Below are 48,386 nucleotides of genomic sequence, written 5' to 3' on the forward strand. Positions count from 1 at the left end.
CTATTGCCAACCAATCTTGGCAGATTGGTAAACTATCTGGATTGATTTCTAAGGCTTTTTGGTACGCTTCTATAGCTTGTAACTGCTGCTCTTCTTTTTGAGTACAATAGCGACCTAACTGCCACCAGAGCTGCCAATCCTCCGGTTGAAGTTCTATCAACTTTTCATAGGCTGACACCGCGATGCTAGGGTTAATTGCTATGGCTCGGTCGTAAGCGATTTTCGCTAACTCAGTTTCGCCCCTTTGAACGTGAAGATTTCCTAATTTCAGCCAAACTTCCCAATTTTCCGAATCTATTGCCAACCAATCTTGGCAGATTGGTAAACTATCTGGATTGATTTCTAAGGCTTTTTGGTACGCTTCTATAGCTCGTAACTGCTGCTCTTCTTTTTGAGCATACCAGCGACCTAACTGCCACCAGAGTTGCCAATTCTCCGGTTGAATCTTCAGCAAATTTTTATAAGCTTCCACTGACTCAGGATTTAGCTCTATTAATCGCTTATACATAGCTATTGCCTGAACCAAATCTCGCTCATTTCTCAGCCGCAGCGCCTCTGCCAAACCATAATGAATCTCAAACTCCTCAGGACTTAACTCGAACGCCCTTTGATAACAAACAATCGCCTCATCCAACCGCCCCAACTTAGTTAAAGCTTCCCCTTGATTGTAATAAATCCAAGCCGAACTAGAGTTCAGTTCGATCGCCCGACTGTAAGCATTGACTGCTTCTTCCCACCGGGAAACCTTAAGCAAAACATCTCCCAAATTAGGGTAAGACCAATAAAAATTGGGGTTTTCCTCAATAGCAGAGCGATAAGAAGCGATCGCCTCTTCCAATCTCCCTTCCTGCTTTAGTTTGTTTGCCGCGTCAAAATAGCTTACAGTCATTGCTTGTCTCCGGCTTTCCTCAACCGTTGTTAATCATACCCTGATTTGATACTAAGGTTTATGAATATATTCTAAAGACTGCTTCTCAATCTCATCCCAAAATTCGTCCACCCATTTTATCACACCCGCAACTCCATCCTTTAAAGAAATTTCTGACTTCCATCCGAGTTCAGTACGAGCCTTGGTTGAATCTATCACATAGGCAGCATCCTGTCCTAATCGTTCGGCAACAGTCTCCGTTGACTCAGCAAACGAGCGGTTCATCGCTTCGCAAATAGTTTGCACTACTTCCCGCACAGCATACCCCCTATCGGGCGACAAATGATAAATTTCTCCCACCTGCCCTTTTTCCATCACCGCTAATTCTCCCCTAGAAACATCGCGAATATGGATATAAGACTTCACCGCGTGCCCGCCGCCGTGCAACTGAATCGTTTTACCCAGCTTCAGGTAAATTGCCGATCGCGGAATAATTTTGAAGAGCTGCTGGTAAGCTCCATACACATTGGTAGCACGAACTGTCACCAAAGGAAACTGAAAATTTTTATAGTAAGTGGATAAAAGTAAATCCGCAGCAGCTTTAGAGGCGGCGTAGGGTGTCGAAGGATTCATCGGCGCAGATTCTAGCACATTCCCTTCACAAGTTCCATACACTTCTGGAGAAGAAATGTGAACATAGCGACCCAAGTATTTTTTGTCTTTCAAGTGATTAATTAGTTGAGCCAATGCTACTGTATTCGTTTGGAACCAGTGGTCAGGATTTGTCCAACTAGGAGCCACCTCACTTTGAGCAGCAAAATTGACAATATATTCCGGTGAAAAATCGTCAATCGCCTGCAAAATCTTTGCCATATCTCGGTTAAAATCCAGTTGATGAAACTGAAACCGAGGGTTTGGATGACGCAGATAGGGGAGAAAAAGTGACCCTTTCTCTGGAGAACGACTTATACCTATAACTTCGTTTTTGTCGTCTTCCAGAAGTAAGTCAACGAAATCGCTTCCCGAAAACGAATTGCTACCAAGCACTGCTATTTTACGTTGATTCATGTCGTCCCCCGATCTTTTTATGATATACAGGAGCAGATTCCAGGTTTATGAAATACACCCCGCTCGCGAGTGCCGTAGGGACACTCCAAGAGCCCTTCTTCATGTCAACTTAAGACTGAAAGCCTTGAGAAATCTAGTTCACCGCCGAGTCTAGATCCCCCTAAATCCCCCTTAAGAAGGGGAGTAGGGGTTGACTTTGATCCATTTCCGGTTCCCCCCTTCGTAGGGGCGGTGCCCCCGTGCCCGCCCTTGGCTAGGGGGGATCTAGGCTTAATAGTCAAACCGCCGTCTATGACTGGGTTTAACGTTAAGTTGACACTCCTTGGACTCTTGGAGTGTCCCTACAAGCCGTGTCCCTACAGAAGCTCGTACCTACTTACCTCTAATCTGCTATATTTGCCGTTTAACTGTGTAATTGTCAAGCCTACTCAAAGTAGATAAAAGAGTGATCGCCACTATAGCCACAATGCTTAAACCACCAATCCCACTCTTGGGGGGTATAGAAACTTTCGCACGTAAGCTGCCAATATAGTAGGTTAGCTTTTTCTTCCTCGTTCCTATAGGACTCTACCACAATATATTTGTTCCCCTTGCTGACCCGCTCTATTTCCCGCAGAGCTCTGTCTAGCTCAAAACAATACAAATTGTGTAAAGTATTTATAGAAATCACTAAATCAAAGCTGTTGTCTGCAAACGGAAGTTCTGTCGCGCTGCACGCTTTCAAAAACGGGCGCACTTCTTCCTTAGCGTGAGCAATCCCGTATTCTGAAATATCTATACCGCAAACTTCGATTCCCGGTACAGCTTGCGTGAAGTCGTAGAGTAAAAACGCCTTGCCGCAACCCACATCAAGAATCCGAGCGCCCGGTTTTAAATTATAGTGTTGAGCGATCGCATCTGCAACAGCCCGCCAGCGACCATCATATTTATAACCACCATAGCCAACTTTGCGATCGCCGTCCCAATAATCATAATCAAATTTTTTAGCAAGCTTAGCCGCCTCAGCCTTCGGGAATTCATTCACGCGCCCCAAATAATCGCGCTGAGTTTTTTTGTGAACTGCTGAGAGGAAATCAATATAAGCCATTTAAAATTCCCTGTTTTCTTTCAGGTATTGGAGAGCGCGACGCGCCTTTTGCAATTGTACAGCTTTGTGTACTTCCCGATCGGCAACTTGCCCAGCAAAACTTCGCCTTTGGCTACCGACTGGCAAAAAGTCATTAAGCAGAATACAACACCACTTGACTCGATAAACAGGCAATAAAATCGCCATCCGCTGTCGGTGTTGTTCGGGTTCTGACAACTCAGAAACCACCGCTTCCACAAACTTGGAATAGTAATTTAAAGAGACAGGAACCGCCGGTTGGCAAAAAAAGTCTGAAACCATTTTACCCGGATCGTCCCATCCTGCATACTCAAAGTCGAGAAAGCGTAATTGCCCAGACTCACTCAAAATAGCGTTGTGAAATCCAAAATCCGATGGAGACAAACACCGATCTAAAGATGGGATTTCTGCTTCTAACTTTAGACTCCACTGACTCGCTTGTTGCACAACCCATGCTTGGATTGCTTTCCAAGCTTCAAACAATTGGTTGTGAATAAAGTCTACAGCAGAGCGATCGCTCTCACAAGACTCTTCGACTGTTTGCAACCTGACAAGACGACGTTCCACGCATTGCAGATGTTCCTCAAGGGTAAAACAAGCTTCCGATGCCTTGGGTAGATTTTGAGCCTCAGTCAGTTGCTTATAACAGTTTATTTCCCGATAGAAATTAAGTGCTTGCTCAACCGTTTCAGCAGTAACTTCCTGCGGTTCTAGTCGCCGTCCGCGGACAAACTCATATAAACCTAAACCTTTTTGGCGATCGCACGCCAACGGTTGAGGCAAGGTTCGCACCCCATTATCCCAAGCAAACTGCGAAAACGCAAATTCCGTACCCAAGCGGTCTCTGCGATCGCCTGGATGTTGAAAATAAGCCTTCAGCAAAAAACTTGAACCCTTTGCATCCACGCGGAAAACTCGGTTATTCCCGCCACCTGTCAGAGGATGAAGTTCCACCTCGCCACCCAACCCCGCCACCGCCATCAAATCAACGGCCGCTTGCTGAAGCTCGTCTAAACTCAGGGAAACAACTTCAGTCAGCATAAAATTAAAGCCTCGATTTCCGACCAAGAGGAAGCGTAACGAAAGGGATGTCCGGTGAGATGGTGATTTTGGGGGTCAAAGAGGATGCGTTCGACTCCGGCCGGAAACCCCGACTCTCCCAAAAATTCGGGCAAGTCATCGATAAAATGGGTACATTGCTTCTTGGCAATGCGTTCCAGCTTTTCCTGCTTAGTAAGTTCAAAGTACACTTGGTCTGGGGACAAATTAATGCGATCCGGGTCGTAAAACCCTTGACTTTTCAACCATCCCTGTGCAGCTTCGTGCAAATCGTATTTGGGGCCCAGATAAGGGTAGCGCGTCTTGTGGCTGACAATGCAGACATTGACTCCATCCCGAACGCAACGGGTAAAAAATTCCAGTACGCCCGGAAACGGGTCAGCTTCTTTCATGCGATCGCCGTAAACGTAACCCTGCATTTGGGTCCAAGCATCTTCCTTCCCACACTGGCGCAAATAATCCCGCACTTGACCTTTACTAGCGGGAATTTCTGGGGGAATTAATCTTTGTTCGACCGCCACTCGGTGGAACAAGCCGTCATAACAAACAATTGTGTTGTCAAAATCAACTCCAATTAGCATTGCTCACTCCACCTAGAACGCGGCAAGGGGGCGGACGCTATAATCGAGGCGGATATATCGAGATCCGCGAGTACCGCCAATGATTTAGCGTCCGGGGAATTGCCGCCAATCAATAAATTGAGCGACAGCGAATCCTTTGAGTCAGAATGTATATTCATAACCGTCAGCCTTATGAATGGTTCTTAAATACTTGGGATGTACGTCAAAGCTTTTACCTCCTGTTGTTAACTTGAAACTTGGCTTGAATCGAATGGCAATTCGACCCGTGTAGTTTCCTGCATACTTCCCAGTAAGGACATGGGCGTTTACCAAATCCCCAGTTTGGAATCCCATAAAAAACTTTTGAGCTGGAGCATGACGAATTGGGAAACCAAATTTGTCAGTGCCGCAACGCTGTCGAATGCCATGTCCTTTGGCTTTGACAATCAAGGGTTTAACCCCATTAAGCAGAAGTCGTTCTGGAGTAGACGCACCAACATTTGCTGCATCTGTCCAATGCCGCTTCTCAATCCCTCTAGTCTTGCGATTAAACTTTGTTCGACCACCAGAACCTACTTCTGGTGGCAAACCCGTAGATTGAAGCCTTCTGTACAACTCCCAACGAGTAGCGTTAACAGCAGCGGCATCTTTGAGGGGTGCTTTCGCTTGAGCCATTACTCGCTTGAGAACTTCTGGCTTCTTTTTCAAAAACTCCTCGACAGGTTTGTTTCCCTTGGCTTGGTTGCAGGAATGGCAACTAAGACATAGGTTGTTGACTCTGTTAGAACCTCCCTTGCTCCGAGCAAGGATGTGTTCAATCTCGAATGGGACATTTTCAACACCGCAATAAGCACATCTTCTATTCCATTTTTGAAGTAAATACTCTTTCACTTCAAAGCCGAATAGTTCACCTCTTTGGTACTCAACTCCACTAATTTCGGGGTTTTGTATTTGTTGCAGGTCAAAACGTACTAATTCTTGAGAAACTGCGGTAACTGGGCAGACTTTTCTAATTCTCCTAACCCACGTTTCGATGTTGGCAATTCGACTCTCAAGGGAAGGTGGCAGCCATCCAGTTCTACGGGTTCTGTTTAAGAAACGAGGCTTACGGTAACGAGTTTTACGGTTACGTCTGCCTCTTCTTAATGACCTACGAGATTCAAGAGAGTTTTTAATCTGCTGTCCTCTGTGTGAGACTTCTAATGCGTTAGTAACTCGCCCCGTCTCTTCTTGAACCACAGCAATACCCGTAACCTTGCTGCCAGGATCGATCTTGATTCGGTGACTATGAGTAACTGAAGCTTCAAAAACCCTATCCTGCAACACGATAGTGAATGGATAGCGTCTAAATACCTTAGCTCTTCCTTTGTCTAATAGTTCTCTTGCCCGTGCCTGATGGCATGGGTCAAGTGGTTTCAAGTTTTTGTCTAATACGAAAACGCGCATTACTGCTGCCTCTCATTACTGGTTAAGTTTGCCTCGCTAATGTTATAAGAGCTTTTTAAGCCTGAAGCACTGGTTTTTCCTATAGCCTGTTTAACTTCAGACGACAGAGCCTAAAACTGGCACGCATTAAGCGGGTGTCATGACTCAAATAACGGAGTTCCTATTAGAAACTAAAGCTGGTCAACAAGGCTTACAGTTTCCTGCAAGCCTACACGCTCACCGAAGGTCAGTGTAGGTAGTTGACACTCATATCGATCGTCGGTCTCATAGCTTCTAGAAAAAAGTTGTTGAGTTTTGGGTCTTCTGACTTGTGATAATAACCCCCCATTGGTGCCTTAGGTAAATTTAATACAACCTGTATCATTGTCTCAAAATCTTCTATCTCGCTTTTCTCTTGCAGTACCATTTCTTCCAAAGCTGCGTGCAACTCGCATCCAGCACCTAAAATCCGGTCGTATATTTCCAATCGGGGCTTGGTTTTCTGTGGCAACATAAACAGGCTAAATAGTATGATGCCCTCTAGTTGTGGCAGTTCTGTCAAGACATCGTAGAACATCATATAACATCCCGGCATAGCGTATTCAGTAGCACTGAGTTTATAATCTAAATTATGCCGTGTGGCGTAGTCGCGAACCACCAAGTTTTGCACGCGGTGTGGATAACTTATTCCCCGGACTGGACGGCTGGTAATGTAACCGCGATACCCTAATTTTTGACTCAATTCTTCACTCATCAAACCCCCCAGGCATTGTAAATTTCATCCCTATTTTAGAGGCTGCACGCACTGCTATCGGGGCGAAATATTCCCCCAGACGTTTATCAGAGTAAGGTGTAAATAAACCTTTAAATCGAATATTCATAGACCATCTCGTTGTAGATTCTTGGTTAATTCGATTGCCGTGGACGATCGTAGGAGTAAAGAGAACTACCTTACCGTAGGGAACTTCTAACCATTCAAGTTCTGGCTCGATCGCCTGATAAAGACTTTCTGTTCCTGCCCCAGAAAATTCCTGTACTCTTTCCCGCCATTTAGCATCAGCATCAGGCGGCAAAATAAACATACTCTTTGTCCGATAGCAATCTACTAATGGAATCCATAATACTACTTCAAAAGGGGAACATTCCGAGCCCCAACTATCAGAATGCAGGGGTAATAAAGAACTGTTGTCGCCTGGAAGTTGAATGCTTAAACCGATATTTCGCTGCATCACCAGTTCGTTGCCGACAATGGTTTTTACTAGGGAACGAGCGCAGGAAAAATATGCTTCCCGAAACCAAGGTTCTGCCATTAAACCTGATATGATATGAAGCCGAAAAGAGTTGAGTTTTTTGACTGGTACTAGAGCAACAATTTCATCTAAAAACTCTCCGGCATCAGTCGGATATGGCACTGCCAAAAAATTAGTTGCTAAATCTACCGTTTTGTTTCGGATTTTATCCAGCGCAGAGAGATTTTCGCAGGGCTGGACTATATAGCCATTTTGAATGAAAGCAGCACTTAAGTCTGTTTCTATTTTTTCCAAGAAGTCCATATCTGTTTATCCTTTGTTTTTTTATGCTTTCACCTGCTGAGGCGCGATCGCCCGATACATCTCTAAGGTTTTGTCTGCGATCGCTTCTGGGGTGAGACCAAAATACTCGCGGGCATACTCTTGTTCTCCCGCTGCGTGCAGGAACTTGTCTGCAACTCCAATTCGCAACAGGCGAGCTTTTTGATGGTCGCGATCGCTCAACCACTCAGCCACAGCCCCTCCGAGTCCGCCCATGATACTGTGTTCTTCAACCGTCGCCACTACCCAAAACTGCGAGAAAGCCTGAGCTAGCAATTCTCGATCCAAAGGTTTAACAGTGTGGAAGCTAACAACTTGAGCTGAAACTCCCTGTTTGCTGAGTTCGTCTGCTGCTTGCAACACATTCGGTAGCAGATTTCCGGTACTCAGCAAGCAAACGTCACTTCCCCGTCGCATCACGATTCCTTTGCCAATTTCAAAGTCAGGCATCCCCTGATGAACGAGCGGCTCACCTTTCTTGCCCATGCGAATATAAGCTGGGCCATTCTGTTGCAAACAAGCTCGCATAGCCGCTCGTACTTCCCAAGCATCACCCGCACAGATCACAGTCATGTTTGGCAGCATTCGCAGTAAAGCAATATCTTCACAAGAATGATGAGTTGCCCCATTCCCGGCATAGGACAAACCCGCCCCAACTCCCACAATAATCACTGGAACATTGTGATAACAAACATCAACCCTAATTTGTTCAAAACAGCGAGTAGTTGTAAACGGCGTAATCGTGTAAGTAATGGGTCGAAGTCCGCACATTGCCATACCAGCAGCCACGCTCATCATGTTCGCTTCGGCAACTCCACAGTTATAAAAGCGATCAGGAAAACGATCTTTATATTTATCAAACAAGCGGTTGCCAATATCACCAGATAGCAACACCACCCGCTCATCTTCCGCCGCGATTTCGTTTAATTCCGCTGCAAATTCATTTCTCATACAAGTTTAAGTTCCACTTTAGCTTTTTCAACTTCTTCCGCATTTGGAACGCGGTAGTGCCAATTGTTATCGTCTTCCATAAAGGAAACCCCTTTTCCTTTAATAGTATGAGCAACAATAGCAATGGGTTTACCACTACCATCTGGGACATTACGCAAGGTATCAACTAATGCTTTCATGTCGTGACCGTCCAATTCGTAGGTACTCCATCCGAAAGCTTCCCACTTTTCTTTGAGAGGATGAAGAGCCATTATTTCGTTGCTACGACCCGTAGCTTGCCACTTATTGTAATCAATGATGGCAACGATATTATCTAGTTTTTGAGATGGTGCAAACATCGCAGCTTCCCAGACTGAACCTTCATTACACTCGCCGTCGCTCATCACCACAAATACGCGGTAAGAACGTTTCTGAATGCGACCTGCCAGAGCCATGCCTATGCCTACGGACAACCCATGTCCGAGGGAACCCGTAGCTAATTCTACCCCTGGTACGCATTTTACGCTAGGGTGTTCCGGTAATTTGCTACCCGGTTCGGCATAGGTATCGAGTAATTCGGGTGGGAAAAACCCCGCTTCTGCGAGGGTAGCGTAAAGCGTTGTCGCAGCGTGTCCTTTACTGAAAATCAAGCGATCGCGATCGGGATTGTCTGAATCCTTGGGATCGATTTTCAAACTTCCCCAGTAAGCTGCTACTAAAAGATCGGTACAGGATAGGGAAGACCCTAAATGGGCAGTGCGAGCTTTGTGGGACAGTTCTACAATTTTGCCCCGAATTTTTCGGGCCGTGGCTTCAAGTTCTGGAATATTCATCTCTTTATTTTAAACTCAGTCCTTGCATCGTCTTTATATTGTAATAAAGGCTATCCGTCATCGGATTAGGAATCAGATTAGCATTAAACGCCTTCAGCAAATCCTGCACAGCATCTTCAATTGTGTGCTGTGGCACAAACCCCAGTTCTCTCTTAATCTTCTCCGATGAAATGTGATAAGAGCGGTTGTCATTTGTCGGCGTGCTGACAATCTCTACTTGTTTTCCTACCACATTTCGCACCATTTGAGCAATTTGCATCACAGTATGATTTTCATAACCCGCGTTAAAAATCTTACCGTCGATCGCATCATCTGGCAACTCTAGCGACTTGATATAAAGGTCTGTCATATCCTCGATATGAATGTTCGGTCGTTTTTGTTCGCCGCCAAATACCGTGATTTTACCGTTATTGACAGCGTGGTTAGTGAGGATATTTACTGTTAAATCCAGCCTCAGTCTGGGTGAGTAACCGCACACCGTCGCCGGCCGCAGAATTAAGGTAACAAACCCCGGTTCCCGCTTGGCAAGCAACACATCCTCGCACATTGCTTTATACTTGGAATAATCTGTTAACGGTTGCAATGGGAGTTCTTCGTTAACATTTTCGGTTTCTTTAATGCCGTACACGCTTGAAGAGGAAGCATATATAAACCGCTTGACACCGCTATCTTTGGCAACATCTACTAAGTCAACAAAAGCATCGTAGTTAATCGACTTACCGAGGTCGGGATCTAATTCAAAACTGGGATCGTTGGAAATGCAAGCTAGATGGATAACAGCATCACATCCGGGTAGAATTTTTTCTAGCAGTGGGCGATCGCGAATATCTCCCTTAATCTCTTCTAACCCCGGATGGTCTTTGACTGCGGATAGAACATCTGCTCCATAAATGTACAAATCCACAACCTTAACTCGATATCCAGCTTGAAGTAGTTTAGGAACTAGAACAGCCCCCACATAACCGGCTCCACCTGTGACTAAAACTTGTTGCATTTGATTCACCCTACATTCCTCAATTATTTTGACTTGGGTTAATAGACCTCTATAAAAACTGTTATGGGGTAGGCATCTTGCCTTCCCTAAACTTTATTTTTACCCCTGTCTAATATATTAATCATCCCACCAAAGGTGTTACATTTAACATTTTTGACGGCGTAAAATTCTTCGTGTTTTGGATAAAGCCACTAATTTCTCCCATTGATGAAATTACCGTTATTTGATCGTAAAACGGAGATTTAGACAAATGTTGCTGTTCCTGTATTCCATAGCCAGTTTTCACCAGAAAAGCTTTCATCCCTAACTGCAAACCAGGCTCTAAATCCCTGAGTCTATCCCCGATCGCCCAGCACCGCGTCGGGTCTAAACTGTGGTCGGCCATCGCTTGGAGAAATAACCCAGGCGACGGCTTGCGACACTCACAAACGTAACTATACTGGATAACTTCACCTTTCGGGTGATGGGGACAGTAATAAAAATCGGCGATCGCCCCTGAAGCCACTTCAGCATCCCGTCGCATTCGATCGTTAACTGCCTCCACTGCCTCCACTGGGAAATAACCCCTAGCTACTCCCGATTGATTAGTCAGCACCAATACTGAGATGTCCTGAGTATTCAGGAATTTTAGCGCTTCGAGCACTCCCGGAATCCACTCAATTTGGTCGGGGTGGCTAAGGAAGTGGCTATCTTCAATTAGAGTGCCATCGCGATCGCACAAAATTGCTTGCGGCTTGCTAAAAGATGGCATCTCTATACCTTTAAAACTGTAGTAGCAAATTTCAACAACCGAGCTTTTTCTACAGGTTCAGCATTCCCAAGAGTATTAGCTGAAATTGCCCCAGCCAAATTCCCCAGCAGCGAACCAACTGCGATCGGTAATTCCAGCTTCGCACTCAAGCTAGCCAGAGCAAAAAACGCATCGCCCGCCCCTATTGTATCCTTTACTGCCAACGTCATTGCTGGACTCACATCTTCTTCTCCTTTAGCATTGATCCCCAACGCTCCCGCAGAACCTAAAGTGAGCCATCCTTGCTGAGAATCTAGATGTTGGAACAAGCCTTTAAGCAGATAATTGTGGTCTCCGTAACGGCTAGAAAACGCTAAACGTAGTTCTTGTTCATCCAAGCAAAAAACATCAGCTCGGCGGTACTTAGTAATTAAGTTATAGCCGTAATTGGCACTATTCGTTTGGCAGTTCAAGGCCAAAAAAGAAGCTTCATTTTGAACCATCTCCATGAGTTCAGAATCCAGCAATCCATGTCCGTAATCTGCAACCACTACCATGTCATAATCCCTAATCGTTTTTCGCAAACGCTCTAACAAATTTTGTCGCTGATTGGGCGCCGGTCCTTCTTCTTGCAGCTCATTAATAGAAAACAGCTTGGTGTAATTATCCCTCATTCCCTGCCGCTCAATGTAACGGCGTTTGGTGACGGTGGCGGCACCATTTTCATATTGTAAATCTAGCCGAATACCGCCATTTATATTATTCAAAATCAAGCTGTGAATGTCTGGCTCATTCCCCACCACACCAGCCACAGTTACAGAGTCTACAAAAGTAGCCATGTGGCGAGCAATAGCCAAAGAACCTCCTAAATGCTGCTCTTTTTTCAAAAAGCGAGTCGAAATAACTCTGCCCTTAGAAGTCAAACCCTGCACTGTACAGTGAACAAATTCATCAATAATTACGTCCCCCAACACTAATACTTTGAGCTTTTGCATCGCATCAACGCCCTTGCGAATTGCCTCAAAAGGGTATTGCTGGCTTAATTGGATGGCATAGCTTTTGATATGGGGTGGCAACACATCCGTGTAGTTATTGAGCAGCTTTGTTGAGCTAAAAACAATCTCGCCTGTATAGCGAATTTCTCCGCCGTAAGCTTTGACTCGATCGGCTTCCCGGTCAATATTTTTAGTAACATCTTGACTGTGGTCAGCATATTCGTGACCTTTGCAGTAAAAATTTGGCTGAACTCGATCGAGTACATCTAAAGCTGTAGCCACAGGAGCCAATAGCACGTAGTCTACGCAAGCTAAAGAAGCAATCGAATAAAGTCGCAAATCGTCGGAAAAAACTGGTCTGCCAGGGCCTCGGTTGACGTAATTAGCTGCGGTAATTGAAACTACCAATACCTCTCCCAAAGCTTTAGCTTCTTGCAAGTGGGCAATATGACCCGGGTGAAGGAGGTCAAACACCCCATGACAGAGCACTATCTTACGGTTCTGCTCTCGGACATTAGCAAGTACCTCTTTACAAGTTTCAAAATCAAGATATTTTTCTGTGTTCTTTGTCAGCATCTTTGAACTAAATGGTGTAATTTCCAACTCTGACGGGCTTGCCACCCTACAACACGGGAGAATCCCCGTTTTTGTAACTATACCAGGTGATGTTCGCGATGGCGCATCTACAAACTTGCGTTAAAAAAGATGAACGGACTTTTTTCACCCAAACCGGAGCCGATTTCACTTTGGCGACGCTATTCCTGAACAGTTTTAAGAGCAAAGCTACAAACAGACGATGCTCTCAGGGAGAATGGGTGTGTGCGCTGAGCTTCCCGGTGGCTATTTTAAACACTAGACTCTCGCTTAAGCCTAGTGTTCCCGCCACCTGAGCCTAGATCCGCCCTACCCTAGTTTTAACAGCAAGGACACGCCTGATCAATTCTTTCCATTCGAGGGAATTGCTCAGGGAGTTCGTATCGAGATACTCGCCTTTTTCTAAGGAAAAGCGACCAAAATTTTCCAACCAGTTCACAATAGTTTCTGTCGGTGAGAAAGGCGTACAATTCAAAGATTTCTGTAGAGAATGAGACATCCCAGCCCTATCGTGGTTGCGATAAGCATACCAGGCTTCCCATACTAGAACGCCGTACTGCACTGAATTATTTTCATCTGGATTTTTGACGGCATTTTCCTGAAAACGCCATCTCTCTAATTCCCCCGCAGTTTTGTGCAGTTGTGACTGCGACTGTTCCAATTCTTTCCGAGTCGAGTGGAGTTGCGACTGCGACTGTTCCAATTCTTTCCGAGTTCGATGGTGTTTGGCTTGGGATAATTCCAATTCTTGCCGAGTCGAGTGGAGTTGCGACTGTGACTGTTCCAATTCTTGCTGAGCTTGATAGTGTTCGGCTTGGGATAGTTCCAATTCTTGCTGAGTCGAGTGCAGTTGAGACTGTGACTGTTCCAATTTTTTCCGAGTTTGATGGTGTTCGGCTTGGGATAATTCCAATTCTTGCTGAGTTTGATAGTGTGCGGATTGGGATAGTTCCAATTCTTGCTGAGTTTGATGATATTGGGCTTGGAAGAGTTCTAATTCTCCCTGAATTTGATGCAGTTGAATTTGTATTAATTCGCAATCTTCCTGAGCCTGATACATTTGCGACTCAAATCGATCGCGCTCTTCCTGAGTTTGATATAGTTGAGCTTCGGTTAATTCCAACTCTCCCTGAGTTTTGTACAGTTTTGACTCGGATATTTCCAACTCACTTCTAGTTTGATGTAGTTGGGGATGGACTTTTTCCAACTCTTCCTGAGCTTGATATAGTTGGGACTGAAATTGAGCGCACTCTTCCTGAGTTTTAAATAGTTGAGCTTGCGCCAGTTCCAATTCTCCTTGAATAGGATAACTTTGACTTTGAACTACTTCTAACTCTTTCTGACTTTGATTTAGTTCCGTCAAGGATTGTTCTAACTCTGCCTGAGTTTGATAGAGTTGCGACTGCGACTGCGCCAACTCTCTCTGAATCTGATGAAGTTGGGCTTTGCAATTTTCAAACTCTCTCCGTTGTTCGTAAGTCATATTGTAATACAAATCGGTTGGTTCTAGGTTTAAGTTGAGATTAAATTCGCTGGAGACTTTGGTAAGTTCTATGACGGCAATTGCATTAGCTTGTGACCAAGGCCATCCGTATTCACTATCCCTAAGTTCTAAAGCATTTACTTCTTTCCAAAGCATATAGTGCTTTTCATCTACCGTTTCCCTATCTATCAGCTTTAAGTAGTTGGCGGATATAGCATCTTTCGGAATACCATATTTTTTCCATAAAACATCTAAATATTCTTGGCTAAATTGAATATACCATTCTGCATCTGTAAGTTTTCCAAAAGGAACGGTAATCAAGGCTTTTCCATCAATAGCCAGTAGATCGTAAATTTTTGCGATCGCCTTTAGGGGGCCCTCTAGATCGCGGTACTCTATCTGTTCCCCATAGCCTCCTGAAGGATCGTCTCCTTGCCCTACGTGCTCTACACTGGAAATTGATACTATTGCGTCATATTTTTCCGCTGATGGCAAGCTCATCAAATCTTGATTTTCTACACCTAGATCGACTTCAAATTTATCTACAATTCGTCTCGATCTGATCCCAATATTTTCGCTCAATGAGTTTTCGTAGTGGGAGAGTACGTTGCCAATTTCAAGAATTTTCTGAGGATTCCTTAGATTAGCAATAAAGTCAAAGGCAATGGAAATTTCTACGGCTCTTTCTGTCGGGTTATTGAATTTTATCCGATTGTAATATAACTCTTTACCTTTAAAAGTAAAGGTTCTTGTCCACTTACTCATTTTTTCCTCAAAAAGCAAATTACAAGTTGTCCGGCGCGGGTTATGCTGAAAATTGGTAGTTGACAACGGGAGTATTAAATTTAACCCTTAACCTTTAATTATTACACATAGTAGTTTTTTATGCAAGCTACGGGATATTTGGATAATATGGCTGGAGTCAGTGGCCCTCTTTTTATTCCTTGCTGATATTTTATAAACGCCCTTATTTTAGCGTAATCAAAAAAAATACCCCCCTTGAATTAGGGGGTTACGGCTAATCAGAAATTAATACTTCCTCTCCTGCGGCTCAAACATCGTAATCGCCACCGGCATATAAGCCAAATCAATCCCCGCCGGCGAATAATACGCCATTGTATGCTTCAAGAAATTGCCGTCATCGCGCTCAGTAAAATCTTCCCGCGAATGAGCTCCCCGACTTTCCTGGCGGTTCAAAGCAGAAGTTAAAATCATTTTTCCGACAATAATCAAACTCCGCAACTCCAAAGCTTCCACAATTTCCGTATTCCACAACTTGCCTTTATCGTCTAAGTAAACCTCCTCATATTGTCGCTCTAAATCCTCCAATTTCTTTAAACCTTCCTGCATCAATTCGGCGCTACGAAATACACCACAATACTCAGTCATAGTATCTTGATACTGCTGCCGGATTTGATTGATGCGGTATTTTCCGGGACGCTCTACAAGTGCCTGAATTTGCTCTTTTGCTTCCATAATATAACGCTGTTCGTCTACTGTCGGCAACTTGCGATTTTGTACGAATTGTGCTATGGTTGCGCCAGTAACTTTGCCATAAACGACGCATTCTAAAAGCGAGTTGCTGCCCAAACGGTTGGCGCCGTGAACGGACACGCAAGCTGCTTCGCCCGCTGCAAAGAAACCGTCTACTAAACTGTCAGGACTGCTGCGAACTTGGCCGCTAACATTAGTAGGAATTCCCCCCATTGAATAGTGAACCGTAGGGCGCACGGGCATCGGCTGATTTACGGCATCAATTCCTAACAAACGGTGGGCTTCTTCCCAAGCAAAAGGAATTTTGCTCATAATTTTTTCGCGTCCCATGTGCCGCAAATCGAGGTAGATAAAGGGGCCGCCGGCACTACCATCAACATTAATCCCTCGGCCGGCGCGAATTTCTATGGAAATTGACCGCGAAGTGATATCTCTGGGCGCTAATTCCATCCGCGACGGCGCATAATTAGCCATAAATCGATCGCCCTCTGAATTAATCAAATAAGCGCCTTCGCCCCGCACAGCCTCGGAAATCAACACTCCCACGGGATACAAACCAGTCGGGTGAAACTGCACGAATTCCATATCTTCCAGCGGCAATCCAGCTAAAGCCGTCATCGCCAAACCGTCTCCCGTCGAGGCGTAATCGTTCGACGTGGTATTGTAAACTCGGCCGTAACCGCCCGTAGCAAACATCACCGCCTTAGCACGGACAACCTCAATTTGACCGTCTAGCAGATGGTACATAACTACCCCCTTGGCTTGGCCTTCTTCCAAAATCAGGCGCGTGACATACCACTCCTGATAGATGTGAACTCCGCAGCGGCGCAGATTGTTGACTAATTCGTGGAGGATGGCGTGACCAGTTTTGTCCGCAGCGTAACAGGTGCGGCGGTGGGAATGTCCGCCGAAAGCGCGCTGGGCAATTCTGCCGTCTGGGAGGCGGGAGAAGAGGACTCCCATGTGTTCTAAATCTATGACTACACCGGGTGCTTCGCGGGTGAGGATTTCTACCGCGTCTTGGTCGGCTAAATAGTCTGAACCTTTTACTGTGTCGAAGGCGTGGGCTTTCCAACTGTCTTCGGGATCGACATTTTGGAGGCTGGAGGCCATGCCGCCTTGGGCTGCGACGGAGTGCGATCGAATCGGGTGAGTTTTGGCGACGACAGCTACCTTTAAACTGGGGTCAGTCCGAGCAATTTCTACTGCGGCGCGGCAACCTGCTAAACCGCCGCCTACAATGATTACGTCGTGTTCTAGCATCTTTTTGAATTATTTTGAGTGTTCTGCTCAACTTATCGTGACGCAAAAAAAAACTTCCTACCAAAAGAGCAGGAAGTTTTTTAACTTTTGATTTGAATGGGAAATCAAAAGTTAAAATTTCACATTGGACTAGCCGGCGCTTTCGATAGGCTGCTGAGTGGACTGATTTCCCGTTGCAGAAGGTTGAGTTTCCGTACCGGGTTCTACAGCAAGCACTTCAATGTTATTTAGCAGAGTTGTAACGAAAGCAAACAGCAAGAAGGGCAGAGACAGCACTAAAATCAAGCCGACGGTAGCCAAGGCGAAGATTTGGCGGGCGCTACTCCACAAGGCGAGTGCCGACGCTAGACTTAGGAAGATGACTATCAGCCAAACAATGATTTGACCGTAAATGTCGCCAAAGGTGAGCGTACATTTAAGGCGATAGTTTTGGATGTTATTCATTTGATGCCTCGCGAGATTGCTATTACGACTTGTCCAAAAATACTTTGACAGTGTGTCAATGGCCACTGTAAATTTCTAAGTTTAGCTGCCGCAACCTGGTTTTAGGGCTGTTTTAAACATTTTTATAGAAGTTTGCAACAACACTTTATGAATTTTTGTTTCTGACTGGGAAATTTGGCCGAAACAAGACTTACGCACTCCGACAAAGAAACCGGGTTTTTTACTGTTTTGGCGGGCTGTAACGCGTCTTTTCGCAAAAAACCCGGTTTCTGGCAACCCCTGCGTCCAGGACTAAGCTGTTCTGAATCTAAATCGTATTTTTTGTGCGGGCTTTCTGGCCCAACCCCTACTCCCCACAAGAACTTTATCAAATTTTAGTTCACAGTTTAAATGTCCAACAGCTTACGAAACAAAGGCACAAGGGGAAAGTCTACTTTTTGAGGGAGCCCCGACTTGGTAAAGAAATGTTAAGCTGCGGGGGAATGGAATCAACCTTTATAGCGTCGCACCTGTCTTTTCGCCCATGTCTTCAGAGAGCAAATTGCTGATTTCGCGCTGTTTCCTGGCTGGTTTGGGAACGCAGATGTTTATGTACCGCGAAGACCGGATTCCCCAAGAGAGTCCGGTTCTGGTGGTGAGCAATCACCGCAGTTTCTTAGATCCTGTGCTGCTGACGGCGGCTTTGGGTCGATCGATCCGCTTTGCTTGTCATCATTACATGGGTCAAGTTCCGGTGATGAGGGAAGTGGTCACGACTTTCGGCGCTTTCCCCTTGGAAGCACCGGAACACCGACAGCAGCATTTTTTCTCTCAAGCGACAGCGCTACTGCAAGGCGGCGAGATGGTGGGGGTGTTTCCAGAGGGTGCAGAACCGATGGTGAAGCTGACGGGGCCGAATACTGTGGGGAAGTTTCAGCGGGGATTTGCTCATTTGGCTTTGCGAGCACCGGTGCGGGATTTGGCAGTTTTGCCGGTGGCGATTAGTTCTTTTGAGGAACACTCAGTACGATCGGGTGTACCGCTCAAGTTGTTGAGTTTGTTTGATCCTTCGGAACCGCTGTTCGATCGATCTGGGTGGCATCCTGTGATAATTTATCAGCGAGTTAATGTTTTAATCGGCCGGCCTTACTGGATTACTGTCGAGAGACAGCAGCAATATCAAGGCAAAAAAGCCAAAGCTGTTGTTGCTGAACTCACGAACCACTGTCAGGGAGAAATTGCAGAATTACTCCAACGAGGTTGTTTGTAAGTTTGTTGACTGTTGGCTGTTGGCTGTTGGCTGTTGGCTGTTGACTGTGGGCTGGTGTCAGATTTCCAATCTAAAATCTAAAATCTAAAATCTAAAATCGATTGACTTGAATCATGGCAAATGCTAACAACAAGATTCGTTTCCTAACCCCCAAACCGCCGAAACCCGATCGCCCTTTATTTGTATTTCTGCCCGGTATGGACGGGGGCGGTTTGCTGCTGCGCTCCCAAATTCCTAAATTAGCCAATCATTTCGACATCCGTTGCTTAACTTTACCTGCGGACGATACGCCTAGTTGGGACGTACTGGTTAGCGAAACAATTGCCTTAATTGAAGCAGAAAAGCAAGCCGGAAAGCCGAAGCGGCCGGTTTATCTGTGCGGCGAGTCATTTGGGGGCTGTTTAGCGATGAAAGTTGTGTTAGAAGCTCCTCAAGTGTGCGATCGATTAATTTTAGTCAATCCAGCTTCTTCGTTTCGACAGCAGCCTTGGGTGCAGTGGGGCTCGTATCTGACTCAGTGGCTGCCGGCCAACCTTTATCCGCTGTCGGTAATCGGTTTATTGCCGATATTAGCATCATTAGGAAAGATTGGGCGCGACGATCGCCGCGCTTTGCTAGAAGCGATGCAAGCAGTACCGCAAAACACGTCCGTGTGGAGATTGGCGTTAGTGCGATCGTTTAATGTTGACGAAAATCAGTTGCGCGGCATCAAACAGCCGACGCTAGTAATTGCTAGCGGTGCCGATCGGCTGCTGCCTTCTCTAGTAGAAGCGAAGCTTTTAGTCAAGGTAATTCCCAAAGCTGAAATGGTGCTGCTGGCTAACAGCGGTCATGCTTGTTTGTTAGAAACAGATGTTAACCTTTATGGGATTATGCAAGCTCGCAATTTTTTGACAAATAGGTCATTAGTTATTAGTTATTAGTTTAGTTAGTGCTACAAAAACTGACCGTGCGTAGTGCGTAGGTTGGGTTGAGGAACGAACCCTCCGTTTCACTCCGCCCAACATTTTCGGTATGATTTTCCTTAACTGAACCGTATTGAATTATGCTCAATCTCAAGCTTCCCGAACAAAGACGAAAACTTTACATTGAAATTGCACTGCGTAGATGCCGTCCCGGTAGTGGCAGCAGTCAAGATTTTCTGAATAAAAGAACTTGGAATCATCCCGTGACAAACATTAAAAGGGAGCATCCCGATTTTGCAAAAAGCAAAAATATTAAACTGCAAATTCACCATTCAAGTAGGCACAACGAAGTTGCAACATTTGAGAGACACTTTCAGATTTCCACTGCGCTCCTGAAATTTTGAGCCTTCTACCTATCTGCTTGACCGCTGATTCTACCGCTCCCGAACCAATGGAACCTGGTTGCAATTCCTGACAAGTTTCATAGTCCACAAGTCGAAAACGGTGTTTTTTGAGGTAGGCACGGAAATTAATCACTTGCCGACGATGGCAGTTATCAAAAATGGCGATCGCATCTTCCACCCGACCACGCCATAACAAGGCCTCAGCAAGTTTTATCCGCTTACCGGAGCCACCCACTTTATACAGATTTTCTTTCAGGTGATACCAGTCTAGGATTTCTTGCCGTTGTTCCGTTGTCCCTATTTCCTTGAATAAATTCCAGACACCATCGTGACCATCTCCTAAACAGATTACAGGATTAGTTAGCGGCTGACTATTCGCCCAATCGGTGAGGCTTAAGTTATCTTGGAAGAAAGCGCCATAGTAAAGGTCTTGCAAGCGCACTGCCTTATAGTCGCGCCACTCACACGGAAGTCCCTGTTCTGTTCGGAGTCGCACTTTACCGCCATCTATGCTGACTTGTGCGATCGCACCTTTAGCTTGCAAGACGGAAAATTCTTGGCGCTGCACTTGCCTGTGTTGACTGCTATGACTGACATAGACTCCTGTGAGGGTGGCTAGGTCAACAGAGGCATTTTGGTACGACTCAGAAGCCGAAAGTAAAAAACAGCATTTTTCTAACAGAGGACTTCTACGGCTGTAAGGCTCGATCCCCAAGCGGTTTGCTTGTTTTTGTGTAATGAAGAGCCGTCCTACACAACTGTTGAGTGTGCGCGATCGCCCTTTAACCGTTTTGGTTACTTTTTGGATAAAAAAAGGGCAACTTTGGGGCTGACATATTCTAACATCTGTTGACGTACTACTTTCTCAAGCCTTTCTAAGGTAGCTATTTCTGCTGAATCTGTATTTTTGTAAAGGATTTGCGCTATTTCTTGAATACAAGCTGATAAGCGTAATTGTTCTTCGGGAGTTATGCTCATTTTTTTCCCTGATCTACTGTTTTGATTTTAGCTGCTGGCAGTCTATTTGCAAAATCGGGATGCTCCCTCTAAGTTTCTCACAGGCCGCAGCAAAACTTTACCGTCATTACCACTTATAGCTACTTGCTTTCCATCCAGGCTAAAACTTACAGAGCTCGAAGTTTCTTGATAATAAAACAAGCGATCGCCTTTCTCATTACCTTATTTTAGAAGAATTTGGGAATTTGCGATCGCATACTCTATCCATAAGGGTTTGAGAGTAAATAAACTTTCATCCTCTACTATCTTTTTTAATAAATACCGTCTATTTAAAGACCGTAAACCATCAGCAATATCGGTTATAGGCGAAGATAAACACGACTTCAAATCATCTATAGAAAATGCTTGTTTTGGCTGAGTGAGTGCAAAAATAATTTGTTGTTCTATTGGCGACAGTTCGATAAATTTTTGATTAAAAACCGACTTTAAATCCTCATTCAATAATGTGCTATTTTCATTAAGAAAACTGCTAACTTTGCCTGAAAATACGTCTTTAATTAAAGTTCCAATATGATGTAAATATAAAGGATTACCATCGTATAAATCAATTAATTTCGACCAATATTCTCGGTCTGTTAATTTGAAATTGCTCAAAAACTCTACATCATTTAAGCCGTTTAATTCTAATGTTTTAATCAGATCTAAATCATTATCTAAAGATACCATTTCTCGACATTTTTCTTGACTTATCAAAATTAAACTGCTTTGATGTTCAATTTGAGTTGTTATTTCAAATAAAGTTTTGTAATCACCATATTCTGGCTGATATTGTCCTGCTAGTTGACCCTTAATAAAAATATTTTCCAGATTGTCCAGAACAATTAAACATTTTTTCTGACGGAATATTTCAAATAACTTAGTTAATCGATCTTCGATATTTGTCAAACTTTTATTTTCATCGGATAAACGATTTAAAATATTAGTTAGTAAATCATTTAATGATTTAGGAAATTTGAGGCTTCTCCAAATAATCACTTCAAATTGTTGACTGTTTAAATCAATAAATCTTTTAACTAGAGTAGTTTTGCCAATTCCGGTTAATCCTAATACAGCAATTAAAGGAATATTTTGAGTAAGTATCCATTCTGAAAGGGTAGCGAGGTCGGAAGCGCGATCGTAAAATTTAGTAATTCTGGGTGCAATTGATAAATCTTGGTAATTAGATAGAGGATTAATTTCTGCTTCTGAAGTATCATTATTATGTTCGGATTTAGAAGTATTTGAATAAATATTAAAATTATGATTGCCTACAACATTAACATCATTTGCCTTAACAACCTGTGAGCCAATATATTCCATTCTTGCTGCCTCTATTGTGCTGAGAAAAGTTGATTGATTAACAGCTTTTTTTTGTAATCCTAATTGTGTTGAGATGATTTTGTAAAGTTTGGCGGCTATGTCAGCAACATATTTCTCATTATACCCATGATTTTTTCCAATATCACCATAAGTTTGGTCTTGGCAGATTCCTTCTATTGCTTTCTTTTGAATATCGCTCAAGTGTTTACCTGTTTCCGCAAAGACCAAGCGATCGACTGTTTCCTTAATATCCATAGATTGCATATTATAATCATTATGAGAAGGATTATTTAACGGTAGGTCTACTATATTAGATTTGATCCAGATTTGTCAATATTTTTCCAGATTTTCCCATATTTTTCTATATTAGCATTCCCTAGAAAAATCTAGAAAAATCTGGACACATATCAAATTAGCCTAGCTACGATTAGATTATTGTTTCTCTCTCCTAATAGGAGGAAAAGATCATGAGTTCCAAAAAAGACGACCACATATTGGAGCAAATGCGTCACAATGCTCACTTGGCACACGCTGGCCATCAGCTTAAACATCAAATGCAGCATACGCAGCAGCAATTTTCTGCTCCTAAGTTATCGGTGACACTAAATCAAATGCCTTCAGTATCTTTAAAACCTCTTATGGGAGGTTTCGGTGGGTCTGGCGGTTGCTAAACCACACAATATGATGTTTGCCTGAATGCTTTTCTTGTAGGGAGTTTGTCTACTAAGTCTCTACAAGATTGCATCACATTAATTAAACGGACATCATATTAGATATCATCAAAGCTAAATAAGAGTGATAGATTAACTTCACTCTTATTTTTTTGTCAGCGCGTAAGTCCCGATCGGGAGCATCCCGATTTTGTAGGATATATTTGCAAATTCGGGATGCTCCCCATTAAAACGATCATTCAAAAAACCCTTTTTGTTGTAGTCGGAGGGATTGCTACTCGGCTCTATATGCCTGAAAGAATGACCGATGACGTGGCTATTTTAGTATTAACTCAAGATGCTGCTAATCTTTATCGAGAATTAGAGCAAGCTGGTAGCACGAGAACGGGAGAACTTAGCATTGGTGGCAGCACTTGGGAATTGCCTGATGGTACTTATTTGGATGTAATTGAATCAAGAGATTCTTGGGTAAGAGAGGCAATTACAAATCCAAATAAAGCACCCGATGGATTGCCAATTATCGGATTGCCTTATCTGGTCTTGATGAAACTACAAGCTAGTCGCGGTATTGATATAGGAGATTTAACGCGGATGTTGGGAGGGGCTGACGAAACTGCTTTGCGGTTGGTAAGAAGGGCTGTACAAGATTTCCTGCCTGATGCTGTGGAAGATTTAGAAAGTTTAATTGTTTTGGGAAAGCTAGAAAGGAGTGAGTAATAATGGGACACAGGGACACCCCCTGACCCCCCCGAAGGCAGGGTGGATTAATTGTCGCAGGAGCAAGGTATTATAGTATTTGCGATCGGGTCTGACCCGATCGCAAATACTAGGATACATTTAAGTAGATGAGTGGGAAAATACATAAGTATGTCATTGTTCGTTAAACGTCGCAATTCGCTTAAGGTTCTAGCCGCTTTACATTCGGTTACACAGCAAGGTTTATTTGCGCCTACCTACTTATCCTCTGACAATAAATCCACCCTGCTTTACTACTCGTGAAACATACTTAGTCTGGTCAGATTCTGACTTTTTCAAGCCTAGGCCTTTAGATGTGCGCTTCCTGATGTAATTCTTTATTCTTGCGTCGCACGTACACGAACAGATCCACTAAACTCAGGCCTGTTTCTTTGCATATTTATTACCTTTACCGGATATATACCCATTCTTTTGGATATACATTGTTCTTTAGGGCTAGCCTGTAAATCTTCTATTTTTACGTCTATTCCGCCCACCCTGTCGGTGAGATAAAGCAATTTTAGGTTACCCACTAAGTTATCAGTTGTCTGGAAGCAAAGCGTTGTATTCCTCATATCTTTTGGCATTAAGTTCAATGTCTCTTGAGGACCGAGAGTCTTCTCTCCTAATAAAATCGTTTCTGCTAAGGATCGCGAATTAAATAACTTACAATTTTAATTGTTATTGTGGGATGGGCGTCTCGCCCGTCCAAAAAGGACGGGCGGGACGCCCATCCCACAAACTTGTGGAAGTTATTTAATTCTCATTCCTAAGGCTGTACCAACGAAACCCAAAGAGATACCAGCCGCAGCGATTAAAACCGCTGGTAGTTTTTTGACAATGCTCATACGACAATACCTCGTTTGTTGAAATTTACGTTGATTAGTGTTTTTTTCTTCCCACATCTTTTAGACGTTTTCCCACCCCAATTGGGGAATTTTTCGAGTTACGAGCATTATTTTCTCCCCAAAAATCCACTCTCAACTCCTAGAACCCTTCCCCTTCTTACCTTTCAACCGCAGCAAACTCTTCTCAACCTCCCCACGCGCTGGATACAATAACTGCTGACTCAAAGCAATTTCATAAGCCTGTATCGCCCCCAACTTATCCCTCAACCCCACGCAAGCTCTCCCTAACCAGTAGTCAGCCATAGCCCCGTTAAACGCTCTCAATTCCTGACATCCCTCACCGGCAACTTTCCACCAGCGCTGACTAGCCCCAACATCCCCCAGCACCTGGTAACTCTCCGCCAGCCACAACGCCGTCGGCACGAATTGCAGAGAAATTCCCGCTGGTAACAACTTCCATCCTTTCTCCAACGCCTCCACCGCTTCTTGATGTTTAAGCGCCAAAGCCAACACCCGCCCATGACGAAACCAAGTATCAACTAACTGCGGCTGAAGTTTTGTGCCCTGCTCAGAAACACTACATCCTCGTTCAATCTCTTTGAAGTGTTCCACCAACACCCGCCCCGCAGTCGCCCAAACACTCCAACGTTCAGGAAATCGTTTCAGCATCTGTTCTACCACAAAACGCAATTCTTCCCAGCGTTTGGCAGCCGGTAAAATTTCACACAAGACCTGATAAATTGCACAATTATCGGGATACAGTTGATAAGCATTCGCCATCATCTGTGCTGCTTTTTGATATTCTCCCGTGTCGTATAAGCACCGGCCATAGTAATACCAACCATAAGGATAATTGGGGTGTTCGGTGGTAAACTCTGCTAATACCTCCACACCTTGCCGCCAATCGCCTCGGAAAATGTGATAATAGCCCAGAGAATTGTGAGCCTCAGCCCCATGAGGAGTTTGTAGCAGTAAAGAGGTAATCATCTTTTTCGTCAGTTTCCCCTCTTCACCAGAAACTAATCTCATCTGAAGACGTTGCTCAATTTGTCGTTGCAGTACCCTAAAATCATTCGGAAATAGAGCTATAAGCTTGCTCAACTGCTCTGTTGCGGCGCTCATATCCCCCACCGCCAGATTCGCATCTTGGCTGTAAATCAACGCCACAACATCATCTGGGTTGATTGCCAAAATTTGCTCCACAGCACAGAGCACGCCAAGATGATTTTCTATCTGCTGATACACCTGTGCCAAAGCCAGCCGGTGAACGACTTTTTCAGGTTCTAAATGAGTTGCTAAATTAAAGGCAATAATTGCTTTGTCACTCTCACCCCGACAAACTGCAATCAATCCCTTGATATGATGCTGAGTCGCTTCGTTTTCGTAACACGACAAGGCTTTTTCATAGACTTCTATTGCCTCTTTTTCTCGTTTCATTAGCTGCAATAGTTTCCCTAGTTGCAGCCGCACACCCATTAATTGCGCTTGTCGCTCAATCACTTGATGATATTCGGCAACCGCTTGTTGCCAGTCTCCCATCTGGTAAAGCAAATTAGCTAGTTCTAACCTTTTTTTCCATCCTTGGGGATATTTCTGAACATACTTACTTAAAGAGTTCAATTTCTGCTCTTGTCTAATTGGCTTTTCTTCTAAGAAAAAGTGAACATTCATCTCTAGCCCAGAAGATTGGCAGAACTGCACCAATGATGTGGCAAAGTGTCCAGACATAATTTAGACTGGCTATAGATAAGGGGAAATAGAATAATTTACCTTGATCAGATTATGTCTTAGTTACTCAAACTGAACAAGCCCAAAAAGATTAATTATTATTAAGAAAAATTAATGTAATCGCGTCAATCAATGGCTCTCTCGTAAACAAAAAGCGATATCTAAGACGGGCGTTGCCTACGCACTCCGAAAAAAAGCGATCGCGCCCTTCGTCGAGTGGGCAAGATCGCTTTTTCTTCAAGTTTTTGAACACGGAAATGGAGCAGCACTAAGTTGGTAATGTCCCCAAAGTAAAAGAGATTTTACTCTCACGTATTATCATTTATTCCGTCTCATTTTATTTAGCTCGTCCATTATATTGTCCATATCCGTAAAATCATTTTCGTCCCTGAAAGTCTCTATTGAATCCCCTAACCAAAGTTGCAAAAAAGAAAAACACAGTTTAACTGGGAATTCTTTTACAGCGTTGCAGTGAGCAAATAATCTTTTCTGCCTGTCTACTGGATTCTTCCAGATTTCGTCAAATCTTGAGAACGTATAAGAAGCATACATCATTCTGCTGACTTGATTCCTAATATCACCAGCAATTAAATTAGTATCTGGTGTTAAATTTAACTGCCTAGATGGAATACTTTCCACAGGAAGTTTTACCGTGTCTGACTGAAACTTTTCAGAGGTAATCGAGTTGGTAGCAGCAAAGCTGCTTATGGATGTAGATGACCACAGGAGACTTGCCACGAGTGCGATCTGGATTTTGCGGGATGTACTCATTTTTTGTTAAGAAAGATGTAACTAATGCCTGGACTCTAAGCGGTTTTATCTGACCGCTTATTTATTAGTTAGACGTTTTCCCACCCCAATTTGGGAATTTTTCGAGTTACGAGCAAATTTTCTCCCCAAAAATCCCCCCTCAACCCCTAGAACCCTTGCTCATCTTACCGTTGAGCCGCTGCAATATCCTCTCAACTTCCCCAAAGGCGGGATAAACAACGGCTGACTCAACGCACTTTCATCTCCAGACTAGAAGAGTAGTACAGATGTAGGAATGATGGGGTAAAGTTTCCAGACATAGTACGGTGACTTGATAGCTAATTTCTTCATCCTGGCTTTTTGGGGGAATTAGTGATTCCCAATTGCATTGGGGTTGAGACTTTTCTGGCAAAGGAATTACCAACTTTAAGGCGGGCGAGGAAGAATTTAGAGGAGTATCATCTTCACCGGCCAGATATTTGGTTAAATGCCTTCGCAGAATTAGGCAGGCTTTGCTCACGCATTTGCGGACGTTTTCTTCAGAGCATAGAAATAGCTTGGCAATATCTTGATAAGATTTATTTTGGTAGTGGTATAAGACAAAAGTATCGCGGATTCTGGGAGGCAAGGAGTCAATTTTGTGGTGGATATATGCCTCCCATTCTAGGTTCATAATATTAGGTTCAGTAAATCCTAAGTTAGAATAAAATGCTGGATAATCTTCAAGTTTAATCTCGTCTATGTTTTCAATTATTAATGTTTCTCGTTTTCGTTTTCGATGGAAATCTATGCAGAAGTTATAGAGAAGTTGAGTTAACCAAGCTTTAGGACATTTAATTTGAATTCCATAGTTTTGCCATTCATTCCAGGCTTTAAGCATTGCCTGACTCAATACTTCTTCGGCATCGAGTGGGTTTGAGTTCATCCACTTGAAACAGCAATGGGAAAGATAATCTTGATGCGCCTGCCATTCTTGCCAAAAAATTGTATTTTTATCTTCAGTTTCATCCCACAGGATTGATGCCGCCACTGATTGAGAAGATGACCTGATTTTTTGAGTTCTATGGCTATTGCTTTCCATTTACAGGAGATTCCACATTTATGAAGTACACCAGCCTATCGTGAGCTTCCCCGTAGGGATACTCCAAGATCCCGTTGGTGTCAACAATCGCCTGAAAGCCTGTGATCAATCTCGTTTTTACCTGAGTCCAGATCCCCCTAAATCCCCCTTAAGAAGCAGGACAGTTTCATTCTCGGTAGGGGCCGTGCTACCCCTACTCCCCGTGCCGGCCCTCTTGGTCTGATCTGCCGATCAAATCCTCTAGGTCGGGGGTAGGCATTCTTGGCACTACAAGAGTCAAAATTCATGTTTTTGGTGAGAATGAAACAGCCCTGCCTTAAGAAGGAGAGTAGGGGTTGACTTTGAGTAAGTTATTGTCCCCCCCTCTTCTTATCCCGAACTCAGGTTAATTAAGATTTAGCCATTTTTGAGCGTTAAGCCGCTGGACGACGCCAAACACCATGAGGTCTAGTGTTACCTTGCGCTCATCTATCAAAAAAGGCTCTAAAGTGCTGGTTTTGGTCTTATTTTCCGCGCAGGAAAAGGCTCTTTGACTTTGAATATTTTCTTGAGGAAAATACAGGTTAAATTGGCGCTCTCCTTCTTGGAATTTACCAATTACCTGCCAGCAATCCCCGGCGGAACTCATCCCAAAAACGGGAAATTTTTGCTTGGTAAAACTCACCTCTAAATCCTTAACGCCCTGCTTAGTCAAAGCAGTTTGCAAAGCGGGCAAATAATCTTGTTGAATAAATTCCGCAAAGGGCTTGTCTTCAACAGCAGGTGCTTTTTCCTTTTTAGCTTTAGCTGGGGGCTTGTCGCCTTCGGCCTTGGCTGCGGGCTTTTTAGCAGCCGGCTGAGGCTTGTCAGTGCTGGGAAAGTCGCTTGTCTCGGCTGTGTCGGAACTCGGGGCGTGATCGATCGACGCACTGGGAGTTTCCGATTCGCCAGCGGTAGGATTTTTCGGTTCTTCTGACATTAACGCTTCCTGGTAAAAGTGATTCGGTAAGGAGTTGGGAGTTGAGCAAGCGGGCGATCGACTTTCTCGATCGCACACATTTTATCGAAAACCAACCTGAGAGAATGGCTAGTCAAAAAAATTTGAACTGAAAACACTCTCACAGGGCGATCGCCCGCAAACATCACAACTCCTTTGGTTATTCTAAATCTCAGCGACAGCTCGTTCAATCAAACGGCGGGCGAGAGTTTGAACACCGGTGTGTTCGTAGTAGTTGGTAGTCATGTCGAGGAATGCGCCCACGTAGTCCACCTTGTCTGCTGAAATATCTACAAAATTCTGCAAGTGGCCGAGTACGTTTTGGGGAGTCAAACCTCGATCGCTCACAAAAGAGCTCATCCAGCCAGAAACCGAGTTAAAGCTTTCGCCGATAAAGCCCAACTGGCCTGCGGGAGAGCCCCCTGGAATCATGCCGCCGATCGACTTAAAGGCCGAATTATCTTGCAAATCGTTCGGGGAGAGCCTCTGAATCCAAGACTGAGTTGCCATGATAAAGTCTGGGCCCAGAGGAATCAAACCATCGAAACAAACCAAAGCAGCCATCCGCATCAGGGATTCGCCGCCGTAGTCACCCAAGGATGCGGCAAAATCGCCGATGCTGTCGCCGGGAATGCCGTTGATTTGGCAAAAAGCGAGCAACTCAGTGACTAACTTCAGAGAAAGGTCGATCGTTTGAGCTTTTTCCGGCTTGGGAGTGAGATTGCCGAGCATGGACAAAAACGGCACATTTTGGGAGACTTTGTTAGCGAGGGCGGCAGTGCCCAAAGCCTTGTCGGCACTGTCGATCGTTTGGTAGAGCCAGAGAGCGCGCTGGTAGCCCTCAGATTTATCGTTGTACAGGTAGATGGCGCGCTCGCCAATTTGCTGGATCAGTTCTTCGTCTGTTTCGCCAGTAACGGTGCGAATGGTATTTTCAAAGCCAACTAAATTGTTCCACTCACCGGGAACCACAAAGTCAAGCGCTCGCAGGGCTTTGACAGTCATGTTGTCTTGAGGCAGTTGATCGACTAATTCAAAGACTGTTTTGCTCACAAAAAACTCCTTATGCTGGAACGAAAATCAAAGGTATTACTTTTGGCAGATGGCAAAAACTTCAAACTCTCTTTGTGGCAAATTTAGTTTTGATAGCGCCCGACTCAAGTCTGGCGCGGAGTTTGACAAGAGACATTGCTACTTGACGCGGGCGAGGCCGCCGAGGTTAAATTTTGACAGCCAAGCTTCGCGATCGCTGGCGGTAAAAGAGGGATTGCGGGATTGAACTTTCACCTGATAGCGATTTGCTACTAAAACAGCGGTGATATTAGCACCCTGATTAATGGCGGGATAGCCGGCAATTTGCTTGGTACTTTGTTGGAATTTTGCACCGGCGTTGGGGTTGCCGGCGATGTCGTTAATCGAGAGCACCGCGACATTTTTACCGTCTTTGTTCAACTTAGCTTCAGCAAAACCGGATTTTTCTTGAGCAAAAACGCGATCAAATCCACCGCCAGAAGCCGGGAAGTATTTATTTAACTTACCGCCTGCAACTGCCTTCTTGGGCAGGTTTTGATTACTAGCACTTGATTTATCACCAGTTGTCTGCTGTGCTTTACCAGGCTTTTGGGTGCTTTCCTGCTGGGCTTTGTCCCAGCGTGATTGGGTTGGGGTTTGACCGCAGGCGGTCACTAACAGCAGTACCGAGATCAGGAATGGAGCTAAAATTCGGCGAGCGGGGGAAAATTGCATCGCTGTCTCCTCATTAGTAGGTTTCCATAACAATTGTGGCTCAGAATTTGGCAATTTGTGTTCCCCGATCGGATGATTTGTCTTCTTTGCAAAAAAATCCTCTACCTGCAGGCAGAGGATTTTTTTGCAATTACGAGTTTTGAAGGAAGAAAACTGAAAGATTGCTCCACAGATAAAGTCTGGGGATGGGGGTAAAGAAACTAAGTTTTCTGATCGCCAGCAATCTCAAAACAATTTTTGCTGATTTTCCCTAGATTTATCTAGAAATTTCAGAGCAATTGTTCGTCCATCGTCTTACTTGGGCTTTCCCACTTAGGTCTTACTTTAGGGGTAAGGATCAGGCGTCGCTTTCAATGTAGATAAACAACAAACCCATTACCACAACCGGCATCACCCAGGTAATTAGGGGAATCAAAATCCAAGGCAAGAAAGAGGCAGCGTAGGAACCTGTCATATCAAATTCTCCAAACTAAAGTTAGTGTGTTCCAACAGGGATATTTGGGAGTCGAGTCTAATTGTTGACTAAACCCCGGAAAATGGCATCAACGCCGTTAAAGTTTTCGAGTAAGAAGTAGGCAACAAAGACACCACCCATTCCACCAATGAAGAAACCACCGGTAAACTGGCTCCACCCTTCAGCATTTCTGAGGGCATCAGGGGTCATGGGATTAGCGCTAGGGTAGCTGGTGTTGTCTTGTTTGAAAGAGACTAAACCGTAAGCAGACATACCTAGTGTGCCAAGCAGAACTAAGACGAGGGCTGTATATAATCCTCCGAGATTAGCTGCTTCTGGATAATCCCGCAGGGGTCCGAAGACGATTTCGGGACCGACGAGGAAATAACCGTGTGCCAAACCAATTTCTAGGCCTCGAATTAGGGGCGAGAGTCCTTTGCGGTAGACGGGCAAGTTCCCAATGAATGCTTTTGTGAAATCAGAAGCACTGATGGGAGTTGCGAGATGACCCGTGAAGGGGTCGCCGTTAAAGGGTTTAATCAGCTCTGCATCTCTGGGATCGGCCATATTCTCTTTTTCCTCGCTGTGCGTAAAAGTTGAGGCGTTCAAGTCATATTTTACGCAGGGACGTGTTTCCTATTTGCATAATTGGCAGCGAGCTTTAGAAAAGTTCACTATTCTTTAGTTTTTGGAAGAATTTTTCTTTTGCCTCTTATACCAGAAAGCGAGTCGATCGGGCGACACTCCCAGGAAATAAGCGATGATTACTATTTGATTAATGGCGGTGGTTTTGATCACCCCAAGCTGCTGCCAGCGACGGGCGGATGTCAGCACTGGCTGGGGTACTATTTCAATGCGGCCTTGTTTTTTCAATCGACGCACGAATTCAAAGTCTTCCATCAGGGGCAAGTCGGGAAAACCGCCGATTTTGTCAAAGGTAACTGCCTTGAGGAAAATAGCTTGATCGCCGTAGGGCATTTGCAGAAAGTTCGATCGCCAGTTTACCCCTGTTTCTACCAGCCGGAGGCTGAGCCTGCGGGCGTCAATCTTGAGTTCAAAGGCCCCCGCTACTGCCGACGGGTTAGCTAGTACCCGACGCGCGCAAGAGTCGTACCCGCGAGGCAAAAGAGTGTCTGCGTGGAGAAACAGCAGGATCTCTCCAGTAGCTGCGGTGGCACCTGCATTCATTTGGGTGGCGCGGCCTGGGGCGGTGCAGATAACTCGGACGCCCAAAGATTTTGCTATATCTGTAGTACCGTCGCTGCTGCCGCCGTCGGCGACAATTATTTCGACATTTTTGGCCTCAAGGGCGGTGGAGATGACTGAGGCAATTGTAGGTGCTTCGTTTAAGACTGGAACGATCAGGGAAATTTTGAGATTGGGATTTTCTGGCGACAACATACAGAATTAAGCAGCCCGTGAGAGAGAGCGGGTTTTGTACAAAGCTGATTTTGCCCATTTCTGACCCCGGGCTCGCCCCTACATTTTGCCTTAACGTGAGAGTTTGGTAAAAAACAAAGCTATTAGTTGCTCATTTTTTACACCTGGCCCGCGCCTACATTGGGCTTTCATCTGGCGGGGCGGGTTTTGTACAAAGCGGAGCTGTTTGTTGCTAATTTTGTTGGTAATTTTTTGCTTTTTCTCGCGCCTGGGACTATTGTCCCAAGCGCTGTCTAACTGCTACTGAGATTCAGCATTTGGTTAGACAAATACAATTACTATATTATGACGTTCTGGTTTCACAATCAAGTATTTTTCTCAAATTATATATGACAATTTCTAATAACTTATAACGGTTAAATAGAGTTTAGTTATTTCAACATATTAATATCTAAACCGAGGAGATCTTCTGGTCGATCGATATCTGCAAGAGTGGGAAGATAAGCAATATTGAGATCGAGCTTTTGGGCGATCGCCCGCGTACAAGCCAATACTTGACTGGTTCCCCAGTGAATGCCACCGAACAATTCCGGTATCGATCGCCGCAGCCCGATCAGATAATAACCTCCGTCTTTTGCCGGGCCCAAAACTAAATCGTGCTGACTCAATTCCTCAAAAGCTTGTGCCATGATTTCTGCTTTCAAACCCGGACAATCAGTGCCGATAATTGCAGTTTTATCCACCCCTGAATTAAAAGAGTTTTGAAAAGCTGCTGTCATTCTTGCGCCCAAATCGCCGTCTATTTGATTTTGACAAATAATATCAGTTCCCAACCACTCTTGCATCAGTTGTTGGCTGCCGCCGGTTCGGTGAATTTCTACCGATAATTGGCGGAATTTTTGGAGAGAGAGCGCGCAGGCGATCGTCCGTTGGGCCATCAAGCGGTGAAGGTTGGCAGCGCCTGTTTTTCCCAGCACCGGAATTAGTCGAGTTTTGGTTGTTCCCGGTTCGGGATAGCGGGTGAAAACAATCAGTTTTTCTAAAATCATCGATTGTCCATAATTTTTAAAGAAATGACCTAATGCAGTGCTGGACGCACGCGGGGCTAAAAACCCGGTTTCTGTGGCGAGCATCCGCAATTTTTCGGAGAAACCGGTTTTTTCGCGTCCATGATTACTAATTTAATCCGTGGATTCAACCCATCCTAAAATACTGTCAACTGTCAACTGACAACTGTCAACTGTCAACCGTTAGCTCATTTCTAGCATTCGTTGGATCGGCTGCAAAGCTGCTAGTTGAATATCTAGGGGCATGGTAATTTCAGGGGTTTGATTTTTCATAGCTAGATACAATTTTTCCAAGGTATTTAATCTCATGTGCGGGCATTCGTTGCAAGCACAACTATTATTGTTGGGAGGAGCGGGGATGAAGCGTTTGTGCGGAGCTTGCTTTTGCATTTGGTGAATGATTCCCGGTTCAGTCGCGACAATAAAAGCTTGGCTGGAACTGGCTTGAGAATATTTGAGCAAAGCGGTGGTGGAGCCGATGTAATTGGCGTGGCGCAGCACGGGAGGTTCGCATTCTGGGTGGGCAATTATTTCGGCTTCGGGATTTTCGATTTTGAGTTGAACTATCTTTTTTTCTGAGAAGTTTTCGTGGACGATGCAGGCTCCTTGCCAGATTTCCATGTTTCTGCCGGTTTGTTCCATGACGTAGCGGCCGAGATTGCGATCGGGCCCAAAAATTATCGGCTGATTTTCGGGAATTTGGTTGACAATTTTAACCGCGTTAGAACTGGTGCAAATTATATCGCTCATTGCCTTAATTGCGGCGGTACAATTAATGTAGGAAATTACTAAATGTCCTGGTCGATCGGCTTTGAAAGCTGCAAAGGCTTCGGGAGGGCAACTGTCGGCGAGGGAACACCCAGCATTTAAGTCTGGCAACAACACTAATTTGTCGGGATTGAGAATTTTTGCGGTTTCGGCCATGAAATGAACTCCGGCAAAAACTATGACTTCGGCGCTGGTGTTGGCGGCTTTGCGGGCAAGTTCTAGGGAGTCGCCAATGAAGTCTGCGATGTCTTGAATCTCGGAGTCTTGGTAATAGTGGGCGAGAATGACGGCGTTTAACTCTTGTTTGAGGGCGTTAATGGCTGCAAACAAGTCGTGGGGCAGTCGGGTTTGAGTAAAGTTCGGAGCAGGTGCGGTGGTAAACACAGTTAGAATATTCCGGGGAAGGTGCGGGCTGGACTCAAGTGTATTTTGAATTATAGTTGAATTCACCAAAAACGGTGGGCAGTTGGGCCAGAGGTAGAAAATTTGCCATAGGTTAACCGACTGACTGGCAATGGGAGCAAGATTTTGCGATCCAAGGGTGGACTCAGCTAAGTTTTTACCTGACTCTAATTAGACTGAAAGCTTTATCCCGCAAGATATTCACAGGTAAATGACTACCTTGAGCCACGAGTATTTTGAGTAGCCTCTATTGACATCCTTTATTTACATCGTTTACTGTAATCAGTATACGCTGTAAAGTGGTTGGTTTTATACATCTATGTACTTTGAAGACGATCGCCAGTGGGAGGGAACTGCTGAGTTTCTGACAAAAGAACTAAAACGACGGATTGAGCAGCTTGGGCTATCTGTGGAACCACCAGCCTTACGAACTGTGCGATCGTGGAGATCCAAGCAACTCCTGTCACAGCCGAAAGGTCAAGAATTTCGGTTTCGGCAGATTTTAGAAGGACTGGCAACAGCACTTTTGCTCAAGAAAGGCTGGACACTGGCCGCGATCGTTCAAGTTTTACCCTCATTCCCAGACGCAACATTGGAGCAACAAATTCTTGCCGAGGCTGATGGTCAAGACCCAACCTGGTTGCCACAAATGCAAACAACGACATTGCCATTACCCACAGGACACGCCAGCACGATCGATTTCGCTGAAGATACTGTTATATTGCTGGCCCAGGGAATTCTGCGACAATACACAAGAATTCTCAATCGAGACATCGTTCGCCAAGACGATGATAGTATGCCATCGGAACTTTATCGGGCTATGTGCAAGTTGGGCAGGCTGTATATCGAATCCGGACAAAGCGATCGCGCCGCTTGCGTGCATACGGTTTTGGAACGTGCTAGATATCCCCTCAATAAGTGGGAATTAGATATTTTTTGTCACGCCGATTTTGACTCTGGTCAAGTAATTCTCATCGATCCAGACTTGCGAGTGCCAACCCCAGATTGTGCAGTAATTGCCAACAGTAAAGGCACTTTTGGCGAAGATAATATCATCGAACACCGCCTGTACCAACGGTTGCGCGACGCAACTGAACGATTGGGAATTCGCCGCCAGCACAAAGCTTATACGGCTTTGCGATCGCTATTTGGCCGCCGATCGCTCATCGGAGAACACCAACTCTTAGAGTATTTACGTGATAACGATTTAACCCCTTTACAGGGAATGATTGTTGACACCTTTTTTGATAGCGTGCCGGATGTCTGGTTAATTGACGGACACGCTCATCGCTGCGCGTATTGCGGTACGCTGATGCGCCCCTATCCCAATAAAGAACTTTTTCCCGATGGGCGATGTCCGATTCGCCAATGCCTCGGTCACAACTCCTCAAAAGCAAAAGTTTCGGAGAAATTAGACCCAAACCAAGACCGCTTGCTCATCGCCCAGCCGCAAATTTTAACCTATTGGACTGGGCCGGCGATCGACGAATTAGCAATTTTTAAGGCTGCCATAAAAAACGGACTAGATGCCGAACTTTACCCAGAATCAGACCTATGCGATGTAGCAATTAACGGTCGCAATATTGGTATTGATGCTAAGTCATACACCAGTCCTGTCTCCCTTGCTTTGCGCCTCAACCGCACTGGCATCGGAGGGCTGATTCACTACCGCCGCCGCATCATTGCCGTCAGCCACCAATTAATTGAGGAGCGGCCAGATTACCTCTCTACTTTCCGGTCAGCGATCGATAAAAAAGGCGATCCTGCTACTCTCGAAATTCTGTCTGTTTCACAAGTCATACAGTTGTTAAAGAAAATCAAATATGAGAATTAAACCAGATTTCTGGACGGGAATAGATCGCATTTGCTGGCTGTGTGTCTTGATGGCAGAATTTATCGAGACTAATTCCCTAGAATATGCCCCTTTAACGATATCGGGAATGGCGAGTATCATCAATGCACCCGCGTTGACAAAAGCCCGCCAAGCCATTTTCAATATGCGCCTGATGTCGCTGGCTTACGTGACAGAACAGTCAGTGAAACACGCCGTTGCTATTTATAACGATCGCCACTACCGCAACAAAACTCAAGGAACCTATAAAATTAACTTAGAAACACTTCACTTTCAACGCACAGACCCCCTAGAAGACCCTTTAATTGCCCAAGCACGTCAAATTCTGGGCCAGCCTTTGGCACACCAATTTTACAGCGCCACCTTTGCCGATCCCCGCCAGCAAATGGCCGTTGCTTTAGGTGAAGAAACAACAGCCGCGAGAGTGCCAATTGGGCCGATCGCAGCCCCACTTGCGCCGCGCCGCACCCATTCCCTCGATCGCCTGCCGAAAGCAAAAATCCGCATTCCCCTTGCGGAACTGTACGAGTTAGCAGTTGAGATGGATGAACGCGAAGCAAATCACCCTGAAAAAAGACGGGGTAGCTGGGTACAACGGTTTGAACATTTTGCAATTAAAGTGCCAGAAATTGGTCAGGGTTTGCGGGAAGAAACAGTCATCGAATTAGAAGGCATCAAGCACTTAATTGGACTGCCTGGATCGGGCAAAACAACTTTGCTCGTATTGATAGCTGTATGGTTGGGAAAACGCGGTTATAAAGCGATGTTTGTGTTTCCCTCTATTGAAGTTGCCAGACAGTACATGGCAGAACTAGCATTTCACGAAATTAAAGTGGGAATGCTAGTCGGTCAAAGCGATGGAACTCGTCGCCGACACGCTAACAATATTGCCGAGGCGATCGCAGCATCAGGGGGAAATGGCGGCTTTGCCTATAGTTTGGAACAGGCAGAAGTTTTTGGCTTAAATTGCGTCTTACCTGCGTTTTCTACTGCTGATACTTCGATGTGGGGATTTGGTTATGCACCCTGCAAGGAAATTTTACAAAGCGGTGGCAAAAAAGGGCAAATGAAAAAGTATCTTTGTCCGGTTTGGACGATGTGCGGCCGCCACAAAGCACCCCGCGATTTGCTAGATGCCGATATTTGGGTCGGCCACGTTCTCTCAATGGATACTGAAGTACCACCCCATGCCATTCGCGATCGCATTCGTTATTTTGAATTAATTGCCCGGACATTTGATGTCGTAGTTTTTGACGAAGCAGATATGGTGCAATCAACTCTGGATGCTTACGGTGCGGCAACTTTAAAACTTTCAGGTGCGGCAGATTCTATCCATTTAGTCATTCAAGAACAAATTCACAATCGTTTTGCTCGCGGCGAAAATTATCGATTGTTCGATCGAGATGTAGAACTTTATAGCCGCGATCTAGCAGAATTTGGCAATCACAACACATCGTTAATTACTGCCGTTCAAAATATGCCCTCATCGCCAGTCGGCAAACGCTATGAGAATCAGTTATTAACCGTTCTGAGAATAGTCAGCGATTTGTTGGATGGCTTTGAGAAAACTTCTAAACGCGATCGCCTTGACGAAGATGAAGTCAAACAGGGATTTAGCAAAAGTCGAGCCTTGAAAGAATTCTGGGAAACGGCTGCTTACCATGCTTTTTACGATCGCACGGGCATTGAACCGCACGATCGGCTAAACATGGATCTGTGCGCTCAAAGGCTGGGAATAAACGCCGACACGCTCAAACAGCAATGGGAAACTCAAATTCTTTATTTTCGTCGTTATTTAGCGGAGAATCTGATCGAACGGCGCGATAAAATAGTCAAAAAAATTGCCGAATTGTTTTTGCCTTTGTGTTTTAAGGATGGCACTGCATCAGGCGAAGCTCAGGATACGATTACCTTACTTGTTTGCGTTACTTTCGTGATTTTAGGCTATCAGCGGATCGTACCGCAAACTAGAACAATGGTAGCAGAAGGACTGATTCGGGAACCGATTGTCGAATCAACGGCAACACCGGAACTGCGACAACTGATTCCTGAGAATATTTTGGGGTCTTTTTCGGGCGTGAAATACAGTTGTGAATCGGCACAAACTACTCGCTCTCAAGCCCGAAATGTGGAACTGTCTTATATTATTTTTGTGGGCGCGCCTCGGATGTTAATGCACCGTTTTCATCAGTTATTTGAGGCAGATGGCGAACTGACAGGGCCGGCAGTTTTAATGACTTCAGCTACCTCATTTCTCGAAGCAAGTCCTGCTTATCACATTAACTCTGGGCCGGATTATCTGCTGAAACCGCGGCAAACAGAACACGCTCCCAAAAAGAGCATTTACCGCTTCAAATGGCTGCCAGATCGCGAATCGCGCGATGAACCTCTCCGATATAGCGGTGCAGGCGAACTGCGCGATCGCAATTTAGAAAAAATGGTAGACGCGCTGGTGCGGGGAGGAAACCAGAAATCTGAGATTTACAAATCCATCCTCAACTTTGACGTGCGACATGATATTTACCGCAAAGCAGCCTTAATTGTTAACAGCTACGAACAAGCTCGTACCATTAAGAAATTTATCAACGATTATCATCCAGAAATCGGCAAAAGAACCAAAGCAGTTGTTAATTTACTCAAACCCGGAGAGCAACCAACAGATTTTGTTACAACTGCTCAGTGCGAGGCTTTAGGAGATGATGAAACTTGCGATATTATCATTTTTCCGCTGTTGGCGATCGGTAGAGGTGTGAATATTGTTTTCACCAAAGGAGATAGGAAACTCGATGCAGCCATTGGTACAATTTATTTCCTCACCCGTCCCCACCCCACGACTGACGATACGCAACTTTTGTACAGTCTAGCCGGAAAAGCTACCCAAGAATTTGACAGTCGAGTTTTTACTGAATCCGAAGACTTGCCAGCAATTTATAATACTTGGAAACAGTCCCGAAAACTACTCTGGAAAACGGCTAATCGGCTGTTACGCGAACCTCTCATGGCTAGCCGTTTGGGTGAAGATTTATTTAAACCGTTTACGGCAAATCAGATGGTTGGGATTTTGCAAACAATTGGGCGCGGGATGCGAAATGGATGTCCCGTACAAGTTTACTTTGTCGATGCAGCTTGGGCAATTAAATCTACTAAAAATGAACCTGACTCCGGGCGGGACAGTATGCTAGTTCAGATGCGAATTATTTTAGAAGAATGCGTCAAGCATCCCGATCCAGTGATTCGAGAAATTTATCAAGAACTTTACGGTGCATTTCTGGAGCCCCTGCGGCGCATTAATGGCATAGTTTACCCGGAAAGTTTACGCGATTCAGAAGGTTTGACAGAGGAAGAAGACGATTTTAATGATTTTTCGCCTTTATTGGAGATGTAAGCATGAACGACGAAATTTTGGACGAAATTGAATTCGATCGCGACGGCGAAGTAAAGCAGTCCTGGACGCACTCAGACCAAAGAAACCGGGTTTTTTACCGAATCTACGGGCTGTAACGAAATATTTTCGTAAAAAAACCCGGTTTCTGGCCCCCATGCGTCCAGGACTATAAAGGAAACCACTATTATTGGAGATGCAACCATGAACGACGACATTTTTGACGAAATCGAATCCGATGATGACGAAGAAACTGAAGCTACTGTGGTTTCAGACACTCTTTACATTCCTCTTGCGAATAAGAGTCTGAAAGAAATTACCCTAGCTTTTACCGTGCCAGATAATATCGAGCCAGTAACAGTCAAAGGCTTGACACTAGGTTGGACAAAATCTGCTTTACATGAGCTTTCAACTATCCAAAAAGCTGCTTGCAAGGGCGATTCAGCCATCAAAAATCTCCCTTATGCCTCGCTGCGAGGTTTGTTAGAAGTAGGACTTGACAGTGCCGCACGGATTCAGTCAAATGTAGGTTTGAGTAACTATTCGTTGAATTCTAAAAGTGTAAATGAGCCGGAACCATTTGCTTACTTAAATTCCGAAAGTACACAAGATATCCAGAAAGCGTTACGCCCAATTATCAACGAGTGGATAACAAATTTCCTAAAACCTTTTGCTGAAAAAGAAGATGGGCTAGTGGAAGTTATCGACCGTTTGGAAGATTTGCACGATCGAAAGGAGTTGTTAACAATTACTCCGTCTGAGTCTCAAGTTTTACCTTGGAAATGGAATCCAAATACAGGAACTACAAAACACAGCAACAATTATGATTATCGCGTGTTAGTCGATTATGCAGCTCGTGCGATCGCCGGAAAAGAGATTTTTCAGGGGCTAGGAACAATGAAGCGGGTTATTTCCAGCAGTGGTAGCCTCACAACTGGGATGGCAGAATTGATTACCGATCCCATTACTCTACCCGACACTACAGGAACATTCAGTCTGGTGGTACGCTTAGAAGTTGTAACCTATCCTTCTTTGCACCAGCCTTTATTGAAGATAGATGTTTCCAAACGCCGCTGGTTAAGTGGGTTACAACCTGCACGCTATAACTCAGCAAATATTAGCGGCTTTGTCTTTTCTGATGATTATAGCGATCGCACCTTTCGCTACACGGTGCTTTCCGATTCCGAAAAACCTGAGAAAAATCAACCCGACAAAAAGAAAAATTGGTTTTGGGCGATCGATAAAGATTTTGAAGCCTTGCGCGGCAAGCTAAAACTCCCGCTGAAAACCCCTAACGGTCAAAATATTGATGGTTCCCAAATTGCTTTGGGGAAAGCTTCAACGGATAGCTGTAAAGTAGTATTAACTTACCGCAACCGACTGCAAGAAGGAAAACACGGAATTGATGCTGGTGTACCGGAAATTGATAAATTAGAAGCTTTTGAGGCGATAGCCACAATTCTTGAACCTATCGGTTTTAAAGCTTTTGATAATTACTATCCTGTAAAATTTAAGAGAGGTGAAAGCCACAAATTAGATGATACAGCTTCACGCATGATTAATTTGCCTACTCTGTTAGGTGCTGCTTTAGAAGTTCTCGAAAAAGACGACTGCTATGATTTGACTCCCAAATATCTAGAAAGCTTTGAGGACAATGAGTTAAACAGCTTGCTCACTAAACACCTTGATACCAATTTAGATAATATTGCAAAAGGCAGAAAAGCCCTTAAATTGGTTTGTCAATTAAAAGAACTCAAGGCGATGATTCAGGCAAACCAGGAAGCTATGCGTCGGCTATATCCTAACGAAAGACTGTTGCTTGTTGTCTTTTACGAAGAACAATGCCAAACCGAAGTGAAACTGCTGCAAGCAATGATTCCAGTTCTCTGGGGTGATGCGATCGAACTCATGGCTAATCGTTTGCCAGCAAACACTCACGGGCCGAGAGAGTCATTGCCAGGTGCAAATTTGAAAGCGAAAGAGCGATCGCAAAACCGCATAAAAGCCTGGGAGTCGATCGTCCAACAACTTGCTTTACGCAAACAGCGAACTTTTTGCCTGGTAATGGCACGGGAATGGTATCCAGACAACAAACATGACGATTCGGTGAATAAACCCTCATCCCGTCAAGCACTGGCTAAAATCGCTGGTTCTTGCGTGCAGTTTCTGCTACCGATTGAAAAAAGTAAGGACAAAAATATTCTCAACCTCGATAATTTTTCCCATCGAGTGCAAGCGGCTCTAAAAGACTTACTTTGGGCTCATTCTGGCCGCATTGATGATGTCAAAGAAAAGGTTGACAAATGGCTAAAAGATACTCCTCAAGAAGCCAGACCAAAAGAAATTATTGGGATTACGATCGTCCGCAAACAGAAAGGTCGCACTCGCGGCTCTATTGAGAAGACATTTTTACCAGTTGCTATGCGTCTCAACGTGGAGACAGGCGAGTGCGAACTGTGCTGTGCTTATGATAGGAATAGTTTACAAATCAGTCCTTGGAGCAAGTTTTCTGATGCGATCGCCTTCATTTCCCAAATCTCCCCCGTGAAACTGGCTGACAAAGAAGATGTGCGTCGGAATCGTTTCATGGAATTTGTCAAGCAGATTATTTCCAATTCTGTAGAGGAGGGAAATCAACCATTAGTTACGATCGATTCTTCCAACTGCGTGAAACTTTGGTCTTGGCTTGCCGATTCTAAAATGAATGCAAATCAGATTAATTTTGAAACCCAGTCGGGAAGCCCCTTGCACGAACATATGGAGCAAGAATGGAAAGGCGCGCGGATAATTCGGATTCGCCAAGACCTCGCCCCTGGAATTATCGATAAAAAAGTCCGATATTTAACAGAAACTTCTCTGGAAGATACGCGGACAAAAAAAGAACTGACTTCAACCCTTGAAATTCCTTCAGCCTCTAGTGTAAAGGGATTATTTCGACTAAGCGCAACTAATCAAACGGGTTGTGTTGCTTATCTATCTGTACGAAATGAAAAACCAGGTAAATTACGCGGTCAAAGTTGCTATCGCTCAACAAAAATTAACGTAGGTGCCAAGAAAGCTGATGATTCTCAAGACAAACTTTTAAATAATGCTGATTTAAAAGTTGACGAAGCTGCCAAGAAATCTGATGAGTCCAAAGGCAAATTTTTAAATAAAGCTAAATTAAAAGTTGACCAAATCGCAAGCAAACCGCCGTTTTTGGGTCAGTGGACAACTCCCAATCCCCTTGAGATTGTTGTTACCTTGCGACAAGAAAATGACAATCCCGATCGCCTTGCTGCACTGGTTGAATCTCTGCGCTATGGTTTCGGTCACTACAGCGACTGGTCGAGCTTACCGGCCACCCTGTTCTTCGAGCGTGTCGTGCGAGATTACATCAGCGAATTTGCAATTGAAGATGAAGAAAGGTCGGGGGAACCTGATAGGGAGGAATAATTCAGTCTAGGGGTTCTGTCCCGACTCGCTTGAGTTTTATGGCGTTGGAGTCGGTGATTAACGGGCTTAACTTCAGGCCAATCGCTTCTCATGTCAAAGGGGGAGAGAATTTTTGCGCCCTGGAGTGAAAGATGAAGAAAGCTGAGCAAATCTCAAATCTCCAATCTCAAATCTCCAATTCCCTGGGAGAGGCTGCACTGTATAATTAGTGAAGGCTGGATTTGCCGAAAATTGGTAAGTTTAGTAGGAATTTTTAAGCGGTAAGGGATCGAACGAACGAACGCAAATCACATGAATGAGGCTAAATCTATCAAAATTGCGGTGGTTGGGGATGTTCACGATCGCTGGGAACCTGAAGACGGCGAGGCCCTGAAGCATCTGGGCGTTGATTTGGTGCTGTTTGTGGGGGATTTTGGCAATGAGTCGGTGGAGGTGGTGCGGGCGATCGCCCAATTGGACATTCCGAAAGCAGCGGTGTTTGGGAACCACGACGCTTGGTACACGGCGACAGAGTGGGGCCGCAGTCAGTGTCCTTACGATCGCACTCAAGAAAATTGGGTAAAACAGCAGTTAGATTTAATGGGAGAAGCTCACGTCGGTTACTCTAAGCGTGATTTTCCAGAATTGGGCGTAACTGTGGTGGGAAGCCGCCCGTTTACTTGGGGGGGCTCGGAGTGGAAGTACGGGGATTTTTACTCGGAGTGGTTTGGGGTAGAAAGTTTTGAGGAGTCGGCGCGGCGCATAGCAGGGGCGGCAGCGGATGCCGATTGCGAAAATGTGATTTTTTTGGGTCACACGGGTCCGACGGGCTTAGGAGAGGCTCCTGAAGACCCCTGCGGGCGAGATTGGAAGCCGCTGGGAGGGGATTGGGGCGACCCGGATTTTGCGGAGGCGATCGATCGAACTCGGAGTTCTGGGAAGCACATACCTCTGGTAACTTTTGGTCATATGCACCACAAACTGCGGCACACGAAGCACGAGTTGCGGAAGTCGCTGGAGGTGAGTGCGGAGGGTACAGTTTATTTGAATGCGGCCAGCGTACCGCGAATTGTGGAGAGAGAGTGCTCGAAATTGCGGAATTTCTCGATCGTCCTGCTGGAAAATGGAGCAGTGTCGGAAGTGTCTCTGGTATGGGTAGGCGAAGATTTCGGGGTAGAAAGAGAACAAATTCTTTATCGGCGCACTGAATCTGCAGCTATTTGTAGTTAGAGACATTTGCTGGTATGATAAAATTTATGCGCCAGGAGAGGTGGCAGAGTGGTCGAATGCGCTCGGCTTGAAACCGAGTGTGGCAGTGATGTCACCGTGGGTTCAAATCCCACCCTCTCCGTTTAACAATTCTCTTGTCCGTTAAGGGTTTCAGGTTGACTGCATAGCAAGAAAAACCATTTTCCGCTCAACTTTCGCGCCAATGGTTTTTTAATATGTCCAGAGCCACCTCCATATCTGCCAAGTTTGCGCCGGACTTTTTACGCCGCGCTTTTAACTGGTTGAGCAAATCGGCCGGCTCTGGAAAATCTGCGACTGCCGGAGCTGACTTTTTACTTTCCTCCCGATCGCGCGTCACGGTCGCAAGTTCTTCCTTCAAATTCTGAACTTCCAAACCTAAGTCACCATTGCGCTCGTGTAACTGATTCAGTTCCTTGTCCCATTCTGCAAGCTGCTTGTTGGCCGCTTTCAATTCCTGCCTGAGTGATTCATCGTTGCCGTCACTCAGGCACTCAATTTTCCCAGCCGTTCCTCAATGGCGGCCATCCGTTCCATCACGGGGTCAAGGCGATCAGCTACAGCCTTGTCTACACTGTCTACAATTTCTGTAGACACGACGCTATCATTGCTTCGTGTAGACAAATCTGTAGGTGTTGTAGACAGTGTAGACAGATGCACTGTAGACAGTGTAGACGTGCCTGAGACTTCCTTGAGAATACGTTGTGCAGCTTGACTTACCGACTCTCCCTCTAGTCTTTGAGCTTCTATCCAGTTCAGGAAGTGACCGGATGCTCTGAATGATACGACTTGACTTTGACTCATTGTAGACGCCTGTATACAGTATTTGTCTACAATAACTGATGTCTGTCTACAGTGTCAACAGTTTGTAGACAAAGCTTGTAGACATGAAAATCGCTCCTAGTGATATACTCATAGTTCTAGAGTTTGATACGTTGAGAACGTGGGCCGGGGGGGGAGCCGGGTTATGGCCCGCCCTCCCGGCCGCGCCGGTAAAGATTAAGGGCGCCGCAGGCCAACCGGAGTGAGTAATACCCGGTATAACTAAGAAAAATAATAATAAATTAATATATTAGAAGGCTCTATCTGCTTGGGATACAGCTATTTTTGAATCGATACAATTAATCAATATTTTCCTTGATTTCATGATTAAATCAGTTAAGGCTAGCGGACGTGGTGGAAAGCGATTAGGGTCAGGGCGTCCCTCTACATGGTCTACAAACGATATTAAGACCATCAGAGTGCCAGTTCCTTTGGCTGACCAGCTCTTGGAAATTGCTAGATATCTTGATGGGCAGGAATATTTCTCTCCTCCGTTTTATTCTTTTGAGGATGAAGATTCCAAAGATTTTGATGGTTCCAAAACTACGAAGCTACATTATTTGCGTTTTTGTGCTCAAGCTTTGACTTATCAAAACAATCAGTTACGCACTGAGATTGAAAGCTTAAAAGCAGAATTGAAATCTGCTAAAAAACGAACGTTGAGATTGATTTGATTTCTTTCCATTTCTAGCGGGATTTTTCCGAATTTTCGCTAGCAAGCTCTGTCGAAGTTCACAGACTCTGCCGAAAATTCGGAAAAATAGCCGCCACCAGTGGGGTTACATAAAGTTTTGGGTAACTTTCACTGGTGGCTGTTGTGGCAACGATCGCTTAGATTTTCCGCAGATGGTAGAAGAGCATTGAGATTATGCGGCCACCTCTCATCCCTTCGCGCTCTTGCCAGTCAACCTTGCAACTGATGCTCGTGTGAATCTCAACGATGCGACCGTGCCAGTTGTAGCTAGAGTCCTCTGGTTTGTTGCCAGCCACTTTGTCTCCGACTCTGAAAGCTTTGATGGGGTCAGAGCAAGGAATGCCAGTGAGTAAATCTGCCATTTTTTGTCGCTCATCATCGGTAAGTTGAGAGAGTAAATTGCACACTTCCGCAAAAGGTGAGGAAACTGGGTTGGCAGGGTTGGCAGCGCTGTGTGTAAGGGTTTGTGAGTTGGCAACTGGGTTGGCACTATTTTTTGCCAATTCACTTGCCAACTCACTTGCCAACCCTGTAACGCTTGCTGTGTCTACTGCCAACTCTGCCAACCCAGTTTTGTGAGTTTTTGTGGAAGTGTGCACGAAGTTGATTCCCATCAAGAATTTTTGCCCTCTCCGTTCTGGGTTGTCGCGGTCTTCACAACGATGTTTTGTCAATTTAGGGAAAATCTCGCACAACCTTGCATACAACTGGTTTACAGCTTTCACCGGGGCATCGTACTTGTTAGAAAGTTCATTCCAAACTAGCTTTTGCTTGCTCTTGTCGCTGACCTCAATTTCTAAAATCCCAGATTCCACATACCAGTCTTGCAACTGCTGCCATAAATCCGTAACCCAAACACGGCCGCTAGACTGAACCTCCAAACCAACCTCGCGAGCGAACTGCCACAAGTGCCGACTTTCCTCCTGAGCTTCCCGCATTGCTTCACGTGTTGCCTTATAGTCAATGCCCTCGGTCAACAGCAGTGGCAACCGCTTCAGCATCTTGTTAAGCATCGCCGGGGCAATCCGCTCAAGGATAAAATTCTCATCATCCTTAAAGCGCGGGTCAGCTTCCAGCTCGCCCTGAGACAAGTCAGCATCACGTTTGTAAGTTTTTTTAAAACTCAAAATGCCGTATCGGTCATCAATTGCCGCTGTTCCCCCGGTGATGGATGGTAGTTTGTTGCAGTTGGCGAGAAAGATAGCGGCAGGCTTGTATTCATAGCTGTCTTTACCCTTGCGCTCAATATCAAGAGGGTCGCCCGTGATGAACTGCTTAAGACTCTGAATGGTATCCAAGTCTACTTTTGCAGTATTTTCAGAAGCCCAGTTACAGGTGCTTCCTTCAATTCCTGCTAGAGAAAACTTGCGGCCATTGTCATAAGACCTGAAGTCAGACAAAGACTTCCCAGTCATCCCCCGCCCAAAGACAGCGGCCAACACAGCCCGCAGCGTATCCTTGCCGTTAGACCCCTCGCCGTAGCACAGCAAACCCTTGACTCCCTTACCAGTCAGCTTTGACCGCACCAGTTTCAAGTTCAAGGCAGCAGCAGCAGTCCGCAGGAATATCTCGCGCTGCGCCGGCTCAAGACACTCCAAAAGGCGATCGCAATCGGCGCTATCAACATCAGGGTCATACTTGCTCCCGACGTAGGTATAGACCTGGCTAGGGTCATGTGGCACAAGTGAATGGGAGCCATCAGGATTAATCCTCACTACCCCGTTAGAGCAGTTCAAACCGTCAGGATTTATCTTGTTTGGGTCAACCGCATTCCGATTCACAACCCAGTTGAGAACCTCAGCGACGTTACTAGACTTGGCTCGGTTGTTAACCCAAACACCCTTTACCTTTTCCGCGTAGGTATTGAGCCAGTCACCGATACGACGCTTTTCCTCGGACTCCGATCGCAATTCGTAGTGACTGCCGACATAGTGATAAAGCTGACCTCCAATAGATTTCCAGTGACTGTCTGAGTAAAGTGCAGCCTCTGCCTTCTGTACAAAGTTTTGCAGTGCAGTCGGTGCTGTGTCTGGGATGTAGTCACTTTTACTACTGTCATACTTCTGGCATACTACTTC

At 45.0% G+C, this 48,386-nt stretch carries 41 protein-coding genes and 1 tRNA gene; 10 read left to right on the plus strand and 32 right to left on the minus strand.

Annotated elements, in window-relative coordinates; translation table 11 throughout:
• From QUB12_RS16705 to QUB12_RS16780, 16 genes are all read right to left on the minus strand, one after another.
• Window positions 1-889 (minus strand): tetratricopeptide repeat protein (locus QUB12_RS16705; protein ID WP_333307710.1); only part of this gene is annotated, 889 nt, incomplete at its 3' end.
• Between the two features lie 51 nt (window positions 890-940).
• Window positions 941-1,936, minus strand: a complete 996-nt coding sequence (locus QUB12_RS16710; RefSeq protein ID WP_333307712.1) for a GDP-mannose 4,6-dehydratase — start codon at window positions 1,934-1,936, stop codon at window positions 941-943.
• 424 nt (window positions 1,937-2,360) lie between these two features.
• Window positions 2,361-3,023, minus strand: a complete 663-nt coding sequence (locus tag QUB12_RS16715; RefSeq protein WP_333307713.1) for a class I SAM-dependent methyltransferase — start codon at window positions 3,021-3,023, stop codon at window positions 2,361-2,363.
• On the minus strand, window positions 3,024-4,082 hold the full coding sequence (locus QUB12_RS16720; RefSeq protein WP_333307715.1) for a phosphotransferase: 1,059 nt from the start codon (window positions 4,080-4,082) through the stop codon (window positions 3,024-3,026).
• Complete coding sequence (locus QUB12_RS16725; protein ID WP_333307717.1) at window positions 4,076-4,681, minus strand: hypothetical protein; 606 nt, start codon at window positions 4,679-4,681, stop codon at window positions 4,076-4,078. Before QUB12_RS16725 ends, QUB12_RS16720 begins: the two co-directional genes overlap by 7 nt.
• A gap of 141 nt (window positions 4,682-4,822) precedes the next feature.
• Window positions 4,823-6,106, minus strand: coding sequence for an RNA-guided endonuclease IscB (iscB, locus tag QUB12_RS16730; RefSeq protein ID WP_333307719.1), 1,284 nt, complete (start codon window positions 6,104-6,106; stop codon window positions 4,823-4,825).
• Between the two features lie 226 nt (window positions 6,107-6,332).
• Complete coding sequence (locus QUB12_RS16735; RefSeq protein ID WP_333307721.1) at window positions 6,333-6,839, minus strand: LIC12192 family sporadic carbohydrate cluster protein; 507 nt, start codon at window positions 6,837-6,839, stop codon at window positions 6,333-6,335.
• A complete protein-coding gene (locus QUB12_RS16740; RefSeq protein ID WP_333307724.1) occupies window positions 6,832-7,638 on the minus strand; it encodes a sporadic carbohydrate cluster 2OG-Fe(II) oxygenase in 807 nt (268 codons plus the stop codon). The genes QUB12_RS16735 and QUB12_RS16740 overlap by 8 nt, the downstream gene beginning before the upstream one ends.
• Window positions 7,639-7,659: 21 nt before the next feature.
• Window positions 7,660-8,607, minus strand: a complete 948-nt coding sequence (locus QUB12_RS16745; RefSeq protein ID WP_333307726.1) for a transketolase C-terminal domain-containing protein — start codon at window positions 8,605-8,607, stop codon at window positions 7,660-7,662.
• Window positions 8,604-9,419: a transketolase gene (locus QUB12_RS16750; RefSeq protein ID WP_333307728.1), complete on the minus strand. Its 816-nt coding sequence runs from the start codon at window positions 9,417-9,419 to the stop codon at window positions 8,604-8,606. The genes QUB12_RS16745 and QUB12_RS16750 overlap by 4 nt, the downstream gene beginning before the upstream one ends.
• 4 nt (window positions 9,420-9,423) lie before the next feature.
• Window positions 9,424-10,413 carry an SDR family oxidoreductase gene (locus QUB12_RS16755; RefSeq protein WP_333307746.1) on the minus strand — a complete coding sequence of 330 codons (990 nt, stop codon included), beginning with the start codon at window positions 10,411-10,413 and terminating at the stop codon, window positions 9,424-9,426.
• 121 nt (window positions 10,414-10,534) lie between these two features.
• Window positions 10,535-11,164, minus strand: a complete 630-nt coding sequence (locus QUB12_RS16760; protein WP_333142670.1) for an HAD family hydrolase — start codon at window positions 11,162-11,164, stop codon at window positions 10,535-10,537.
• A gap of 2 nt (window positions 11,165-11,166) precedes the next feature.
• A complete protein-coding gene (locus QUB12_RS16765; RefSeq protein ID WP_333142669.1) occupies window positions 11,167-12,714 on the minus strand; it encodes a PfkB family carbohydrate kinase in 1,548 nt (515 codons plus the stop codon).
• Window positions 12,715-13,030: 316 nt separating this feature from the next.
• Window positions 13,031-14,980, minus strand: a complete 1,950-nt coding sequence (locus tag QUB12_RS16770; protein WP_333142668.1) for a hypothetical protein — start codon at window positions 14,978-14,980, stop codon at window positions 13,031-13,033.
• A 264-nt stretch (window positions 14,981-15,244) separates the two neighbouring features.
• Window positions 15,245-16,972 (minus strand): succinate dehydrogenase/fumarate reductase flavoprotein subunit, encoded by a 1,728-nt coding sequence (locus QUB12_RS16775; protein WP_333142667.1) that lies wholly within the window; start codon window positions 16,970-16,972, stop codon window positions 15,245-15,247.
• Between the two features lie 129 nt (window positions 16,973-17,101).
• A complete protein-coding gene (locus QUB12_RS16780) occupies window positions 17,102-17,416 on the minus strand; it encodes a hypothetical protein (protein WP_333104558.1) in 315 nt (104 codons plus the stop codon).
• Window positions 17,417-17,939: 523 nt separating this feature from the next.
• Between QUB12_RS16780 and QUB12_RS16785 the strand changes: the two genes are divergently transcribed.
• Together QUB12_RS16785 and QUB12_RS16790 are read left to right on the plus strand one after the other, a co-directional pair.
• Window positions 17,940-18,665, plus strand: a complete 726-nt coding sequence (locus QUB12_RS16785) for a lysophospholipid acyltransferase family protein (protein ID WP_333142666.1) — start codon at window positions 17,940-17,942, stop codon at window positions 18,663-18,665.
• A gap of 113 nt (window positions 18,666-18,778) precedes the next feature.
• Entirely contained in the window at window positions 18,779-19,588 is an 810-nt protein-coding gene (locus QUB12_RS16790; protein WP_333142665.1) for an alpha/beta fold hydrolase, read from the plus strand.
• A gap of 294 nt (window positions 19,589-19,882) precedes the next feature.
• Here the strand turns inward: QUB12_RS16790 and QUB12_RS16795 are convergent.
• A protein-coding gene (locus QUB12_RS16795; RefSeq protein WP_333142681.1) for an ISKra4 family transposase occupies window positions 19,883-20,946 on the minus strand; the annotation gives its coding sequence in 2 pieces (ribosomal slippage) (window positions 19,883-20,790 and window positions 20,790-20,946; 1,065 coding nt in all).
• A gap of 207 nt (window positions 20,947-21,153) precedes the next feature.
• Window positions 21,154-22,545, minus strand: coding sequence for an NB-ARC domain-containing protein (locus QUB12_RS16800; RefSeq protein WP_333300700.1), 1,392 nt, complete (start codon window positions 22,543-22,545; stop codon window positions 21,154-21,156).
• A gap of 212 nt (window positions 22,546-22,757) precedes the next feature.
• On the opposite strand from QUB12_RS16800, the gene QUB12_RS16805 reads away from it, so the two are divergent.
• Complete coding sequence (locus QUB12_RS16805) at window positions 22,758-22,961, plus strand: hypothetical protein (protein ID WP_333142663.1); 204 nt, start codon at window positions 22,758-22,760, stop codon at window positions 22,959-22,961.
• A gap of 216 nt (window positions 22,962-23,177) precedes the next feature.
• Window positions 23,178-23,678, plus strand: coding sequence for a hypothetical protein (locus QUB12_RS16810; RefSeq protein ID WP_333307731.1), 501 nt, complete (start codon window positions 23,178-23,180; stop codon window positions 23,676-23,678).
• A gap of 998 nt (window positions 23,679-24,676) precedes the next feature.
• Here the strand turns inward: QUB12_RS16810 and QUB12_RS16815 are convergent.
• The 11 genes from QUB12_RS16815 to nadA all read right to left on the minus strand — a co-directional run bounded on the left by QUB12_RS16815 (window position 24,677) and on the right by nadA (window position 34,878).
• The gene (locus QUB12_RS16815; RefSeq protein WP_333142661.1) at window positions 24,677-26,272 is read right to left on the minus strand and encodes a tetratricopeptide repeat protein; all 1,596 of its coding nucleotides are present in this window, start codon (window positions 26,270-26,272) and stop codon (window positions 24,677-24,679) included.
• A gap of 318 nt (window positions 26,273-26,590) precedes the next feature.
• Window positions 26,591-27,010 (minus strand): hypothetical protein, encoded by a 420-nt coding sequence (locus QUB12_RS16820; RefSeq protein ID WP_333307732.1) that lies wholly within the window; start codon window positions 27,008-27,010, stop codon window positions 26,591-26,593.
• 271 nt (window positions 27,011-27,281) lie between these two features.
• On the minus strand, window positions 27,282-28,103 hold the full coding sequence (locus QUB12_RS16825) for an RNA polymerase sigma factor (RefSeq protein ID WP_333142659.1): 822 nt from the start codon (window positions 28,101-28,103) through the stop codon (window positions 27,282-27,284).
• A 385-nt stretch (window positions 28,104-28,488) separates the two neighbouring features.
• Window positions 28,489-29,061 (minus strand): DUF2996 domain-containing protein, encoded by a 573-nt coding sequence (locus QUB12_RS16830; protein ID WP_333142658.1) that lies wholly within the window; start codon window positions 29,059-29,061, stop codon window positions 28,489-28,491.
• A gap of 183 nt (window positions 29,062-29,244) precedes the next feature.
• Complete coding sequence (locus QUB12_RS16835) at window positions 29,245-30,132, minus strand: hypothetical protein (RefSeq protein WP_333142657.1); 888 nt, start codon at window positions 30,130-30,132, stop codon at window positions 29,245-29,247.
• A gap of 138 nt (window positions 30,133-30,270) precedes the next feature.
• The gene (locus QUB12_RS16840; protein ID WP_333104564.1) at window positions 30,271-30,825 is read right to left on the minus strand and encodes a hypothetical protein; all 555 of its coding nucleotides are present in this window, start codon (window positions 30,823-30,825) and stop codon (window positions 30,271-30,273) included.
• Window positions 30,826-31,162: 337 nt separating this feature from the next.
• On the minus strand, window positions 31,163-31,279 hold the full coding sequence (locus tag QUB12_RS16845) for a photosystem I reaction center subunit VIII (RefSeq protein WP_333042098.1): 117 nt from the start codon (window positions 31,277-31,279) through the stop codon (window positions 31,163-31,165).
• A 57-nt stretch (window positions 31,280-31,336) separates the two neighbouring features.
• Window positions 31,337-31,846, minus strand: a complete 510-nt coding sequence (locus tag QUB12_RS16850) for a photosystem I reaction center protein subunit XI (RefSeq protein ID WP_333081456.1) — start codon at window positions 31,844-31,846, stop codon at window positions 31,337-31,339.
• Window positions 31,847-31,960: 114 nt separating this feature from the next.
• Window positions 31,961-32,680, minus strand: coding sequence for a TIGR04283 family arsenosugar biosynthesis glycosyltransferase (locus QUB12_RS16855; RefSeq protein WP_445300670.1), 720 nt, complete (start codon window positions 32,678-32,680; stop codon window positions 31,961-31,963).
• A 410-nt stretch (window positions 32,681-33,090) separates the two neighbouring features.
• On the minus strand, window positions 33,091-33,708 hold the full coding sequence (locus QUB12_RS16860) for a TIGR04282 family arsenosugar biosynthesis glycosyltransferase (RefSeq protein ID WP_333307749.1): 618 nt from the start codon (window positions 33,706-33,708) through the stop codon (window positions 33,091-33,093).
• Between the two features lie 201 nt (window positions 33,709-33,909).
• On the minus strand, window positions 33,910-34,878 hold the full coding sequence (gene nadA, locus QUB12_RS16865; protein ID WP_333104543.1) for a quinolinate synthase NadA: 969 nt from the start codon (window positions 34,876-34,878) through the stop codon (window positions 33,910-33,912).
• 337 nt (window positions 34,879-35,215) lie between these two features.
• Here nadA and QUB12_RS16870 point away from each other — a divergent pair, with 337 nt between their 5' ends.
• The 5 genes from QUB12_RS16870 (at window position 35,216) to QUB12_RS16890 (ending at window position 44,895) form a co-directional block, all read left to right on the plus strand.
• On the plus strand, window positions 35,216-36,730 hold the full coding sequence (locus QUB12_RS16870) for a restriction endonuclease-related protein (protein ID WP_333307734.1): 1,515 nt from the start codon (window positions 35,216-35,218) through the stop codon (window positions 36,728-36,730).
• Window positions 36,720-40,133, plus strand: a complete 3,414-nt coding sequence (locus QUB12_RS16875; RefSeq protein ID WP_333307736.1) for a pPIWI_RE_Z domain-containing protein — start codon at window positions 36,720-36,722, stop codon at window positions 40,131-40,133. Before QUB12_RS16870 ends, QUB12_RS16875 begins: the two co-directional genes overlap by 11 nt.
• A gap of 201 nt (window positions 40,134-40,334) precedes the next feature.
• Window positions 40,335-43,565: an RNaseH domain-containing protein gene (locus tag QUB12_RS16880; protein ID WP_333142651.1), complete on the plus strand. Its 3,231-nt coding sequence runs from the start codon at window positions 40,335-40,337 to the stop codon at window positions 43,563-43,565.
• Between the two features lie 291 nt (window positions 43,566-43,856).
• A complete protein-coding gene (locus QUB12_RS16885) occupies window positions 43,857-44,774 on the plus strand; it encodes a TIGR04168 family protein (RefSeq protein ID WP_333142650.1) in 918 nt (305 codons plus the stop codon).
• Window positions 44,775-44,808: 34 nt separating this feature from the next.
• Window positions 44,809-44,895, plus strand: a tRNA-Ser gene (locus QUB12_RS16890).
• Between the two features lie 66 nt (window positions 44,896-44,961).
• Here the strand turns inward: QUB12_RS16890 and QUB12_RS16895 are convergent.
• Window positions 44,962-45,246 carry a flagellar alpha dynein gene (locus tag QUB12_RS16895; RefSeq protein WP_333307738.1) on the minus strand — a complete coding sequence of 95 codons (285 nt, stop codon included), beginning with the start codon at window positions 45,244-45,246 and terminating at the stop codon, window positions 44,962-44,964.
• A gap of 32 nt (window positions 45,247-45,278) precedes the next feature.
• Window positions 45,279-45,596, minus strand: a complete 318-nt coding sequence (locus QUB12_RS16900) for a hypothetical protein (protein ID WP_333307740.1) — start codon at window positions 45,594-45,596, stop codon at window positions 45,279-45,281.
• Window positions 45,597-46,045: 449 nt separating this feature from the next.
• Between QUB12_RS16900 and QUB12_RS16905 the strand changes: the two genes are divergently transcribed.
• The gene (locus tag QUB12_RS16905; protein WP_333307742.1) at window positions 46,046-46,288 is read left to right on the plus strand and encodes a hypothetical protein; all 243 of its coding nucleotides are present in this window, start codon (window positions 46,046-46,048) and stop codon (window positions 46,286-46,288) included.
• A gap of 157 nt (window positions 46,289-46,445) precedes the next feature.
• On the opposite strand, the gene QUB12_RS16910 is transcribed toward QUB12_RS16905, so the two are convergent.
• Window positions 46,446-48,386, minus strand: a 1,941-nt coding sequence (locus QUB12_RS16910) for a DUF5906 domain-containing protein (RefSeq protein WP_333307744.1), incomplete at its 5' end; no start/stop codon positions are given.

The sequence above is a fragment of the Microcoleus sp. B7-D4 genome (genome assembly GCF_036705125.1).
GTDB lineage: Bacteria > Cyanobacteriota > Cyanobacteriia > Cyanobacteriales > Microcoleaceae > Microcoleus.

What these genes read in the sequence shown, in the direction of transcription:
- QUB12_RS16885 (WP_333142650.1), top strand. Translation starts at nt 43,857, where the DNA reads ATGAATGAGGCTAAATCTATCAAAATTGCGGTGGTTGGGGATGTTCAC.
- QUB12_RS16720 (WP_333307715.1), bottom strand. Translation starts at nt 4,082, where the DNA reads ATGCTGACTGAAGTTGTTTCCCTGAGTTTAGACGAGCTTCAGCAAGCG.
- QUB12_RS16765 (WP_333142669.1), bottom strand. Translation starts at nt 12,714, where the DNA reads ATGCTGACAAAGAACACAGAAAAATATCTTGATTTTGAAACTTGTAAA.
- QUB12_RS16855 (WP_445300670.1), bottom strand. Translation starts at nt 32,680, where the DNA reads ATGTTGTCGCCAGAAAATCCCAATCTCAAAATTTCCCTGATCGTTCCA.
- QUB12_RS16830 (WP_333142658.1), bottom strand. Translation starts at nt 29,061, where the DNA reads ATGTCAGAAGAACCGAAAAATCCTACCGCTGGCGAATCGGAAACTCCC.
- QUB12_RS16870 (WP_333307734.1), top strand. Translation starts at nt 35,216, where the DNA reads ATGTACTTTGAAGACGATCGCCAGTGGGAGGGAACTGCTGAGTTTCTG.
- QUB12_RS16800 (WP_333300700.1), bottom strand. Translation starts at nt 22,545, where the DNA reads ATGGATATTAAGGAAACAGTCGATCGCTTGGTCTTTGCGGAAACAGGT.
- QUB12_RS16755 (WP_333307746.1), bottom strand. Translation starts at nt 10,413, where the DNA reads ATGCAACAAGTTTTAGTCACAGGTGGAGCCGGTTATGTGGGGGCTGTT.
- QUB12_RS16710 (WP_333307712.1), bottom strand. Translation starts at nt 1,936, where the DNA reads ATGAATCAACGTAAAATAGCAGTGCTTGGTAGCAATTCGTTTTCGGGA.
- QUB12_RS16845 (WP_333042098.1), bottom strand. Translation starts at nt 31,279, where the DNA reads ATGACAGGTTCCTACGCTGCCTCTTTCTTGCCTTGGATTTTGATTCCC.
- QUB12_RS16760 (WP_333142670.1), bottom strand. Translation starts at nt 11,164, where the DNA reads ATGCCATCTTTTAGCAAGCCGCAAGCAATTTTGTGCGATCGCGATGGC.
- QUB12_RS16745 (WP_333307726.1), bottom strand. Translation starts at nt 8,607, where the DNA reads ATGAGAAATGAATTTGCAGCGGAATTAAACGAAATCGCGGCGGAAGAT.
- QUB12_RS16805 (WP_333142663.1), top strand. Translation starts at nt 22,758, where the DNA reads ATGAGTTCCAAAAAAGACGACCACATATTGGAGCAAATGCGTCACAAT.
- QUB12_RS16840 (WP_333104564.1), bottom strand. Translation starts at nt 30,825, where the DNA reads ATGCAATTTTCCCCCGCTCGCCGAATTTTAGCTCCATTCCTGATCTCG.
- QUB12_RS16750 (WP_333307728.1), bottom strand. Translation starts at nt 9,419, where the DNA reads ATGAATATTCCAGAACTTGAAGCCACGGCCCGAAAAATTCGGGGCAAA.
- QUB12_RS16810 (WP_333307731.1), top strand. Translation starts at nt 23,178, where the DNA reads ATGCTCCCCATTAAAACGATCATTCAAAAAACCCTTTTTGTTGTAGTC.
- QUB12_RS16780 (WP_333104558.1), bottom strand. Translation starts at nt 17,416, where the DNA reads ATGAATAACATCCAAAACTATCGCCTTAAATGTACGCTCACCTTTGGC.
- QUB12_RS16785 (WP_333142666.1), top strand. Translation starts at nt 17,940, where the DNA reads ATGTCTTCAGAGAGCAAATTGCTGATTTCGCGCTGTTTCCTGGCTGGT.
- QUB12_RS16735 (WP_333307721.1), bottom strand. Translation starts at nt 6,839, where the DNA reads ATGAGTGAAGAATTGAGTCAAAAATTAGGGTATCGCGGTTACATTACC.
- QUB12_RS16775 (WP_333142667.1), bottom strand. Translation starts at nt 16,972, where the DNA reads ATGCTAGAACACGACGTAATCATTGTAGGCGGCGGTTTAGCAGGTTGC.
- QUB12_RS16900 (WP_333307740.1), bottom strand. Translation starts at nt 45,596, where the DNA reads ATGAGTCAAAGTCAAGTCGTATCATTCAGAGCATCCGGTCACTTCCTG.
- QUB12_RS16770 (WP_333142668.1), bottom strand. Translation starts at nt 14,980, where the DNA reads ATGAGTAAGTGGACAAGAACCTTTACTTTTAAAGGTAAAGAGTTATAT.
- QUB12_RS16725 (WP_333307717.1), bottom strand. Translation starts at nt 4,681, where the DNA reads ATGCTAATTGGAGTTGATTTTGACAACACAATTGTTTGTTATGACGGC.
- QUB12_RS16860 (WP_333307749.1), bottom strand. Translation starts at nt 33,708, where the DNA reads ATGATTTTAGAAAAACTGATTGTTTTCACCCGCTATCCCGAACCGGGA.
- QUB12_RS16715 (WP_333307713.1), bottom strand. Translation starts at nt 3,023, where the DNA reads ATGGCTTATATTGATTTCCTCTCAGCAGTTCACAAAAAAACTCAGCGC.
- QUB12_RS16790 (WP_333142665.1), top strand. Translation starts at nt 18,779, where the DNA reads ATGGCAAATGCTAACAACAAGATTCGTTTCCTAACCCCCAAACCGCCG.
- iscB (WP_333307719.1), bottom strand. Translation starts at nt 6,106, where the DNA reads ATGCGCGTTTTCGTATTAGACAAAAACTTGAAACCACTTGACCCATGC.
- QUB12_RS16815 (WP_333142661.1), bottom strand. Translation starts at nt 26,272, where the DNA reads ATGTCTGGACACTTTGCCACATCATTGGTGCAGTTCTGCCAATCTTCT.
- QUB12_RS16875 (WP_333307736.1), top strand. Translation starts at nt 36,720, where the DNA reads ATGAGAATTAAACCAGATTTCTGGACGGGAATAGATCGCATTTGCTGG.
- QUB12_RS16825 (WP_333142659.1), bottom strand. Translation starts at nt 28,103, where the DNA reads ATGGAAAGCAATAGCCATAGAACTCAAAAAATCAGGTCATCTTCTCAA.
- QUB12_RS16740 (WP_333307724.1), bottom strand. Translation starts at nt 7,638, where the DNA reads ATGGACTTCTTGGAAAAAATAGAAACAGACTTAAGTGCTGCTTTCATT.
- QUB12_RS16880 (WP_333142651.1), top strand. Translation starts at nt 40,335, where the DNA reads ATGAACGACGACATTTTTGACGAAATCGAATCCGATGATGACGAAGAA.
- QUB12_RS16850 (WP_333081456.1), bottom strand. Translation starts at nt 31,846, where the DNA reads ATGGCCGATCCCAGAGATGCAGAGCTGATTAAACCCTTTAACGGCGAC.